The sequence below is a fragment of the Sinomicrobium soli genome (genome assembly GCF_003285545.1).
Classification (GTDB): domain Bacteria; phylum Bacteroidota; class Bacteroidia; order Flavobacteriales; family Flavobacteriaceae; genus Sinomicrobium.
On the sequence record NZ_QLNV01000022.1, the window covers coordinates 1 to 57671 of the forward strand.

A 57671-nucleotide genomic window follows, 5' to 3' on the forward strand; every position below is an offset into this window, starting at 1 on the left:
GCTTTTCATTGTGACAGTTTGAATTTAAAGTTAGTAAATTCGAATTTAAAACTGTCCTATTTTTAGGGAAGCCTACAAACCTAATCGCGGATTTATCTTTTTCTAACTCTTTTTTGTATAAGGTATAATCCTTTTCGGTATTCAGAGTTGAAAAAGTTTCGAATTTTTGGTAATGGAACTTTAACGGATATGAGTCAGATGCTGTTTTTAATATATGGTCATTAATGTTAGAGTAGGTCTTAAAGGGAAGTTTTATAAGGCTTTTCTCCAATGAAATTAAATAATTCGGTTCATTAGTAGAGAAATGATTTTTTTCTATGGAGACATTCAATAAGGAAGGGTAAATACTCTGTAATAATTTTTCTCTTTCTTCATCTATCGATTTTTCATCTTTAGTTTCTAATAAACTATAAAATTCGTGTGATAAATTGAGGTTTAATAAGTTGTATTGATTTATTTTCTTTAGTAAAAGAATTAGGTTGTTTTTGATTTCGAAATATTTTAGTATACCCTCTCCATTTGAGCTACATATAGCATCATAGCAGTCTAAAATTTCTTCATAATATTTCCGTGTAATTGTCTTCATAATTTAATTACCAACACCCAAGTGTCCCCAAATTAACAATTGGGATTAATCCAAATGAACATACCATATTATCAGCAGTATTAATCTCCAATTCAAAAAATTGTATAGGATTATTAAGCTTATGCATTACTTATTTTCTTTTTTAAGTTGCCTTTTAAATTCTAAGTAAGTAGGAGCCTTACTTGCTGACCAATCGCTCTTATGCAAAAGGTTTCTAATATCCTCTCTTAAAAGTTCTGCAATTTTGTTTACTGATCTCTCAATACCCCATTGAATAAAGCATTAATTCTGCTATTTCTTTCGCTTCTTGCAAATTTCTGGCAGGTTTGACCTGCCCGTTGTTTGTTTTAGAATTTATATCATCTTCTAATGAGATCCAAACAAATCCGTCTTCATCCAATTCACAGTAATAGCTTTTACCTTTATACATTATTGAAAATATTTCGTTCATTTTTCCTATAATTTAAAAGTATACCCTTAGTTTTCCATAACTTTGTGGAAAATATATCCCTAGCAACCCTTTGACTTGTAATACCTATTTTTCATCATTTTCAGTGCTTATCCAACCAATTATTCACCAACATTCTGTACCACTTGCTCCACCATTTTCGATGGTAATTTCTTTATCAGTATAAATGTGTATTCGATATTATTGTTCGCATTGATTCTTTCTCCTGCCTTTTCAATATGTACCTTGAGTCTACCTGTGAAATTTTAAACTTCGCCGAACAGGATATATAAATTAACCCCTATACTATTCTTTGGTTTCTTCACTAGAAAGGAATTCGAGGTTAGCAACACTGTCACTTATTTGTTTAATTAAATCCTTACTTTCCTTCGAATTCCAAAAGTTCGTTTCCATATCGTTTAATGGAGAATCTGGAGAAATTGAGAATTGGCCAAAGGGGAGCTCGCTTGCCTTAGACAATACTTCATATTCTTTCTCTCTTATAGCCTTTTTAAGTGTTTGAATGGTTTCTTTGTATCTTTCACCTTCCGCTTTTGTGCTTTTAAGCTCGTTTTTTAGTACTTCCTTTTGTTCCAAAATTTCTGAAATTTCTATCTCTAATACATTTTGTTCTTGTAACTCTTCATTAACTATTTCGTAGAAGTCTGCCTCAGAATTTTTGATACCATTGTACAATATCTCCAAATGGTTTTGGATTTCTTTTAGGTATTGGAATATTAGAGGGTCTTTCACAGATTCTGTCTTCTCTTTTACAATTTTTATAAGCTTTATAATTGAGGATAGGTTTGCCCTATTATGTCTAATGGCTGTTTTGGCAATTCGTTTTTGATTAGCTGCATTATCTGTTTGCCACCCCCATAATGCAACCTGTCTGGAAATATAGAAAGCGGCTAATAAGTTCAATACCACAAACAATATATTTACCCAAATAGTGGTATTATTTTTTTCTGGTAAAGAAGAAAAGACAGTATAAGATATTATAATAATAAGAGAAATAGTGAATAATCCCCAGTCAGATAAAAATTTCAGGAATTGATTCCTAGTTGGTTGGTTGTTTTGAGACATGCTTTCAATAATTATGGGGAATTAAAATTAATTGATTTAGTACAAAATAACCAAATCCCATCAAACAATCCATACGGATTCCCGTAAAAACAACAAAAAAAGAAGAAAAAACCTATTTTTCCACCCTCTTGCTCAACTCCTCAACCCCAACACTCTCCATATCCCTATGCAGCATCCTATGACAATTAGCACAGACCAAAGCCAAATCCTCCAACTTCGTTTTAGACTTCCCGTCCAACTGAGATAAAGGCACTCTATGATGACATTCAATAAACCCTTTCCCTAATTCACCATACACTTCATAGAAGTCAAACCTGCAAACCTCACAATCCAATTTGCCGTGTTTCTTGTAGTAGCTGTCTTTCTTTTTCTTGGTTAGGGTAGGGTTGCGCTCTCTTAGCTTATGTAGTTTGTAAATAATCTCGCCCTCTTTAGCTTCGAAAAACTCCTTTTCTTCTGTTTCTATATGGTAAAGTTGAAGGTTGGTATCACCGTCAATGGTAGATTTTATCTGTTTCGCTATTCTCTTTAGTTCCTCTTTATTATTGACAAACTTGTCAAAGAGTTCCTTGTCAAGTTTACTGTAGGCTTGCATGCCTTTACCCTTGTAGTTGGGATCAATAGCTAAGAAATTGCTGAGTTTCAACCCGACGCCATTAGGATTACGGAGTTTAGTAATATTGGGGATGTTATTGTGGATAGGAAGCTTATTAAGAAGGTGAGATAACTGGATTATTTCTTCGTTCCTGGCATGGATTTGCCCCGGTTCTAAACGAAAGTATAACTCTAGAGCCAATAAAATTTCATCGGGGTGCCATTTGGGGTTACGCATATCAATACAATTATATTATTTAGCCTTCATCCATTCACTTTGATGAAGCAATTCCCTTATGTCAACATTGAGAAATTTAGCAATTTCATTAAGCGTATTTAAAGTGGGTTGTTGTTTGTTATTCACCCACCTAGAAACAGTCTCCTTCTTTACTTCCAGGTGAATGACCAGGTCATTATTCTTCATGTCTTTTTCCTCTAGAACTTCTGCTATACGATTGATTTAATAATTAGACATAATTTTATTTTAAATATTGTTGACTTTTAAAATCAACTTTCATATATTTGCATATGATTAGACAATTAACAAGTCATACGGTTTGAGCTTGATTTAGAATTTGTCTAACGATTAAACGAGTCTCCAACTTCTCACTTGGTACCTGGGAAGGAGGCGGTAAGGTCAGCTCATTTCCTACGGATATTATATATTCGCCATATAATGACGTAGGGGTGAGCCTTACTGAAGTCCGCTTCCAGGTACCACCTAAAGCAAACGCTTTAGGTCTGCACAAGAGTCTTGACTCCTGTGAGAAGAGTGGGTTGATGTAAGGTCTCGCCCCTTATGTTTTTTAAGGAGCTCGTTTACATAACCACCAACGATTATGAAAACGATTAGCACACCACATCCACCAGAGCACTTCTACGGTCTATCACCGGCAACAGGCTTTACCCTATGCCGTAACACCCGGCCACAATCCCAAGCGATACCATCCTTATTTCAAAACATCAAACGTGCCCCGGAATGAGGGCACCACCGGCAGTAAACGCAAGGCGTGTCAGGCCATGCATGCTGTCCGGTACCACCGGCCCGTACCCGCGAAAAACACCCATAGGGTTTGCCACAGGGGTAAAAGACCGTTACATCTATCGGGTACTCGCAATGCTCATAAAAGTAACTTCTTTTTCCCTGACGTGCAAGCGTAATCTGTTTTCTGACGGTAAAAGGGCCGGTTTTCTATACCAATATCACACACTAACACACGTATTATGAAAACACCACACCAAAGACTACAAGAGCTCCAACAGCAATGGAGCGCCGAGATGGCCACTTTTCAGGAACTACAACAAACCAATAAGGTCCTTACAGAGGAACTCCGGGAGTGTGTACAAAAACTGGATGAATTAGCAGCTCCGGCTGGTTTCAAGGGTCAAAATGTATGATAACCTGTAACCTGTTACCAGCAACTTAACGGCCTGCAACCCCGCAGGGCTTTTGTACTAACACTCAAATATTAGAATTATGAAGATCATTACATTAGCGGGCCTGTCCTGCTGGTGCCCCATAACTATTGCCCTTATTTTACTGAGCCTGCCATTACCTGCTATGGCATTATCCCCCTTACAAATTAATGATCAACACCAGGTCACCGGAACGGTTACCGACGAAGGCGGTCTGCCGCTTCCAGGGGTCAATATCATTATAAAAAATACACAAAACGGTACCATGTCTGATGAAAACGGGGTATATCGCATAACTGTAAGGGAAACGGATGTTTTGGTCTTTTCATTTATAGGTTTTAAAACAGAGGAAAGGTCGGTAAGCGGCCTTGCAAGAATTGACGTTCAACTAAAGGTTTCTTTGTCGGTGTTGGATGAAACGGTAGTAATCGGCTATGGAACAACAACAAAGCGGCTAAGCACAGGATCGGTTGGAAAACTAAAAGCTAAAGAAATAGAAAATCAACCTGTGACAAATGTATTATCCGCTTTGTCTGGTCGTATTCCCGGTGTATTCATACAAACTACAAATGGTTTACCAGGAGGGAAGGTTAATGTGCAAATACGCGGCCGGCAGTCAATCGCAGCAGGAGTGGAGCCGCTATTTGTTGTTGACGGAGTTCCGTTTTCATCCAATACCCTCACCATTGGAACTTCTGACCTCAGTTTTCTTAATGGCCAGGTGAGCCCTCTTAATAGTCTTTCTCCTGATGATATAGCGAGTATTGAAGTATTAAAAGATGCGGATGCAACTGCAATTTATGGAAGCCGCGGTGCCAATGGAGTCATTTTGATAACCACAAAAAAGGGCAAAGCCCATACCCCAACAGTCACCCTTAATTTTTCACAAGGTATTAGCCAGGTAAGCCGTAAAGCAGAATATCTATCTCTTCAAGAGTATTTAATGTTACGCCGGGAAGCGTACAGCAACGAAGGAGTGGAACCCTCTGCAAATCCCCTCGATCCCGGATATGCACCCGATCTTATGGTGTGGGATACAACCCAAAACACGGATTGGCAGGATTACCTGATCGGAAATAGTGCTCCCTTGACCCGTTTGCAAAGTTCTTTTTCTGGCGGATCAGAATTAACACAATTTTTGCTTGGTCTTAATTATTACCGTGAAGGTTCTGTATTGCCCGGAGACTTACTATATAGACGATATGGCGGACACCTAAATGTTAATCATCGTTCTTCAAACAAAAAATTCAGTCTGCAGACCACCTTAAATTATACGATAGATGACAATAAAACCTTAAAAGACATGGGAGTTTTGCAAATGGCATCATTACCTCCCAATTTTCCTATTTACCTGGAAGATGGTTCCTACAATTGGGAGGCTTCTCGAAATCCGGCGGCCTACTTACAGCAGAAAGCGACCAACAAAACAGGTAATTTCGTTACTAATTTAGTCCTCAGTTATCAAATTTTCCCTACCCTTTCGTTCAAGACAAGTTTAGGATATACTTCGACAGCGATGAAAAGCTGGGCGGGAGACCCTGCTACTTCGCAAAACCCTCCGCTGGGCGGGGCAACAAACAAGGCTTATTTCGGAAACCAAAATACTTCGACACTAATTGCTGAACCACAATTATACTTTTCCACGTCCAATAAATTTGGGAAAGTGAGTGTGCTCTTAGGGATGTCGTGGCAAAAAACCGAAAGAGAAATGGAACGAATCTATGCCGACGATTACGCGAATGATCTCTTTTTGGAAAACTTAGGGGCTGCGGGAAGAATAAGCAGTGCAGGTAACACTTATGGTCAATATAAGTACGCCTCAATATTCAGCCGCATAAACTATAATTACCGGAATAAATATTTACTAAACATCAACCTGAGAAGAGATGGATCAAGCCGCTTCGGACCGGGTAATCAATTTGGGAATTTCGGGGCAATAGGTATAGGATGGGTATTTTCCGAAGAAAAAAGCATTAAGGACAATTGGTCGTTTTTAAGTTTCGGTAAGATACGAGGCAGTTTTGGGATCGTCGGAAACGACCAAATTCCGGATTATCAATACTTAGCAACATACAGCAATACTTATACCTACATGGGTATGAGTGCACTTAATCCTTCCAACATTTCAAACGCAAATTACCAATGGGAAACTACAAAAAAATTGGAAGGAACAATGGAATTAGGTTTTTTTAATAACCGCTTAGAGACTACCTTTTCCTATTTTAACCATCAAAGTGATAATCAATTGATCGCCTATCCCATTCCTTATATAAGCGGTCCGTTTGGCGATTATCAGGCAAACCTCCCTGCACTAGTCAAAAATACGGGCTGGGAAATTGAATTATCCTCAGTGCCGGTAAAACAGGAATCCTTTTTCTGGAACAGTTCTTTTAATATTACCTTCCCAAAGAATAGACTGGTACGATATCCCGGACTGGAAAATTCAAGCTATGCCAATCAATATACCGTTGGTGAAGACCTAAGTAATGTTAAAGGGTATCATTATCTGGGTATTGATTCGGAAACCGGTATTGCCATGTTTGAGGATTTGAATGGAGACGGGGCTATTACCTATCCCCACGATCTTATCGCGCGAGGGAAAACCAGTCCCGATTTTTACGGGGGCTGGAGCAATCAGTTTCAGTTTAAAGGTATAAGCCTGGATATATTCTTTCAATTTGTAAAGCAGCAATCCATAGTAGATATTTACTCTTATATGGCTCCTGGTCCTCTGAATAACAACAAATTCTCTGGTGCTTTTAGTCGGTGGCAAAATCCTGGAGATATTACCAATGTGCAAAAGGCTTATTTAATAAGTAACAGAGAAGTCGGTACAGCATTATCTTACATGAATGGATCAAACGCTTCCTTAAAGAATGCTTCCTATGTGAGATTGAAAAATATAGCCTTGCGGTACAGATTCCCGGATGCCATTGCCAAACAGCTTCGTTTTTCATCAGTTGAAGTATTTGGTTTAGCTCAGAATATGATTACATGGTCACCATTGAGTGCTAATGATCCTGAAGTTGCTAATTCATCCCTTGGGGCACCAACCTTACGTTCCTTTACTATAGGTTGTTCTATCAGATTGTAAAACTTGAACCTTTTGAAAATGAGAAAACGTATATATATCCTCCTTTTTGCAGTGAGTATGTCTTCCATATACTCATGCGAGGAAATGATCGAAATTCCGGAACCTTCTACCCGAGTAACCGCCAATAGGATTTTTTCCGATTCAACGCTTGCCCTTCAAGCTACCTTGAACCTGTATGCTTCGCTGGGTACCTTTGAAACCAATTTCATTTCGAGAGTGGCGCTATACACAGGGGAGGTCACATCAACAAGTACAAGTTCGTCATATATCGATTTCCTAAATAATAATCTTCAGACGGACAATAGTTACGTTCTTAATGTGTGGAGAGCCCTTTATAATGTAATTTACCAGGCCAATGCGGCGCTTGAAGGTCTATCGTCAACATCTGCATTTTCAGATCAACTGAGAAATAGGCTTGTTGGCGAAAGCAGGTTTATGCGTGCCTACTGTTATTTTTACTTGATTAATATTTTTGGTGATGTGCCATTAATTATCGGAACCAATGTTGATCAAACAGCCATTGCCCCTCGTGAAAAAAGTGCTACTATTTACACGCAAATAATAGATGACCTGGAACAGGCAATAGAACTATTGTCCGTATATCGGAATGAAGAGAAGACCAGGGCGAATAAGATTGCCGCCAATGCACTTTTATCGCGGGTTTACCTCTACCTCGAGGATTGGGAACGGGCCCTGTTTTATGCAACAGAAGTGATTAATTTGGAATATTTAGATGAACTACCGCCATTGAATGATGTATTCATCAAAAATGGTGATGAAGCCATTCTTCAATTGTGGAGAGAAAATGGTTATAGTCATTTATCGGTTATGATACCGCCTTCATCAGAAAGCTCGGTCCCTACAATCCTGCTTCCACCTCAATTTATTGACAGTTTTGATGAAGGGGATATGCGTAAAAACTTATGGATAGGAAGTAGGGCAATAAGCGAAAACATTTATGTCTACCCTACTAAATATAAATTGCGGAGTACGACAACAGGTGACAGAGCTGAATATACCATGTTGTTACGTTTCGCAGAACAATACTTCATAAGAGCCGAAGCCAACGTCCGATTAAACAAGTATGATGCAGCTACCGATGATTTGAATGTTATCCGTAATAGGGCAGGTTTACCGGATATCGCACTGACGGGGGACCAACAGCAAGCAATTAACCAAGTGGCTATTGAGCGGGAGAGAGAACTCTTTACAGAAAACGGACTCCACTTTTTCGATCTCAAACGATGGCAAACTATAAATGAGGTAATGCCACAACGGAAACCAAACTGGCAGGAATTTATGGTACTGTACCCCATCCCCAGAACAGAGAGGGATAAAAACCCTTCACTTACTCAAAACTTTGGATATTAAATTTAAATAAAAGATGATGAAAAACTGTATTTGTATTATTTTGGGACTATTATTCGTACAATCAATCGTGTATGGTCAGGATAAAAGACAGGTTAAAATTGGAGATAGCCTGCTCCAGGACTATAAAGTGCAATTAGTATACAACGGCGAATGGACTACCGTCAAAGAATTGCAGGGTGATAGAAATCTGATTATTAATTTCTGGGGCAGGCGTTGTAAACCGTGCGTTAGAGAGTTGCCCAAATTGGATTCTCTTCAACGTGAGTTTGGTAATGACATACTTATTCTGTGTGTAAGTCCGGAACCAGAAGAAGACATTAAGGAAGTAAAAGATTTTCTTGATAGTAAATCACTCTTACGCAATCTTAAATTAACATTTGTCATCAATAGTGCAAGCTACACCTATAATGAAGATGGTGTTAGGACTAACCGTGTATCTGGGGATCTTTATAAAGATTTCATGAGCTATGATGGGGTATCGAGAAAATTTTGGTTAGACCAGCATGGGATTCTAAAGGCTATAACAGAACCAAAAAAGGTTAATAAGGAAAACTTGGATTATTTTCTATCTAATGGCACATTGTAATGGGCAGATGATTCAATAGAAAATAGGCAGGCATGGCACTATCTGTATAAGACGTGTCATGCTTGCCATTAGATGAAAAATTAAACTCATTTTATTCGACCTCATGTCTTTCTAACGAAGTTTCACGAGTTGAAGTACCAGCTTCAAATACGTAGGTACAATTTTCACCGTTTCCTGTACATTCATCGTAATGCTCATTACTATAAGCATTGATTTCTGCAGCAGTTCCAGTTTCTAGTATAGGACCAGTAGGGGTTTCTCTAAGGTCATACATTTGTTGTACAGGCTCCTTTTCGTCTACACTAAACGCAAACACTCCGACTACGCCAACGGCTATAACCATAGCCGCAATGACAAATTTTAATTTTTTCATATTCGTAAATTTTAAGATTAATAAATTGGTTAAATGATTCGTGCCATCGGGGTGGCACGAGTTTACAGGCAACCCCTAATCCCGAAGGGCTGCCGGGTCGGTGGGATTATAGATGTAAAATTATGCCGGGGTTTTTACGCCTGAAAGGGGAAAACGGTAAAAATGCTGCAAACTCGGTCGAAAGCTTTCCGTTTTTTCCTGAAAAGTGTTAAAATTCACTTTTACTGTCTTTTCAGGAACCGGTTAAGGGCATAACGGAAGGAACTCTCGTCACTGTACCCCACGGACAGGTAGACGTCGCTTGCGTTCAGATCATTGCGTTCCATCTGCATGATGGCGTCTGTGATCCTGAGCCTGCTGTAATATTCATGTGGTGTCGTACCGTACTCCCGCTTAAAATGGTTGCGGAGCGTACGTGCTGTTACATGGAAGTGTGCAGCGAGGTATTGGTTGCTTAGTGTGGCATCGCGGTAATGTTCGTTGAGATATACCCTGACCCGGTAGGCGAGGTCGTGGCTCTGGACGCCAAGCGTGGTATCGTAATGGGCGAGGATATACGAAAAATATTTCCGCAGGTTGCCGTCCAGTGCGCTGATATTGTTTTCCGAATAGCTGAATATGTTGTTCAGCCAACGGTGTACGCGGCGGCCGATGGGCTGGGGGTGCATGATCTCGTAAGGCGTATCACTGCTGCGGAACCGTTCAAACACCGGCAGGATGTTCGGGAAGTCCCGGCCTGCCCTGGCCAGCCATTCGGGGGCAAAGGTGACTATCAGGGCGGTGTGGTGGCCGGTGCCGACCTGTACCATATACTCTCCCTTGTTGTAGTAAAGCAACAGGAAGGTGTTGTTCCGGGTACGGGTGATCGGGCAATTTTCGGGGGTGGTAAGGAGCAGGCCGCCTTCCAGCATAACATAAAGGAATAGCTGCCGGCGTGGGAGGCTGAACCTTATACGCTTCGGCCTGCGGGCCCTGACTTGTACCAGGTCTATATAGAAGGGCCGCTGGTTGACCCGCTGGCTGAGGATCTCGGCTTCGGGCAAGCGGTAATAACGTCGCTCCCCGGCAAAGGTGATGGGATGATAACACCAGTCGGGCAGGGTACGGATCGCGGTATCGGACAGCAATTCATCCTGCCCGAAGATCAGGTTATACGGTGTGTCCATAGCATTTGGGGTTTATGCTTTAAAGATTTAGGAGACCATAAGGTACGAAATTTTTAGGAATGATGATTTTTCTTTCAGGAAAGCAGGTGTTTTGTGTGTTAATATTTTTTTAGGGTTTTGTCGTTCTGCCGTTGTGAGGTTGAATTTCTTTTGGTTAACGTTTGAGATTCTTCACTCCGTTTTGCCTTGTTCCGTATGTACCGTTTCATCTCTTCGTCCGAAGAGCGGCTGAACCTCCCGGATTTCCGCGATGGTATGGTCCTGCCCGAAAGCCTACCTTTGCGGGGTAAACACATAATGATGAGCAGATATTTGTATCTATGGGGCCTGTTTTTTCTGCTGTTGGTCAACAGCAGCACGGCCCGGGAAAAATACGAAACGGAAAAAGAACGCTTACAGGCGAAGATCGATGCGTTTATGCAGCCGTACCGTTCCGGTAAGGAAGAAGCGCTGCACCTTTTGCTGACCCGGATAGAGGCGGGGCAGTCCCTGCCCGAAGACGACAGTACCTATATGGCGTTCAACGCTTTTTATACCAAAAACCGGAAGGCCTACCGCAAGCTGCGCCTGCAAAGCCTGGAGCGCTACCCGGCGCCGCCCGATAGGTTTCCCGGCTATGACCGCGTTCCTGTATCGCAGCTTGATATGGAACAGGGAGCACTGGACAAGATAGGGACTGTGGTGCAGCAACTAACCAATATAAGGACGCTTGATGTCGAGGAGAGTGCAACAGTGCAGTATGCATTGCTCGCATCGGTGTTTAAATACCTGCAGGACAAATACGGGCTTTCGCTGGCCGAAATGATGGAAACCTATGGCTGTGGGAGCCTGATATTTACCGAAAAACAGGACCGGGAGCACTGGCAGGTGACCCGGGTAAACCGGGTCTATATTACCCGTTACCGGTGGAATATGGAAACCAATATCGTAGACCGGGTGGAAGTGTGGGTCACTGACGGGGAAATACAGCCGGCCGGCTGGCTGAGTGATGCCACCTTTAAGGCTAACACCCCCGAACTGGAACTGATGCGCGATGTCACCACCTGTTTGTGGTCGCTCTACGACCGTAAATACCACGGTATAGACACCGGTTGTGATAGTGCTTCCGGGTTTTTGGAGGCCAACAGCGACCGCTATGCCGCATTGCGGAACAGCCGTATCGGCAGGCTGCCCCGGCTCCCGGGAGACTGGGAGGAAAACTATGCCCGGAAGGAAGACCCGGTGGTCGATGACCTTGTCCTGCCCCTGGAACGCAGCGGTGACGGAACCTACCGTTTGTCCGAAGCCATGTCGGTCTCAGAGTTCGGGTATTTTAATGTGCTGAATCATATACAGGCACGCCTGTCTGAAAACCCTGCAGACAATATCGACTTTATAACCTCCTGGCTCACCGGGTATAAGGTTTATGCCATGCCGGCAGGAAAGGACGTATGGCGGCTTACCACCGGCTTCGGTTCCCTGGCCTTCTCCTTTACCTGGAACATCCGTACCGATGCGATCAGCGATGGGGTACGTTATACCCGGAAGCCCCTGTAGCGGGAGGGAATTACTGGTATGCTGTTGGAGATTCTTATCCGATCAGGGGGCGGGACAGGCCTACGGTCTGAATGACATTGAGTTCATCCCGGTCGCAGTCGGACTTGTCATTCCGACAGCCTGTCCCGAGCATCGGGAAAGGAGAACCCCGAAGGGCTCAACGCAGTTAAATCTCCGGGCTTGACGTACTGCTGTTGAAAGCGCTTTTGCTCCTGTGCGTGGTTGCTTCACTCCTCCGTAATCTCCAGGTTGTCCCGCAGCCGTTTTAGTATTTTCTTTTCCTCTTCCGGGCTGAGGTGGCGGGTGCTGAGTTTTTTGATCTCCTGGTAAATGGCCGGTTCGGCAAACTGGTTGGGCCTTACCGGTTCGTGCCTGTAGGCGGCATACTGTACGGTAAATTCGGCCCCGAAAAACAGGATCAGGCAGATATAGTTTACCCATAGCAGTATGATGACCAGCGATCCTGCCGCCCCGTATACCGAGGCCGGCTCGCTCTTGCCGAAATAGAAGCTGATCAGCGATTCCCCGATCAGGAACAGAACCGTGGTAAGGGCCGCCCCGGTAAAGGTGGTTTTCCAGCGGATCTTCACATCGGGCAACAGCTTGAACAGCGCGGCAAAGAGCAGGGTGATGACCAGGAAAGAAATGCCGAAGTTCAGCAGGTGTACCAGGCTTACGGTAAGGCTGCCCATAAGCTGCTCTATGTGTTCTTTCAGTACGTTGAGCAGGGCTGAGACTACCAGCGAAACAAGGAGCAGGAAACCGATAACCAGCACCATGCCGAAGGAGATCAGCCGGTCGATAAGCATGGTGCGGAAATTGGCCTTCCGGGCCGCGACGCTCCAGATGTCGTTCATCGCCCTTTTCAGTTGCAGGAACACTCCCGTGGCCGCAAACAGTACCATCCCGATACTGAGGGCAATGGCCCAGGCAGACCCCCCCGAATCGGATACGTTGACGATCATGTTCTCTACGGCCTTTGCCGAATCCTGGCCTACAAAACTGCCTATCTGCGCCGTGATCCGGCCCTGTACGGCCTCGCGCTCGAAAAACATGCTGGCTATGGTAATCACGATAATCAGCAGCGACGGCAACGAAAAAAGGGTGTAATAGGCAATGGTGGCCCCTTTGGGAAAAGGGTCGTTCGTGTTCCAGCGGACAAATGATTTTTTAAGCAGGATAAAAAAGGTTTTCAGTGATCTGAACATAACAGGGCGTGTTTTTCTTAAAAATACGGAATTTTTCCCGGTTGTGCTGTTGGGGTTCCTTCGGGCCGGACAGGCGGGTTCGCTTCGCTACCCATGACGTATCTATGGTAAGTTGCTCCATTTTAAAAACTCCCCTCTTCAGATGAACCTGCCTGCCGGACAGGCTGGGAGGGGTGGGCAGCTATGCTGGCCGGGGAGTTTTGACCGGCCTGAACTTTAACGTATATTCCCAAAGGTTTGGGATTATCCTTATGATCCGGGCTTTCAAAACCCTCCGTCTCATCGAAGATGAGCCACCTCCCTTCGTCTGAAGGGAGGAGTTATGTGTGGGTTTATCACATTTGATCTATGAAGACAAAAACGTCATCTTCATTGATGCGGTTGCTTAAACGTTAGGTCTCTGAATGACAGGGTATTGTCATTCCGACGATAGGAGGAATCTCTTTTGCTCCGTTATGCTGTTGAGATTCTTTCGGGCCGGGTTGGAGATTCCCTGCCTGCCGGCCGGACAGGCGGGGAGGGCTCTCCGGAACTGTTATCGTTTCGTTAATATTTTTATTTTATTTAGAATCAATCTATCTTTGTGGCTGTTTTGAGAAACTGCTGACACTTGAGAATCACCATCTTCATATTCCTGCTGGTCATACTTGCCGTGGTATCCCTCTTTATAGGGGTCAGGGGGATCGCCCCGGCCGATATGCTCCGCCTGGGGGACGAGGAGGTGATGGTCCTTACCATAAGCCGTATTCCGCGTACCATATCGCTTATTCTCGCAGGGGCGGGCATAGGGGTGAGCGGGCTGATCATGCAGCAGATGACACAGAACAGGTTTGTGTCGCCCACTACGGCCGGGAGCCTGGATGCGGCCAAAATGGGGCTGCTCTTCGGGTTTATACTCCTCCCGCAGCTGTCGCCCATGTACAAGATGCTGTTTGCCTTTGCCTTTACCTTTGCAGGCAGCCTGCTGTTCCTGAAAATTACCGACAACATCCGGCACCGGAATGTGATCTTTATCCCGCTGGTGGGGATCATCTTCGGGAGTATCCTGAATTCCATATCCACGTTCTTTGCCTATAAACACCATATCGTACAGAATGTAAGCGCCTGGATGATAGGCGATTTCTCGGCGGTACTGCAGGGCAGGTATGAGCTGGTATATGTGAGTGTCCCGGCCATACTGCTTACCTATCTCTATGCCGACCGCTTTACGGTGGCGGGCATGGGGGAAACCTTTTCGCGGAACCTCGGGCTCAACTACCGCACCATTATGAACCTGGGGCTGTTCTGCGTGTCGCTTACGGTGAGCGTGGTGGTGATCACCGTAGGTACCATCCCGTTCCTGGGGCTTATCATTCCCAATATCATCAGTATCCTCTTCGGCGATAACCTGCGCCGTACCCTGCCGCTTACGGCCCTGTTCGGGGCGGTGTTCCTGCTGGCCTGCGACATTGCGGGAAGGGTGATCATCTACCCCTTCGAGATCCCCATAGGCGTGGTGGTGGGCATTATAGGCGGTGTCGTATTTGTAATCCTCTTATTGCGAAGACGATGAAGCCGTTCAGGAAAAAAATAGCGGTCCTCGCAGGTATCAGCATCTTGCTGTGCGCCCTGTTCCTGTTGTACAACCTCGGGCCCGGAACGGCCTATGCGCTGGAACGCCGGGGGTATAAGATAGCGACCATGATCGTGGTGGCCTGCTGTGTGGCGTATTCTTCCGTCATTTTCCAGACCATTACCAACAACAAGATACTCACCCCTTCCATCATGGGGTTCGAGGCGGTATACCTGCTGTTCCAGACCGTTATCGTGTTTATTTACGGCGACAAGACCTTCCAGGTGCTGACCCACAGCAATAACTTTTTCATTTCGGTGGTCCTGATGGTCCTCTTTGCCCTCGGGCTGTTTGCGGTACTCTTCAGGAAAAGGCACCGAAACCTCTATCTCATGCTGCTGATGGGGCTGGTGCTGGGTACGCTGTTCAGCACCTTGTCGTCCTTTATGCAGATCCTGATAGACCCCAACGAGTTTCTCATGGTCGAAGGGCAGATGTTCGCTTCCTTCAACAGGATCAATTTCGACCTGTTCTGGTATGCCTTCGGGCTGATGGGCATTACCTTTATCGTCGGTTGGCGCTATATGAAATACCTCGATGTACTGGCGCTGGGACGGGAAAATGCCATAAACCTGGGAGTGGATTACAACAGGACCGTAAGGGTATACCTGGTGCTGATCGCCGTACTGGTATCGGTGTCTACGGCGCTGGTAGGGCCCATCACCTTTCTCGGCATCCTGGTGACCAACCTGACCTACGAACTTTTCAGGACCTTCAGGCACCGTACCCTGATCCTCAGCTGCTGCCTGGTGTCCGTGATCGCCGTGGTGGGCGGGCAGTTTGTGGTGGAGCACCTGTTCAGGTTCAACACCGTGATCAGTATTATTATCAATTTTATAGGGGGGATCTATTTTATATACCTCCTGCTAAGAACCAGAAAGATATGATAGAAGCCAGGAATATTACCAAACGCTACGGGCAGAGATCCATACTGGAAGAGGTCTCCATCCGGGTCCCGAAGGGCCGGATCACCTGCCTGATCGGGAGCAACGGGGCGGGAAAAAGTACCCTGCTCTCCATCATCAGCCGGTTGCTGGAACACGACGGGGGGACGGTACTGTTGGGGGACAGGGATATCAATGATTACAAAAACCGCATCCTGGCCCGGCAGTTGTCGTTCCTCAAACAGTCGAACAACATCAATATGCGGCTTACCGTAAGGGAACTGGTGGGTTTCGGGCGCTTTCCCTATTCCCAGGGCAGGCTTACGGCCGAAGACCAGCAGAAAATAGACGAGGCCCTCGGCTACCTGAACCTGGAGGAGATACAGCAGCAGTACCTTGACGAACTCAGCGGCGGACAGCGGCAGCGGGCTTTCCTGGCCATGGTCGTGGCCCAGGATACCGACCATATTCTGCTGGATGAACCGCTGAATAACCTCGATATGAAACACGCGGTGTATATTATGAAGGTCCTGCGGAAACTTACGGACGAACTGGGAAAAACCATCGTGGTGGTCCTGCACGATATCAATTTTGCCTCCCGTTATTCCGATTATATCGCAGCCCTGAAAAATTCGAAGATCGCGTATTTCGACAAAACAGAAAATATCATCCGCCCCGAAATACTCCGCGAGGTCTTCGATATGGATTTTGAGATCGTATCCCTGAACGGGAAGAACGTTTGTAATTATTTCGGATGAAGGGGGAGAGGGAAGTCGGAGGTCCGAAGATGGAAGTGCGGGGGCTGTTATCCCGAAGCCGGACTTGTCATTCCGACGATAGTGCCTGTCGGGCCGGGTTGGAGATTCTTCCCTCCGCTGCGCTCCGCTCTGAATGACAGGGCTTTGTCATTCCGACGATAGGAGGAATCTCTTTTGCTCCGTTGTGCTGTTGAGGTTCCTTCGGGCCGGGTTGGAGATTCCCTGCCTGCCGGACAGGCGGGTTCCCTTCGGTCTGAATGACAGGGGCTACGGCCTGAATGACAATTATATATAAACAGTTAAACCTAAATACATTTCTTATGAAAAAATATCTTTCTCTTTCGGTGTTAAGCCTCCTGGTGGCCCTGTCGGCCTGTAAGGGCGATAAGAAAAAACAGGATGGCGCTGCGGACGGAACCGTTGCATCCAAAACAATTGCCGTAGAACACTCCCTGGGTACGACGGAGGTAAAACAGCATCCTGAAAACGTGGTGGTACTTGATTACGGCTCCCTCGAGACGCTGGATGTGCTGGGGGTACCGGTGGCGGGGATTCCCAAATCGTCTTTCCTGCCTTCACACCTGGCAAAATACCGCGATGATGCCTCGATAGCCGATGTGGGCACCCTGGTGGAGGTGGATTTTGAGCAGATCAACGCCCTGGCCCCGGAGCTGATCATTACCTCGGCCCGGTTACAGAAAGACTACCCCGAGCTTTCCAGGATCGCCCCTACCGTTTTTGTGGAGCTCGACCCGAAGGAGTATATGAGCAGTTTTGAAAAGAACGTACATACCCTGGCCGGGATATTCGGCAAGGAAAAGGAGGCCGATGAAGCTCTTGATGCTATAAGGAAAAAAGTGGAAGCCGTAAGGGCCCGTACGGCCGGTATGGAGGAAAAAGGACTGGTAGTGCTTTCCAACAACGGCAGGGTCAGTGCCTACGGAAGCGGTTCGCGCTTCGGGATGATCCACGATGTGCTGGGGGTGCCGGTAGCGTCTTCAGACCTGCAGACCTCGCCCGAAAGCCACCACGGGCGGAAAATATCGTATGAGTTTATACAGGAAATCAATCCCGGGTATATCTATGTGATAGACCGCGGTGCCGTGGTGACCAAAAAACCGCTGGAAAAGGAAGCCTTTGAAAATGCCCTGGTACAAAAAACCGATGCCTATAAAAACGGGAAGATCATATACCTTAACCCGGAAGTGTGGTACCTCTCGGGCGGGGGGATTATCTCCGTAAACAGGATGATAGACGAGATATCGGAAACCCTGTAACCGTCTGCTGCCGGGCTGTTGCTGCCCCGGTTATTCCCGGAAACACAAAAAAACAGGCCGCCTGATCCAGACGGCCTGATTACTGTGCTTATTCCATTAACATATTAATATGTTAAACTACCCCAAAAAAATAAACAGCAGTAATTTTTTATTGCAACAATGGGCAGTATACCCGTTATAAGTACCCGGAACCGGGTATAGGGTCCCAAATGCCAACTTTCCGGTCTTGAAAGTACGAAATTATTGCGGACTTTTGATGACTTTGACCGTCTTTTTTAAATTTTTTCCCTTTATGCTTATGATATAGGCTCCCGGACTGAGCCCCTGGAGCTCCAGGGGGATGTCTGCCGTGGCCTGTTCATAGCTCCCGGAAGCCATCAGCACACCGGACAGGTTGTATACCCGTATGTGAAACGGACCCTGCACATCGTTCCCTATCCGGGCATATACCGGGCCGGTAAAGGGGTTGGGATAGACGACAATATCATCGGGAGCAAAAAATATACGGGTTTCGTATGTGCCCTGGCAGTCCTGTTCCGAAACTACCGAAAGGATATTTTCACCCGGTTCCAGGGGCAGGATAATGTTTTCCGCGTCGGTTTCGGTAACCGTTCCGTTAAGGGAGATGGTATAGCGGTGCCCGCCGTCCATCTGCAGTTCCAGGGTGTTGTTGCCGCCGTGTACCACGGGAATTACCGAAAGCCCGCTCGATATGGCGACCGCTGTCTCATGGCACTGCCGGAACGAAGAATTGCCGGTTACGGTAAAGCACAGTTCGTAAGTCCCTTCGGGCAGGTTTTCTGCCGACCAGGTTTCCGTAAAGTCTTCTGTGTGCTGAATGCCGTTCCCGCTGATCGTCACCTGGTAGGGCAGCGCCACCATGGCCGTTACCGAGATGATACCGTCGCTGTTGCCCTCGCAGGAAACTTCCGCCGTCTCTATGACAAAATTGTCTGCGGCAGGATCGGGGCAGCGGGTAATGCCGAAAGCGTTTATCGTTCCGCCATCGGAAATATGGTTGTCTGTAACGCTCAGGGTCCACGTCCCTTCGGTACGCTCTCCCCGGAATGCCGTCAGGGCCTGTTCGGGCCGTACTGTTCCGCCTATCGCGGGGTTGTTGTTGCAGTTTACGGGCGCCCCGGCATCGCTGAAAACGGCATTGATGTTTTCCGATCCCGGGCAGATATCCGAAAAAAGCCGTACCGCGGTACCGGAGGGAGAGGTCAGCGTTACGGTAAGATCGGCTGCCCAGCTGTGGGTAATATCCAGGCTTACCGTGATGCCGCCCGTGATCATGTCGTTATCGGTGATCTCCAGCACGGAGGTCACCGTACCTGAGCTGTTTTCGGGGATCACTACCGTGTCGCTGCTGGTGTAGGTATGGCATCCCGTGGCCGGGGTACTGAAAGAAAAGGGACTGCCGTAAGCTCCCGCCCCGCAGGGGTTCAGGGGCCTTACCCTCCAGTAATAGGTGCGGTCGTTCCGGAGGGAGGAAGGGCGGAATACGGGAAAAGCCACGGTGTCCTGCTGTACCGCCGTTGCAAAATCAGGGGTTTCCGATAGCTGTATTTCGTAACTGCCGGCATTGGGCGGGGCTTCCCATTCCAGGGCAACGCCTTCGGGAGGGATGTCCGTAGCCCCGTTTTCGGGAAGGGTAAGGGCCACGGGGGCAAACCCGGTGTCGTGAAGTGTGAGGGTGAGCGGTATCTCCGGTGTACTGTCGCCAGAGGTTCCGGTAAGCTGTAATGTGTATGTTCCCGGTATACTGCCCGAAGCGGTCACGGTAACTTCGGTACCGTCTGCCGTAGCGCTTTCCGGGTCGATGGTCACATCGATGCCTTCCGGGGCCGTTGCCGAAAAAAGGGTGGTGCCCGGAAAACCGTTATAAGTGTGATATACGAAAGTGTATACCGCTTCTTCGCCGGTACAGGCAGTCTGCGAAAGCGCTTCGAAATCCATGGTGTAATCTGCCGGGACGACGGTAAGGTTGGCCCCGTTGACGGCGAAAAACACCTGGTCTGCGGGCTTTACCATGATCCGCGCTTCGGAAGTGCTTATGCCGCCGGGGACCACCACGGTGGCTTCCCCGCTGTTGGGCACTCCTTCGGCCAGCAGTACCCTGTTGTTGAGGTCGTTGCCCGGAAGCAGGAAGATATCGGTGGTTTCTGCCCCGATCGCCCCGCTGTGGGTACCGGCCACATCCCAGGTAACGGTTTCGGGATGACCGGCGGTAAGCGTGGCCGTCGTGTTGTGGGAGCTTACGGTAAAGGGCCCCGCGTCAGCGGTGACGGTAAGGCGTACCCGGTCGCTGCCGGTCTGTCCTCCCCCCGGGTGGCCGTCGCGTACCAGGAAGGAAAAATTCAGCTCCCGGCCTGTGGCGGGGAGTACTTCCCAGGCATTGGAGAGGCTTCCCGAAAAAATATCTTCCGGCCGGGGGAAATACCGTTCGGGGATTTCCGAAGGGGGATAGGAACGGAACAGGGGCCCGCCGGGCGAGGAAGCATCGGGATATCCTTCGTAGATCTGGTTGTCGGCCTGTTCCCAGGAGTAGGTCAGTACATCGCCGTCGGGGTCGGAAGCCGTACCTGTCAGTACAAAGGGCGTCCCGGCCGGGATCACCCGGTCGTCTCCGGCATCGGCCGCAGGAGGGAGGTTTCCCGTACTTTCCGTTATGGCGCAGCTCCCGGAAGCGATATGCTCCCATACCTGGGAAATACTTACCGCGTGAAAATAGGCATCGCTGTTTACCTGGATGTTCGGGGGGCATATCCCGGCATAGCCCATGATGGTGGAACCGCTGCCCGGCTCCACTGCCGTATGGTTGCTGCGCTCGTCGCCGCAGTAGTTGTTAAAGGTGTGGGTAGCGCCGAACTGGTGGCCTATTTCATGGGCTACATAGTCTATGGCAAAGGGGTCGTCTATCGGCGATGAGGTGCCGGTAACCCCCCTGGCCTTGTTCTCCGTACACAGCGATCCCAGTTCCGCAATGCCCCCGGCGCCGGTACTGAATACGTGCCCGATATCGTAATGGTCCGCACCGATGAGCGAGTCGATAATAGGCTGTATCTCTTCGATCAGGGTCCTGCCCCGGTCGTTGGTCATCCCGTCGGTGTCGGGGTCCAGGAAAATAAGGGTGTCGTTGTGGTCTACAAGTTGTAAAAAAACCGAAAGGTCGCGTGCGTAGATACCGTTTACCCGGGTCATGATGGTGTTCATGGCAGCGAGTACGGCGGCCTTTTTTTCGGTGTCGGTACCCTGGGTAACCCCCGCCTGGGCGATATGGTACTGTGCGAATTCCCCGGTACAGGCCAGGGCCATTCTGTAGGTGCGCAATACGCCGTCGTCGGGGCCATTGCCGGAGGGGTTGCCCTGGGGAGGGATGATGCCCATGGGCCGTGCATCGGCCATGAAAGCACAGGTAAATGCTTTTTCATAGGGCGAAAAGTCCTGGCGGGAAGCCAGGTAATAGCGGTCTTTTTCCGTTTCCGAAGGATTGAGGTAATAGGTGCCTTCCGCATCGTGTACCGTGGCATGCAGGCCGAGGTGGTCCATACTGAAGCGGATCTCCGTGCCCGGATGCTGCAGGGACACCCCGCGGTACGACCGGATACCCGGGTATTTCCCGGCCAGCGCCGGGGATAAGACCGGGGTCTCCGATATCCTGAAGGCCTCGGTACCGCCGTGGCGTACCGGGAAGCTTACCACGGTACCGCCGCTCCTGGCCGACAGGGAGCGGGAAGTAGCGGTGCCGAGCTGCGCCCGCAGCGCATCGCTCCGCAACAGGTACCCGTCCGGCGTGCCGGCATTTTTTACCAGCCCGGAAGGAATATCGCGCAGGGCCGTTTTCTGCCAGGGAGACTCCTGTGCCCCCAGGGGAAACGAAATAAGCAGAAAACCAAGGAATAGTAGTAGTAGGGGTCTTTTCATAGGCATCCGGATCTGGTTGATACCTGTAAATGTAAAGAATAATTTGTAACCCTGCTGCCACAAAACAGTTAGGAGTTCAGAGTTGTGATTCAAACCTTCAACCCCCAACTACATAACACAACTAAAGATTAAAATTTGTTACTTTGTAGTGTGGGATAAAAAACCGTATTCGTGATCATTAAAAAAACACTTGCCGACAATAGCGGAACAGGCTTTTCCGTCGTAACGATAGGCACGTTCGACGGCGTACATGTAGGCCACCGGAAAATACTGGAAAGGCTGATAGAAAGTGCCAGGGCCAATAACCTGAAATCTACCCTGCTCACCTTTTTTCCGCATCCGCGTATGGTATTGCAGCAGGATGCCGATATCAAGCTTATCAACACCCTGGACGAGAAGATCGCCATCCTGGAAAAAAGCGGGCTGGAGCAGCTGATCATTTACCCTTTTACACGCGAATTCTCCAGGCTTACCGCCATAGAATTTGTCCGTGACATTATTGTAGACAAACTCAGGGCGCGGAAAGTGATTATCGGGTACGACCACCGTTTCGGCCGCAACCGGACCGCTACCATAAAAGACCTCAGGGAATACGGCGAAACCTACGAATTTGATGTGGAGGAGATCGGGGTGGAAGAGGTGGATGCGGTTTCTGTGAGTTCTACCAAGATACGCAGGGCCCTGGAAGAGGGAGATATGGAGACGGCCAACCAGTACCTGGGGTACGATTTTATGCTTACGGGCGAGGTGGTAAAAGGCAAAGGGCTCGGGAAGCAGATGCGTTATCCCACGGCCAACCTGCACATCGCGGAGACCTATAAACTGATCCCGGCAAAAGGGGTGTACGTGGTGAAAAGCGAAATAGACGACAGGGTGGTATACGGGATGATGAATATAGGGTTCAACCCTACTGTTAACGGCGACAGGCAGTCCATCGAAATCCATTTTTTTGATTTTGACAGGGATATTTACGGAAAAAAGATCCGGATAGACATGCTGAAGAGGTTGCGGGACGAAGTGCGTTTTGATTCGGTGGAGTCGCTTACCCTCCAGCTTCACAAGGATAAGGAAAATGCCCTGGAATATTTACGGGAACGACGGTAATGCCGGCCTTTGCGGAAGGTGGAGGGCCTGTTTTTAATCTCGCACAGAGCGCAATTTTATGATCGTATGAATACACTGCTGTTTAAGCGCATTGACAATGCCCCGCTGATCGTGTTCCGGGTAGTATTCGGGCTGCTTATTTTCCTGGAATCGGTGGGGGCCATTTTTACGGGCTGGATCAAGGTAACCCTCATCCGCCCCGGGTTTACCTTCAACTTTATAGGGTTCGACTGGTTACAACCCCTGCCGGGCAACGGCATGTATTTCTATTTTGCACTGATGGGGCTCTTCGGCCTGTTTGTGATGATAGGGTACAAATACCGGTGGAGCCTCGCTGCCTTTACCCTGATGTGGACAGCGGTATACCTGATGCAGAAAGCATCTTATAATAATCATTATTACCTGCTTATCCTGCTGTGCCTGCTGATGCTGGTACAGCCCGCAAACCGCTACCTGTCGGTCGATGCCCGGCAGAACCCGGCCATTCGCGATATTTCCATGCCCCGATGGAGTGCGCTGATCATTATCCTGCAGGTGTGGATCGTGTATACGTATGCTGCCGCAGCCAAACTGTACCCCGACTGGCTCAATTATTCCATGGCGGAAAACCTGATGCTGGGGCGAAAGGATTACCCGATTATCGGCGGATTGCTGCAACAGCACTGGCTGCACGTGTTTATTACCTGGGCGGGAATACTTTTCGACGGGCTCGTGGTGCCGTTGCTGTTGTGGAAACCCACCAGGAAACTGGCTTTTGCGGCGTCGGTGGTATTTCACCTGTTCAATTCGGTAGTGTTCCAGATCGGGATATTCCCCTATATGTCGCTGGGGTTTACGGTGTTTTTCTTTGCCCCGGAAACCATACGCCGTATCTTCCTGAAACGAAAACCGCGGTATACCGAAGGTGAAATAAGGGTACCGGAACACCGGAATTTCCTCGTGCTGGCGGGCATTGTTTATTTCCTGGTCCAGGTCGGGCTGCCCCTGCGGCATCACGCCATACCGGGCGATGTGCTGTGGACCGAGGAAGGGCACCGTATGAGCTGGCGCATGATGCTGAGGAGCAAGGGAGGCTATATCCGTTTTAAGGTAGTAGACAAGCAGACCGGGGCCACGGAGACCATATCTCCCAAAGACCGGCTGACGGTAAAACAGCAGCGTATGATAGCGACCAAGCCCGATGTGATCTGGCAGTTCGCACAGCGGCTGAAAAAAGAATATGCCCGCCAGGGTAAAGACGTGGCCGTATATGCCATAGGCAAGGTTAGCGTGAACCGGAAACCCCTGCACGCCCTGATCGATCCCGAAACAGACCTGGCCTCGGTAAAGTGGGACCCCTTCCGCCACAGCCCGTGGATACTCCCTGCCCCCTGGGATTGATGTTTTCCAGATTCACCAAAGTTTCATCATATTTATTCCCACTTTTCAGGCCGTACCAAATTCGTGTCTCCGTTCAGTTTCCTTTTTAGTATTTTTCCAATGGGTTTAAAAGCTCCAATTCCTCAAGATGATTAAAATCTTTTGTGTTGGCAGTAACCAAAAGTAAATTATAAACCTTTGCAGTTGCTGCTATAATGGCATCCCCGAGGCTCATGGATTTTTGCTGTCTGAATAATATGGCTGAATCAATTATTTCAGCGTTAATTTCAAATAGGTCAAATTGATTAAATAAATTCTGAAAATATGTTCGGTCTTTAGCTACCAGTTTATGATAACCCAAAACTTCCAACCGGCTAATGGCCGATACTGCAATATGATTTGTTCTTAACCAATTGCGCAGTTCGGCATATTGCGGGAGCCCCGTATAAATTATAATATTGGAATCTAAAAGTACTGTTTTACTCACGTCCGTAAAGTTTTCTGTCTTTTCTCATTTCACGCTGCCATTTTACCGGATCTTTTATACTGCTAATACCTCCGGAAGCCGCCATTTCTTCCATAAGATTATATAACTTTTCCGATCTGTTTTTCTTTTTTACGGGACGTTTGATTTCCAGCCCTAAGCGTTTTGCCAGGGCCTCTACCTGTTGCAGTAGTTTCTTATCTTTTCCTGAAATGGTGATTTCCATAGCATTTAATTTTAATGATTTAAAGATAAGGAAAAATGCGGATTTTATTTTTAAAAGGTATACAGTATTTTCCTTTTACCAGTTTCGGTAATAGCAAGTTTTTTTAATGTTTGAAGCATATCTCTTATTTAATACTTTGTTAAAGATAATTAAGTTTTTAGAAATGATTTGCTAACATCGTGTAGTGCGTTGCCGTCTTGCTATAATTTTTCAAACTTACAAAATTATCCCCCTGACCAGGAACCGGGAATATTATTTAATTTATTTAGATTGAATAAAAATAATTATATCTTTGTACCTGTATATATGGAGAGCCGTGTACTGTTCATGGCCGGAAGAATGCTTAAAAGCCGTTAAACCTGCTGTTATGAACGAGATATATTGCATTTACAGGAATGATATAGGCATCGCCTTTCAATGGAAACGGGACATTGTAAAGAATAATTTCGGAAAATTACAGATTGTTTTCCGCGACATGGGGTTCTATCTTTCTCCCGATGAGGTCACCGATTTTTACCACTGCGTAAAGAATGCCCGGCAGTTTGAACGTTGTGCGGAATGCCGTCACAACAGGGAGTACCGGTCTATTCTGCTGCGTACCCCTGCCGATAAGGTAGACCTGGCGGTTAATATTGACGAATTGTACCAGATCGAAGACCTTATAGAAGGAACGCTGTTCCAGATAAAACTGGACGGTTACCTGAACCAGATCTGCGACAATTAAGCTCGTCGTTTCTGGTGCTCGTTTGCAACGAGTACCACTACTACTTTTTGTATTCCAGGAGTTCCGTCCTCTGCCCGTCAAAAACGCCGTAGGTATAATAGTGTATCCAGTCGCCGAGGTTGATATAACGGGAGTTCCCGCCGAGGCTGATCTCCAGGGGGAGGTGCCGGTGCCCGAAGATAAAATAGTCGTAGTGCTGCGCTTCGAGTTTTCGCCTGGCATAATGTACCAGCCATTCCTTGTCTTCTCCGAGGAACTTCACGTCTTCATCTCCCGAGATGAGTTTGTTTTTGACCGAAAGGTACTGCGCGAGTTTGACCCCTATATCGGGATGGAGCCACCTGAAAAACCATTTGGCTACCGGGTTGGTAAACAGCTTTTTCATCCGTTTATACCCCTTGTCTCCCGGGCCCAGTCCGTCACCGTGGCCGATAAAGAAGCGTGTTCCGCCGATATTAAACACTTGCGGGCGATGGAACACAGGGATGCCGAGTTCCTTTTCGAAATAATCATCCATCCACAGGTCGTGATTTCCGACAAAGAAAAAAACGGGAATACCGCGGTCTGTGATCTCTGCCAGTTTCCCGAGGGTACGGGTAAACCCTTTCGGAACGACGGTCTTGTACTCAAACCAGAAATCGAACAGGTCTCCCAGCAGAAAGATGGCCGCAGCATCGGCCTTTACTTCGTCCAGCCATTGTACGAACTTCTTTTCCCGGGGCAGGCTCTTATCGGGAGAAGGAGCGCCGAGGTGATTGTCGGAGGCAAAATAGACCTTTTTTCCTTCAGGCAGGTTTATATGTATGGTTTCGGTGTTCAAATACAGTGGTTGCTACGGGTTGCAGGTTACTTTGCAGGTTGCAGGGTTGTTATTGGTCGCTGGCATACCATTCGGCATAGGAGGTTTCGGTTTCGTGCAGTTTCAGGGAGTGCAGTGCCACTCCTTCGGGAAGGCGGGGCCCGATCTTTTTGGCAAAATCGATCACCATATTCTCACTGGTGGGCTGGTAGTCGACCAGCAGCACGTGGTGCCCGTGCCTGATGAGCTCTTCGGCCAGCTGTGCATGAGGCGTATTTTTGTTGAATACGGTAGCGTGGTCGAACCGGTCTACGATCTCTTCCTTCACGATCTTTTTCAGGTCGCCGAAATCGATGACCATGCCGTATTTCACATCAGAGGTGTCGGTAATGGGCGTGCCCGTTACCGTTACCGCAAGTTTATAGCTGTGGCCGTGAACATTCTTGCACTTTCCATCATAGCCGTAAAGGGCATGCCCGGTTTCGAAACCAAATAACTTGGTAAGACGGATGTTACTCATATCTGCCTGGAATATTAAACTTCTACGGCACAAAGATAACCAATTAGGAAGAGGGGCTTTTTAAAACGGTACAGAAATATTTAACCGGGCTGGTTTGCAGGCAGGGGATTTTCATTAATCCGAATGTATGGTATTACATTGCGTTTAGCCACTCCAGGTTTCTTTTGTCCATTGCTTTCTGGGAAATTAATTTCCCGTTTTTGATATCCTGTTCGCTCATAGCCAACATTGTTTTTTGCTCTTTTGTCAATTCGATGACTTCAGATTCAGGAGGACCGGATGAAATCAGTTTATCAAGAGCTTCTAAAAAATCTTTGTCCTTTATAGATAGTATTTTGTCTATCAATCCATTTCTTATTTTATCAACTGTTGTCATTTCGTGTCAGTTTTTTGTTTATGAATATTTTTACTTCAGAGTTATACAACTCATTATATAGTACTTATATTATAGATTTATATCTTAAAACTGCGAAAAGAAATAATACTCTTAATGTTCTGACCTTTGAGAATGATTTCGATTTACCGAAAAATTTCAATCTGTCGGATTTGTTTTCTTCATAAATTTGCAGGCTTTTTATTTTTATGGCCAATGGCAGTGAACGAACTGTTTGAACAGCTGGATTTTAAGGAAGATCCGCTGTATGAGAAAATGATCGCCGACCTGATGGAACGGCAGTACAGTATCATTGAGAATTTCTTTCCTGTGGAAGAAGTCGCTGCCCTGCGGAGGTCGCTGCTGGAAAAATATGAAGAGGACTGCTTTAAAAAGGCAGCTATCGGCAACCGCACCAGCGAAGTGGTCGAAAAGGAGATACGCGGTGATTTTATCTTCTGGCTGAACGAAGGGGAAGCCCGGGCAGGCGAACGCCGGTTCTTCGAGCGTATCAACGACCTGGTGGCTTACCTGAACAAAACCTGTTTTATGGGCATCAGGGAGAAGGAGTTTCACTATGCGGTATATCCCTGCGGGACCTTTTACAGGCGGCACCTGGACACTTTTCAGAACGATGACCGCCGGAAACTTTCCGTGGTGTTCTACCTGAACGGGGAAGACTGGAAACCGGAGTACGGGGGAGAGCTGGTGATATACACCGGCAGGGACGGAAAAGAAGAAGAGGTGACCATTTATCCTTTCCCGGGCAGGATGGTTATCTTCGAAAGCCAGGTACTCGAACACGAAGTAAAACGGGTAGACCGGGAGCGTCTCAGTATTACCGGGTGGTTGAAAACCAGCTGATACCGGTCCGGAAACTTACAATGCCTGCATGGCAGTGAGGTAATCGAGGTATTTGTCGAAGTGGCCCGCATCGGCCTGTTGCCCGGAAATAAAATATTGTATTTCCTTTTTTTCCGGGCTGCTTTCGGGGTGTACCCGGGTCATGAGATTGTTTACCGTGCCCCTGTTGCCGTCGAGGATGCGGACGTGGGGGGCGATCAGCCGGCGTATCTGCTCCCGGAAGTATATGAAATGGGTGCATCCCAGTACGATGGCATGGTACCGGCTCCACGGGATGCCGGAAAGCTGGTGCCTGAGATAGGCTTCCGTTTCGGGGGCATCCAGTTGAAAGCGTTCTGCCAGGAGCACGAGCCCCTGCAGCGAAAGATAGTCTACCTTGTCCCCGGCATTGAGGTCCTGTACCAGCCGGTCCAGCTTTTCTTCTTTCAGGGTGAGATCGGTAGCACATACCAGCACTCTTTTGTCGTCACTGCTTTCCACAGCGGGCTTTATGGCAGGCTCCATACCTATTATAGGGAAGTCGTAGGTGTCCCGGAGTGCCTTTACCGCCACGCTGGTGGCCGTATTACAGGCCACGACCAGGGCCTTGAGTTTTTTCTCCGCCAGGAAAGCACAGGCCCGGAACACCAGCTCCGTGATCTCTTCCCGGGTTTTGGTTCCGTAAGGGGCATGGTGCGAGTCGCCGAAATAAATAAACCGCTCTCCGGGCATACGCTGTATGGCTTCGTGTAATACGGTAAGACCGCCCACACCGGAATCGAAAAAGGCTATGTGCATGTACGCTCTGGTTTCAGCCCTGGAAACAGGCTTTTTTCTTACAGGCAAAGGTAATAAAATAAGGGATTGGTACGGGCGCGGTCTTAAAATCCCAGTATCACCTTGGCAATGGTAAAGTAGATCAGTATGCCCAGCACGTCGTTGCTCGTGGTGATAAACGGCCCGGTGGCAACTGCCGGATCAATGCCCCTTTTGTCCAGGAAGATAGGGATAAAGGTGCCTATTACGGCAGCATTCACAATAACGGTAATGAGCCCCAGCCCTATGGTTGACGAAACGAGGTAGGAGGTGCCGAAAGCAAAATGGCTGATAAGCAGTACGATGGCAGCAATGGCCAGCCCGTTGATAAGCCCCAGGGAAAATTCCTTGGCCAGGCGACCGAGGATCTCTCCCTTGATCGAATTGTTGGCCAGTCCCTGGACTACAATGGCCGACGATTGTACTCCCACATTTCCGGCGGTAGCCTGCATCAGGGGCACAAAACTCAGCAGTATGGGGTATGTTTCCAGGGCATCCTGGAACCCGGTGATAATACTGGCGGCGCCGAGTCCGCCGAACATGCCGATCAGCAGCCACGGCAGCCTCGCCCTGGTGAGTTTCCAGACGCTGTCGTCGGCCTCCACATCGCGGGTAATACCGGCGGCGAGCTGGTAGTCTTTTTCGGCCTCTTCGCGTATGACGTCTACGATATCGTCAATGGTGATCCGCCCTACCAGCCTTCCTGATTCGTCTACTACCGGGATGGCTTCGAGGTCGTATTTAGACATCACCCTGGCTACATCTTCTGCCTTGTCGGTTACGGATACATAATCGACCTTGGGGATATAGATATCGCGGATATGGGTCTGGGTAGAGGTGGTGAGCAGGTCTTTGAGCGACAGTCTCCCCTTGAGCCGTTCATTGTCATCTACCACGTAGATGGAGTGTACGCGTGTCACGTGCTCCGCCTGCAACCGCATTTCCTTGACACAGGTGAGCACGTTCCAGTTTTCGTTTACCTTTACCAGCTCCTTGGCCATCAGCCCCCCCGCCGAATTCTCGTCATACCGCAGCAGTTCCACGATGTCCTTGGCGTGCTCCTTGTCTTCGATATGGGAGATGACCTCTTTTTTCCGCTCTTCGGAGAGTTCCGCGATAATATCTGCCGCGTCGTCGGTATCCAGTTCCAGGAGCTCGTCGGCAATTTCCTGCGCAGAGAGGTTTTTAAGGATGCGCTCCCGCACATCTTCGTCGAGCTCGGTAAGGGTCTCAGACGTTTTTTCGCTGTCCAGCAGCTTGATCAGGTAGGTGGCCTCGTCCAGGTTGAGCTCGTTGATGATCTCGGCGATATCGGCATAGTGCAGCTCGTTGAGGATCTGTAATAACCCGCTGTTATTCCTGTCCGCTACCAGTTGCTCTATCTGCTCCAGAAGTTCATCGCTGAGTTTGAATGTCATAAGCTATCTTTTGGGTTAGGCCGATAAATTCGTCGACGCCGAGTTGCTCGGGACGTTTGTCAAAAATACTATCTTCTTTCAAATTATCAGACAGGCCGAAAGTTTTTAAACTGTTACGAAGTGTTTTTCTCCGCTGCCCGAAGGCGGTTTTCACGACCTTAAAAAACAACAACTCGTCACACGGCAGCCTGAACGCGGTTTTTCGCCGCAGCCGCAATACGCCCGATTTCACTTTCGGGGGCGGGGTAAATACCTGTTCCGATACGGTAAAGAGGTATTCCGCATCGTAAAATGCCTGTACCAGTACCGAAAGTATGCCATAAGCCTTGCTCCCTTTGGGTTCGCAGACCCTTTCGGCCACTTCTTTCTGGAACATGCCCGAGAATTCCGGTACCTGCTCCCGCATTTCCAGCATCCTGAAAAGGATCTGCGAGGAGATGTTATAGGGGAAATTCCCTATAATGGCAAAGGGGTCATTGCCCATGACCTCCCTGATATCGTATTTTAAAAAATCCCGGTTTACGATCCGCTGCGACAACTCCGGATAGTGTGCGTTCAGGTAACTTACCGATTCGTCATCGATCTCCACGACATAGGTAAGCAGGGGTTTTTTGAGCAGGTACTTGGTAAGCACTCCCATTCCCGGGCCTATTTCAAGGACCTTTTCATATCCTTCCAGGGTAAGTGTGCCGGCTATTTTAAGGGCGATGTTTTCATCGTTGAGAAAATGCTGCCCGAGGTGCTTTTTTGCCCTTACCTTTCCGTCGCCCCCGTGTGGGGCCCCGGTTGTTTTGTCGCGTGTTGCCATTCCTTGTTCTCTTTCCGGCGGGGCCTAATGTTCGCTTACCACCTGTAGTTCGGTACGGAACACCACCATGTGGTCTCCGAAACGCTGCCGGGCCTTTTCATCGAACGCCGCGGCATCTTCTTTATAATATTTTTCCAGCATGTCCCGCCTGTCGGCAATGTATTGTACCGAATACGTGATACCTCCCATCTCTTCTTCCACCAGTACGCGGAGTATCCGGGCATTGCTGAATTTTCCGGTGGCCAGTATTTCGGGGATATGTTCTTCCCGCATCCAGTGCAGCCATTCGTCGTGAAGCGCTTCGTCTATATTGGTGGTCACGTTGTAGATATACATGTTTCCTGGTTTTCGTGTTAGGTTCCTTCTCCGGTGTGGTCGCCCCTCAGCCTGCGGTATGCCTTCCTGGCCGGCACGTAATAAATGCTGTCCTGGTGCTCAAAAATGATCTTTTCGTAACAGGGCAGGGCCTTTTCCGGGCTGTTTATATGTTTTTCATACAGTTCGGCAAGGGCGTACAGGGCATCGTCCATCAGGATGTCGAACGGGTAGAACTCCGCAATCCTGAGGTAATTGTACTCCGCCTTTTCATAATCCCCCAGTTTTTCATACAATCTGCCCTGTTTCAGCAGGGCCTCGTCTTCAAGGCTTTCCCCCCTGTGACCGTCCAGCAGCGAATCGAGCAGGGTCACGGCCGGGCCGTATTTGTGCTGGTAGGCGAGCAGGTCGGCCCGGGCGTATAGCTTAAGCGCGGTATTCGTACTGTCTTCCTGCAGGTTGTCGGAGATGAGCAGGCTCAGCTGCATGGCGTCGTTGGCGATAAGCTGCGAGGCCGAGGTGCGGAGTACCTTGAGCTGGGTCAGGGCCCAGTCGAAATCCCCTTTGTAAAAACTGGCCTGTGCTACCTTGAACCGGGCTTCCTGCCCGGCCACATCGTTCTTCATCATCTTCTGTACCTGAGAATAGTAGATCAGGGCCCTGCTGAACTTTTCTGCGTATAGCAGGACGTCGGCATGGGCCATTTTCAGCTGTGCCTCCCGGGAGGCGTTCAGCCGGAGGTCCTGGCATTCCGCGAGCAAAGCCTCCGCACCGGCGGGATCGTCCATGGTAAAAGCCAGGAATTTTGCGTAGGCGATCTGCAGGTCGAGGGTGTGCTCGTCCTTTCCGTATTCTTCCAGCAGGTGCAGGTATTCGTTTTTTATCCGGTCGTTATCCCGGGCATCCCGGGCTTTCCCGGTTTTTATTTCGAGTATGTAGAGGTGGGCCTGTACCTGTATCGGCGTGGTAGCGGTATGGGCAATGACATATTCGAAAACAGCGGTCGCCGTATCGTGATCTTCGTCATTCATGGCCTTGAGGCCCAGTTCTATGACCGGTTGCAGGCTGGCCCCTTCCCCGCGGTTGAAAATGGCCTTTTCCTGGCTGAAAGCCCGGTCGTACTGTCGCTGTCTTACAAAAAGCCAGCTGAGCATTTCGTTCCACAGTATATCGGGAGCATCCTGTGCCCGTTGGAGTACCAGCCTGCGAAGCAGTATGTTGTTGGGATCGGAAGGGTCGTCGGAGATAAATTGGGCAATGATCTGCCGGATGGTGGAAAGATTGGTGTTTTTCCTGGATGCGATCAGGTCCAGCAGGCTGTTGTACATCTTTTCCATATCGCCCTTTTCGCCGTAAAGCTGTGCGATCTGGTAATCGACATTGATCCTGGGGTCCAGTTCTTTGCCCTTTTCGTATGTGACAATGGCACGGTCCAGCAGGTTCTTGTCCTGGAACCCCCGCCCTACGGAATACACATAGGCGGGCCGCTGTATTACAGCGTCGACGGCCTTGTCGTAATACTTGTCGGCCTCGTCCTCTTTTCCCTGGAGGGCATAGTTGTAGCCTGTTTCTATAAAAAGGAGCGGGGAGGCATTTTGTTGTGCCGCTGCCTGTTGCAGCATTTCCCCGGCCTGGTCGTACTGCTCCAGTTGCTGGTAGCAGGCCACGAGCTGGCGGATGTAAGGTCCGCCGGGATTTGCCTTGTGCAGTTTTTCATACAATGCCAGGGCTTTCCCGAATTCTCCCCCGTCGAAATACTGTTTGGCCAGTATCTCTTCCTGGGAGAATACCTGAAAAGCGAAAAGGAGGCCTGCCAGGCTGCAGATGGCTTTTGTAACGCTCATGGTATTCCGGTTTTAAGGGGGTAGCCCGGGAGGTTCCCCGGGAATGCAAACCCCTAATTTATGAAATTCTGTCGAAACCGGTATAGGGTACCAGTGCTTCGGGGATCCTGATACCGTCTTTGTCCTGGTAGTTTTCCAGGATGCCGGCCAGTACCCGCGGGATGGCCAGCGAACTGCCGTTCAGGGCGTGGCACAGGGTCATTTTTCCGTCGCGGTTCCGGTAACGGAGCTTGAGCCTGTTGCTCTGGTAATCCTCGCAGTTCGATACCGAACTGATCTCGAGCCAGCGGTCCTGGGCCGTAGAGAAGACCTCGAAATCAAAGGTTATGGCCGAGGTAAAGCCCAGGTCGCCCCCGCAGAGCTGCAGGATGCGGTAAGGGAGCTGCAGTTCGTTCAGGATTCCCTTTACATGGGCTATCATTTCGTCGAGGGCCTTATACGATTCTTCCGGCCTGGTGATCTGGATGATCTCCACTTTCTCAAACTGGTGCAGGCGGTTCAGCCCTCTTACGTGCGCCCCGTAAGACCCGGCCTCCCTGCGGAAACAGGGGGTATGTGTCGTGGCCTTTACGGGCAGTTCGTCTTCCTGCACGATGGTATCGCGGTAGCAGTTTATCATGGGGACCTCTCCCGTGGGGATCACATAGAGGTCGTCTTTTTCGATATGGTACATCTGCCCTTCCTTGTCGGGCAGCTGTCCCGTGCCCAGGCCGGAAGCCTCGTTGACAAAATAGGGCAGGAAATACTCAAAATACCCGGCCTCGCGGTTCCTGTCGAGAAAATAATTGATCAGGGCCCTTTGCAGCCGTGCTCCCTTTCCCTTATAGACCGGAAAACCCGCCCCTGTGATCTTGCTTCCGAGGTCAAAATCGATAAGGTCGTACTTTTTGGCCAGCTCCCAGTGGGGTAAGGCTGTTTCGTCCAGTTGCGGGATGTCTCCCTTCCGGAAGACTTCCGTATTGTCTTCGTCCGAAGTTCCCGGGGGTACGGATTCATGGGGGACGTTCGGAATGCGGTATAGCAGCTCCGTAAGGGCATCGGTGGTTTTACCGAGTTCTTCCCCGAGTGTTTTGGCTTCCGACTTCAGGGCGGCGGTCTGTTCCTTGAGTTCATTGGCTTTCTGTTGCTCGCCGCTTTTAAACAGGTTCCCTATTTCCTTCGACAATTTATTGGACGATGCCAGGATATTGTCGAGCCTGGTTTGTATGGCCCTGCGCTCTTCATCGAGCCGGAGGGCCTCCCCGACCAGTTCCGATGCTTCCGCCCCGAGATTGCGCTTTTCCAGTCCGCGGATAACCCGGTCCTTATGGTCTCTGATAAATTGTACCTGTAACATGGTAAATAGGTTTTTATATTGAAAATCCTGTTTGCCCCGAAGGGAGATCGAGCGACAAATTTAAGAAGTTTTCATCCAATTACAGGGGATTATTTTGAGTGAATTGCCCCGGCCCCTATTTGATATCGTACAGTTTAAGCTGCAGGCTTACGGAGCCGTTCCAGTGGTTTTCATCTACGGAATACACCGCGCTGAAGGGGTTCCGGTTCCGGATAAGGGAGTGTTTGTCCCCGAGATTAAACCCGATTCCGCCGAACACGGGAGAATCGCCCTGCCGGACAGAGACCTTGAGGTGTTTCCCGTTTTCACCGACGGTTTTCCCGTAGCCCGTATCTTCCAGTCCCTCCGTCAGGAATACCGGGGCGGGGTTTCCGGGGCCGAAAGGGGCAAACTGTTTGAGGATGCGATAGCACTTCGGGGTGATATCGTTAAGCGTGATCTGCATGTCGATGGCAATCTCCGGAATGAGTAGTTCCGGGGTGATGGTTCGGGAAACCACGGTCTCGAATTTCTGTTTGAAGTTCTCGTATTGCTCGGGAAGCAGCGTAAGTCCGGCCGCATATTTATGTCCGCCGAACTGTTCTATGCAATCGGCGCACTGTTCCAGGGCATTGTACACATCGAATCCCTTTACCGATCTCGCCGAGGCGGCCAGCCTGTCGCCCGTCCTGGTAAACACCAGGGTGGGCCGGTAGTAGGTTTCGGTAAGGCGCGACGCCACAATACCGATAACCCCCTTGTGCCAGCTCTCGTGACAGACCACTGTGGTGTGACGGTCCTGCTCGCCCTGCCGGGCGATCTGCTGAAGGGCTTCTTCGGTAATGTCTTTGTCCAGTTGTTTGCGGTCCTGGTTAAACTGTTCTATTCCGGCAGCAAATGCCGCTGCCCGGCCGGTGTCGGTTTCCGTCAGCAGCTCCACGGCGTGCAGGCCGTGTTTTATCCTGCCTGCGGCGTTGATACGGGGGGCTATGACAAAGACGACATCGGTGATGCTGAGCTGTTTTTTATCCAGCGAACCGGTGAGGGCCTTGATACCGGGCCGGGGAGCGCTGTTGATCTGCTTTAGCCCCAGGTAGGCCAGCACCCTGTTCTCACCGGTCATGGGCACGATATCGGCCCCGATGGCCGTAGCTACCAGGTCGAGGTAAGGCAGCAGGCTTTCCACGGGCTGCCCTTTGCGGGAGGCCAGTGCCTGTATGAGTTTGAAACCTACCCCGCAGCCGCAGAGTTCATCGTAGGGGTAATTACAGTCCGGGCGTTTGGGGTCGAGAACTGCAACCGCCGGGGGGAGTTCCGCTCCCGGGCGGTGGTGGTCGCATACGATAAATTCGATGCCCTTTGCGGCCGCATAGGCGATCTTGTCGGTGGCCTTGATACCGCAGTCCAGCGCTATGATCAGTGAAATGCCGTTGCCGGCGGCATGGTCTATACCCTTGTAAGAAACGCCATAGCCCTCGTCATAACGGTCCGGGATATACGTGGACAACCCGGGATAAAAGCTGTTCAGGTAAGACGACATCAGGGCTACCGATGTGGTGCCGTCTACATCGTAGTCGCCGTATACGAGTATTTTTTCTCCCCGGGATACCGCTTTTTCGATACGTGCTACCGCCTTGTCCATGTCTTTCATCAGGAAGGGGTCGTGCAGATCGCTGAGCGAGGGGCGGAAAAAATGCCGGGCCTCTTCAAAACCGGAGATCCCCCGTTGTACCAGTAAGGTGGCGATAAGTTCGTCTACCCCCAGTTTCCGGGCAAGTTGTTCTGTGGTATTTCGGTCCGGCAGTGGCTTTTTTTTCCAGCGCATGGTATTTTCTTTGGCCCGGGGGCGTGGTGATATATGGGAATATTTCGCGAGGCTGCTTATTTCCCGTGGAAAAAAGTCCTGATGTTGATCTTGGCAAAATGACGGAACATTTCCATGACACCGCAGTACTTTTCCACGGACAGGTCTACGGCCCGCTGCAATTTTTTTTCGTCCAGGGCAGGCCCGTGGAAATGGTAGTCGATGGTGACTTCACTGTAATATTTAGGATGTTCGTCCGTAAGCTCGGCATCGGTCTCAATGACAAAATCGTCTACTTCCAGTTTCATTTTTCTGATCAGGGAGGCCACATCAAGCCCCGAACACCCGGCTACGGCGGAAAGCATCAGCGCCTTTGGCCGGAGGCCGTTTCCTTCTCCCCCGTCTTCGGGGCTGGCATCTATTTTAAGGGTTCCTGCGGGGTTGGTAGACTCAAAAGCCATTTTGCCCAGCCATTTGGTGGTCACGTGATGTTTCATTATAGTCTTTTAGTTTTTTAGTTCGTAGTTCTTAGTTCTTCATTATAACTCTGAATTCTGAACTCATAACAGATAGTTTAGTTTATAGTTGTCATTCCCCGGGCATCGGGACGGGCACTTCGGTCCGGAGGACAACTTCAAGCTTCCGGCTTACGACCTCAAAAGTATGAATTTAAGCGGAAATTGTGAACCTTTCAGCAAACGGAGTATTGCGGGGCTGCCGGATATTGAAAGTGTTTACCTGTGATTTCTGTAATGTAAAATGTAATCCGGTGTAAATCCGCCTGGTAAAAATATCACAGGATTGAACTTTTTTATAAAAACAGGAGTAAACAGTTTCCATATCTTCATAAAAAATATATCTTTGCACCGCGAAAAAAAATCTTGTTGACAACAGGTTGATAACCTTGCGAACCGGGTTTTTTGAGGTTTATAAAAAGCTATACATTAAAGATTTAAATAATGTCGAAAGTTACAGGTAAAGTTGCGCAAATCATTGGTCCGGTAGTAGATGTCGCGTTTGCTGCGGATGCCGAGCTCCCGAAAATTTACGATTCCCTCGAAATAGCCAGGGAAGATGGTTCAAAACTCGTACTGGAAGTGCAGTCGCATATCGGTGAAGATACCGTGAGAACGATTTCCATGGATTCCACAGACGGTCTGAGCCGGGGAGCCGAAGCAGTAGCTACCGGGAGCCCGATACAAATGCCCATAGGGGATGATGTTTACGGACGTCTCTTCAATGTTATGGGAGATGCTATCGATGGTTTGGGCAACCTGCCAAAGGCCGGAGACCAGGGACTGCCCATTCACAGGGAGGCCCCGAAATTCGATGAACTTTCCACTTCTACCGAAGTGCTGTTTACCGGGATCAAGGTGATCGACCTTATCGAGCCTTATGCCAAAGGGGGTAAGATCGGCCTGTTCGGAGGAGCAGGTGTGGGTAAAACCGTACTGATCCAGGAACTGATCAACAATATTGCCAAGGGGCACGGCGGACTTTCCGTATTTGCCGGAGTGGGTGAGCGTACCCGTGAAGGGAACGACCTTTTGAGGGAGATGCTGGAGTCCGGCATTATAAAATACGGTGACGATTTCCTGCATTCCATGGAAGAAGGGGGATGGGACCTGAACAAGGTGAGCAAGGACAGCCTGAAGGAGTCTAAGGCTACTTTCGTGTTCGGACAGATGAACGAACCTCCCGGGGCACGTGCCCGTGTGGCGCTTTCCGGGTTGACCATTGCGGAGTATTTCCGTGACGGGGCGGGAGATGCACAGGGTAAGGACGTACTGTTTTTCGTGGATAACATCTTCCGTTTTACCCAGGCAGGTTCGGAGGTGTCCGCACTGCTCGGGCGTATGCCTTCTGCGGTGGGTTACCAGCCTACCCTGGCTACCGAAATGGGGGCCATGCAGGAGCGTATTACCTCTACCAAAAAGGGGTCGATTACTTCGGTACAGGCCGTATACGTACCTGCGGATGACCTTACCGACCCGGCGCCGGCAACCACTTTTGCCCACCTCGATGCTACTACGGTACTGTCGCGTAAGATCGCCGAACTCGGTATTTATCCTGCAGTAGACCCGCTGGATTCCACTTCCAGGATACTTACACCGGAAATTCTCGGAAAAGAACACTACGCCTGCGCCCAGCGTGTAAAAGAGCTGTTGCAGCGGTATAAGGAACTCCAGGATATCATTGCCATCCTCGGTATGGAGGAGCTCTCGGAAGAAGACAAACAGGCCGTGGCCCGTGCAAGAAGGGTACAGCGCTTCCTTTCACAACCTTTCCACGTAGCAGAACAGTTTACCGGGATTCCCGGGGTACTGGTAGATATCAAGGATACTATAAAAGGTTTTAACATGATCATGGACGGGGAACTGGACCATCTTCCCGAAGCCGCCTTTAACCTGAAAGGGACCATAGAAGAGGTTGTCGAAGCCGGAGAGAAAATGCTGGCAGAAGCATAGGATTGTTTGTGGTTGGAAGTCGGAAGTCGGAAGTTAGATTCAACCAGCAACTAACAACTAAGAACTACAAACTAACAAACTATAAAGAAGAATGTATTTAGAAATAGTATCCCCCGAAGCAACCCTTTTTAGCGGAGAAGTCACTTCGGTTGCCGTTCCGGGAGTAAACGGGGAGTTCCAGATGTTAAAGGACCACGCTCCTATCGTTTCCCTGCTGGGAAAAGGGAATGTGAAAATTTACGGGGAGATCAGTATCGAACCCGGGTTTGCGGAAAAATTCTCAACAGGGGAAAAAGGGGAAACCCTGCTGCCGATCGGCTCCGGAACGGTGGAAATGAGAAACAATAAAATTATTGTACTCGCAGACTGATCGCTGTTTCTGATCATTGAACAGATAAAAAAGCCGCCCCGTAGTGTTTTACGGGGCGGCTTTTTTATGGGTTAAAATGTCATCGCATGTTTGTAGTGGCTTTGTCATTCCGACGATAGTGCCTGTCCCGACCTTTTAGTGAGGGAGGAATCTTTTTGAGCCGTAATGCTCTTGAATTTCCTTTGGGCCGGGGTGGAGATTCTTCCCTGCGGTCTGAATGACATACAACCTCTAACAACAAACCTGTAACCTGCAACCTGCAACTCCCTCCGTAATCAAAGTGTCCCCCGCTGTTCCTGCTCCCGTTCTATGGCCTCGAACAGGGCCTTGAAGTTCCCTTTGCCGAAAGACTGTGCCCCCTTGCGCTGAATGATCTCGAAAAACATCGTGGGGCGGTCCAGTACGGGTTTGGTAAAGATCTGCAGCAGGTACCCTTCATCGTCCCGGTCTATGAGTACGCCGAGCTCCTTAAGGGGTTCCAGGTCTTCGTCTATCTCGCCTACCCGGTCCAGTACGGTGTCGTAATAGGTTTCGGGGACATGCAGGAATTCCACCCCCCTGTCGCGGAGTTCGGACACGGTGTTTATGATATTATCGGTGGCCACGGCGATATGCTGTACGCCGGCGCCGTTGTAAAAGTCGATATACTCCTCGATCTGTGACTTTTTACGGCCTTCGGCAGGTTCGTTGATGGGAAACTTGATCCTTCCGTTGCCATTGCTCATTACCTTGCTCATCAACGCGGTATATTCGGTGGAGATATCGTTGTCATCAAAAGAGATCAGCTGGGCAAACCCCATCACCCTGGCGTAGAACTTACACCATTTGTTCATCTCGTTCCAGCCTACGTTGCCCACCATATGGTCTATATATTTAAGCCCGGTGCCCTCCGGGCGGTAAAGCGGGTTCCAGGGCCTGTACCCGGGCATGAACACGCCCCTGTAATCCTTTCTTTCCACAAAGATATGCACGGTTTCCCCGTAGGTGTGTATCCCCGAGAGAACCACTTTCCCGTGGTTGTCTTCTATGGTCTTTGGTCTTAGGTAGCTTTCGGCGCCCCTTGCCGTGGTTTCTTTATAGCTTTTTGTAGCGTCGTCTACCCAAAGCGCCACCACCTTTACCCCGTCGCCATGAGCGTCTATATGCCTGTTGATATCGCCCCCGGACTGTAACGGCGATGTGAGCACCAGCCGTATCTTGTCCTGTTGCAACACATAAGACACCCGGTCTTTTATCCCCGTTTCCAGTCCGGCATAAGCCACCGGCTGAAACCCCCAGGCCGATTGGTAATAGTGCGCCGCCTGCTTGGCATTGCCTACATAGAGTTCCACATAATCAGTCCCCAGTATGGGCAGGAAATCTTCTGCCTGCGGTACCGTTTTTTCAAGGTTCAGTGATGTATTGTCGGTTTTCATTTTTTTTGATTTGATTATTTGTTAATTTGAAAATGTGATCTCATTACTCAAACCACGACCTGTAATACGTATCGTCTGCGATCTTCATGGCTTCTTCGGTAAGCATCAGCGGCTTAAAGGTATCTACCATTACGGCGAGCTCATCGGTCTCTTTCTTGCCGATGCTGCGCTCTACGGCACCGGGGTGCGGCCCGTGGGGGATTCCCGCCGGATGCAGGGATATATGTCCTGCGGCAATATCGTTTCTGCTCATAAAATCGCCGTCTACATAGTACAGTACTTCGTCGCTGTCTATATTGCTGTGATTGTAGGGAGCCGGAATACTCTCCGGATGATAATCGTACATCCGGGGCACAAAACTGCATACCACGAAAGCGTCGGTCTCGAAGGTCTGGTGTACCGGCGGCGGCTGGTGGATACGTCCCGTAATGGGTTCGAAATCGTGAATGGAGAGGGCATAGGGATAATTGAAGCCGTCATAGCCCACCACGTCGAAGGGGTGAGTGGCATACACCACGTCAAAGATCTCGTTTTTCTTTTTGATCTTTATCAGGAAATCTCCCTTTTCATCATGGGTCTCCAGTGTTTCCGGGCGACGGATGTCGCGTTCGCAGTAGGGAGCGTGCTCCAGGAGCTGCCCGAACCAGTTCCGGTATTTTTTCGGAGTGTAGACCGGCCGGTGCGATTCGACGATAAAGAGGCGGTTGTCTTCCGTGTCAAAATCAATTTTGTAAATGACTCCGCGCGGTACCAGCAGATAGTCGCCATAGCTGAAATCCAGGTTTCCGAGGTGGGTGCGCAGGGTACCGCTGCCCCGGTGGATAAAGATCAGCTCGTCTGCATCGGCATTCTTGTAGAAATAATCTTCCGTACTGCGTTTCGGTGCGGCCAGGATAATGCTGCAGTCGCTGTTGGTAAGCACGGTTTTCCGGCTTTCCAGGTAATCGTTTTCCGGCGCCGTCTTAAACCCGTGAAAACGATAAGACCGGATGTTGTTCCCTACGGCAATCCGGGGCGCAACATCGGTGCGGCCTTTTATTTCCTTTACCTGTGTGGGATGATGTTCGTGGTATATATTGGAATACATCCCATCGAAACCTATGGTGCCGAACAATTGCTCGCGATAGAGGCTGCCGTCCGGTTTCCGGAAAGCGGTATGTCGCTTATGGGGGATTTTCCCCAGCTTGTGATAAAAAGGCATACGCTGGTTATTAAGGTTAAACTTTATAAAAGAATACAAAAGTCAACCTGCCTCATTCCGGGTTACGTTTGATGAGGTATTGCAGATATGATAATAAGCCTTGCCATATCGGGATCATAATACACAAATATCCGAAAATAATTGTGTATTTTCAAATTTTATGATTTTCAATAAAAACCCGGTAACATCAAAAATGTTTCAGAGGAGTGTTTTGAGGATATCGGTATTTACATTTTCTATTTCCGACTTGTCCCACAGAATGACCATCACGATTTTTCGGTGAGAAGTACTGACGATGATATTGTGGGTTACAACTCTCCCTCCCCCGCTTTTACCTTTTCCTTTGGAAGTTATTTTCAACCTGATCTTTCTGAATCCCTGTCCCAGGTCTGTTCCTAAATCAGGATTATTTTCAATATCTTCTAATAATTGAGCAATATCCTTTTTTAAGGAACGATATTTTTTCGACAGGCGTTTTAGCTCCTTGTTAAATGTTGAAGTACTGCTATATTCAAATTTCATCAAGGACTTCGCTTAAGGGCTTCCCTTTCTTTTTTCCGGATGCAATAGCCTTGGCTTCTTCAGCCGCATTTTCAAATTTCTTGTAAAAGGCGGTGATTTTGGCATCTTCGGATTTTTCCGGACTCTCGATAAACTCTACAAAAGAAAAGGTCTTTATGAGCTCGATAAAGGCCCTGGCCTGTTTGCTGTTTTCTTTTATACGAACCGTTACCATATTTCACTCTTTTACACAAAGATAAGAAAAAAACGGGTGAAGGGCCTGTCTTTTTCGGCCGATTAAAAGAGATGCCCGGATGAGTTTATATTTGAAAACCGTATCTTTATCACCGGAAAAAGCAGGCAATGCAAAAAACACTGACCGTAATACTGAGTCTTTATCTTCTCGCCCTGGCCGTGATGCCCTGTGCAGACCGGGCGGAGCCCGATAGTCATGCCACGGTACTGACCGAGGCGCATTGCGATGCGGGCAGTGCTGCCGGCCACCTGGAATGTTCTCCCCTTTGCGTCTGCGCCTGCTGTGGTATTGTGGTGTCGGTAGAAGAACTGCCGGTATTTCCCGGACTGTATGCTGCAGAAGTGTTTACAGACAATTTTTCACACTATACCCTTTCTCCCAAAGGATATTATCCCTCCTTATTACAACCTCCGCGTACGGTTTAACATCTGTTTTCCCGGCATCTGCAGAAAAGCGGGTGCCCTGACTTATTGTTAAACCTAATTATATTTTTATGATTGATAAGATCATAGGCTTTTCCGTCAGGAACAAGTTTATTGTGCTCCTTATGGTCACAGGCCTTATCGGCGGAGGATGGTATGCGGTTAAAACCATCAATATCGATTCGACGCCCGACATTACCAACAACCAGATACAGATCATTACCGTGGCCCCTAACCTGGGCACTGAAGATATCGAACAGTTTGTGACCTATACGGTAGAACTGGCCGTGTCTAACCTCCCGGGCGTGGAGGAGATACGTTCGGTATCCCGTTTCGGGCTCTCGGTGGTCACCGTGGTGTTCGGCGATGGTATGGGTACCTACCTCCCGCGTCAGCTGGTGAGTGAAAAACTGGCTGAAGTCAGGGAAAATATCCCGGATGGTTTCGGTGCCCCGGAAATGGGGCCTGTTACTACGGGCCTGGGTGAAATATACCAGTATACCCTCAAGGTAGACGAAGCATTTGAAAACCGGTATTCTGTTACCGAACTCCGGAGCATACAGGACTGGATCGTGAAGCGGCAGATGGCCCTGCTGCCCGGAGTGGTGGAAGTCAATTCTTTCGGAGGAAGGATAAAACAGTATGAAGTGAGCTTAAGCCCGTCACGGCTTAAAAGCGCAGGGGTTTCCATTCATGAGGTTTATGATGCCCTGCAGCGGAACAACGGAAATACCGGGGGGGCGTATATAGAAAAAAACCACATGGCCAATTTTATACGGGGAGAAGGATTGATCACCTCGCTTGACGATATCCGGAATACCGTGATAAAAACAGTCGGCGGACAGCCGGTGCTGATCGGCTCGGTAGCCGGGGCGGTGCGCTTCGGTAACCAGGTACGCTACGGTGCGGTGACGCACGACGGCAAGGGAGAGGCCGTTGGCGGTATGGTACTTCTGTTGAAGGGGGAGAACTCAAATAAAGTAGTAGGCGCAGTAAAGGAACGGATGAGGGACATCGAAAAGTCACTCCCCGAAGGCATCAGTATTGCTCCGTTTATAGACCGGAGCGACCTGATACAGCGCACTACCGGTACGGTGACCAAAAACCTGGTGGAGGGAGCACTGATCGTTATTTTTGTGCTGGTGCTCCTGCTGGGAAGCCTGCGCGGGGGCCTGCTGGTGGCATCTGTGATCCCGCTTTCCCTTTTTGTGGCTCTTATCCTGATGAAAATCTCCGGCGTATGGGCAAACCTCATGTCACTGGGGGCCATCGATTTCGGGATTATTGTGGACGGGGCGGTGATTATCGTTGAAGGGACGGTCCATTTTGTGGATCAAAGGCTCAGGGGGCGCAACGGAAGCCTGAGCCGGAAGGATATGGATGATATTGCGGTCGGGTCCGGAAGCCGGATGATGAATTCCGCATTCTTCGGACAGCTGATCATCCTGATCGTTTTTACACCTATACTGTTCCTCACCGGTGTGGAAGGGAAAATGTTCCGGCCCATGGCATATACCTTCGGTTTTGCGATGATAGGGGCTATCGTACTGTGTCTTACCTATGTGCCGGCCATGTCGGCCCTGTTCCTCCGGCCAGGCAAGGAAAATACCCTTGTAGCCCGCTTTGAAAAAGGGATTAAGAACTTCGGGGATAAAGTGATCCTTGCCTGCCAGCGGGGGTACCTCCCGGTATTGTCAGCTTCACTCAGGGCCCGGTATGCGGTGGCGGGGATCTCCGTATTGCTCTTGGGGGGGTCCCTGCTGGTATTCAGCAGCATGGGGGGAGAGTTCCTCCCGAAACTCGACGAAGGGGATATGGCTATGCAGGTGTTGCTGCGACCGGGAAGTTCATTGTCCGAAAGCATTTCGACCACCACCAGGGTGGAAAAGATCGTGACCGCTTTTCCGGAGGTCAGGACCATGGTCTCGCGTATCGGGGTGGCCGATATCCCGACCGATCCCATGCCCATGGATATCGCCGACTGTATCGTGGTCCTGGAAAAAGACCGCTCACTGTGGACCTCCGCAGGGAACAAGGAAGAACTTATCGAAAGGATCAAGGATTCCATAGCGGTGATACCGGGCATTAATACGGTGTTTACCCAGCCCGTGGAACTGCGGTTTAACGAACTTCTTACCGGGGTACGCGAAGACATAGCGGTAAAACTGTATGGTGACGACCTGGAGGTGCTCTCCGAAAAGGCGCAGCAGATGGCGCAGATCATACGGGGCATAGACGGGGTTGGCGATGTAAATCCCGAAGCTACCGCCGGACTGCCGCAGATGACGGTGACGTATGACCGCCGGAAAATGGCGAAATACGGGCTTACGGTGGATAAACTTAATACCTATGTGAGTACGGCTTTTGCAGGCCGGACGGCCGGGGTGGTCTTTGAAGGGGAAAGACGGTTTGACCTGGTGCTCCGTTTCGGTGAAAAATTCAGGAAGGGGATAGAAAACCTGCACGACCTGTTCGTAGACCTGCCGGACGGCAGGCAGGTCCCGCTGGGGGAGGTGGCGGAGATCGGGTATAAACCGGGGCCCATGCAGATCAGCCGCGACAATACCTCGAGGAGGGTATCGGTAGGGGTGAACGTCCGGGGCAGGGATGTACAGGGCCTGGTGGAGGAAATTCAGGAAAAACTGGAAGCCGGGCTCGATCTTCCGCCGGGGTATTACCTGAAATACGGCGGGGCCTTCGAAAACCTGCAACGGGCCAGAGACAGGCTTGCGGTAGTGGTGCCTATAGCCCTTGCCCTGATCTTTATACTGCTGTACTTCGCCCTGAAGTCCGTCACACAAACGGTAATGATCTTTATGGCCGTACCCCTGGCAGCCATAGGAGGGATATTGTCATTGTGGATACGGGGAATGCCGTTCAGTATCTCTGCGGGTGTTGGCTTTATCGTGCTCTTCGGGGTGGCCGTGCTCAACGGACTGGTACTTATAAGCCGTTTCAACAGCCTGAAAGAGGAAGGTATTGCCGATGTAAGGGAGCGGATATTTACGGGAACCAAAGAACGGCTGCGGCCCATTATACTGACTGCGCTGACCGATGTGCTCGGGTTTTTCCCGATGGCAATGTCTGCTTCGGCGGGGGCCGAAGTACAGCGTCCGCTGGCTACCGTGGTCATCGGGGGGCTGGTGACGGCAACCCTGCTCACGCTTATCCTGGTTCCGGTACTGTATTATTTTATGGAAACACGAAAAAACAACAATAACGATATGGGAACTCACCGCAATACGATCATTGCCGGTATGGGGCTGCTGTTTTTGCTGTTACTGCCGGAAGGGGTGCGTGCACAGCAATCTCCGGTAATCATTGATGCAGACCAGGCTGTAGAGATGGCACTGGAAAATTATCCCGGGATGAAAAAGGCCAGGCTGGCCGTTGAAGAGCAGAAGGCGCTCCGGGCCACGGCCTTTGATCCCGGACTGACCTCGGTGAGCACCGGGGGAGAGGAGTTCGGCGGTGATGACAGGGTACGCAATACCCTGACCCTCGGGCAGAGTGATATCGATATCTTCGGGAGTATCGCCAGGTCGTCCCTGAACAGGGCGCGGATTGCCGAAGAGGAGGAACGCTTGCGCACAGCCAGGCTCGACCTGGCCGCCGAAGTGTGCAGGGCATATTGCGAGGCGGTCAATGCCGGGGAAAGACAGCGGCTGGCCGTTCAGATGGACAGTATTTATTCCGGGTTTCTCGAAGCAGCGAAACTCAGGTATGAAACCGAAGCGACCAGCAGGCTGGAACTCCTTGCCGCTGAAGGGCAGTACGGGGCCATAGCTGCACGGAAAATCGAGGCGGAGAACAATTACAGGAAGAGCCTGAACGAACTTAACAGGTGGTTGCTCCTGGAGATTCCTTTCGAAGTGGAAGCTACACATGCCATATTGCCGGGGGAAGAGTTTGTGGCGAAGGAGGACGATGACGGAACAACCGTACACCCGGTACTGCAACTGGCCCGGAAACAGACCGGGACCCGGCAGGCTTTGCTGAGAACAGAAAAGGCCGGCTTTCTCCCTAAACTTAACGCCTCGTACGGCTGGCAGGAAACAGGTGGGAATAATGGTTTTTATTCCTGGAATGTTGGGCTTTCGGTGCCCCTGTTCTTCTGGAGTAAAGGGGCCCGGGTAAAAGCAGCGAAAGTACAGGTGGAAATGGCCCGGGCACAAACGGCAGAGCAGGAAACCGGGCTCCGTACACGCACAGCCATCCTGAAAAACGACTATGAGCGGTTGCGGGCCACCGTGGTGCTCTACCGCGACAAACTGCTTCCGCTGGCCTTGGAGCAGATAGCTGCGGCCAACCTCAGTTACCGCGAAGGCGAGATCGATTATGTGTCGTTTATCCAGAACCTTAATAATGCGAGGGAAGTGCAGCATGCTTATCTCGAAAAGTTGCTGGAATACCATATCACGGTAATCCGCCTGAAGTATCTTCTGGACCCCGGCAGTATGGTACCGTAAAACGATACCCCCGTAGAGACGCAAAATTTTGCGTCTCCACATACCATAAAAACCATACAGCCCATACAGCACACACCATATAAAATAAAAAAACATGAAAACAATACAGATCATTATATACATCATCACGGCCCTGTCCCTGGCCGCCTGTGGCGGCCGTGACGAAAACAGGTATCCGGAAGGAGAAAAAGGACAGGTCGAATCCGGGAGGCGGGACCAGGGCCATGCCGATACAGACAAAAACAGGGTGTCTCTTACAAAACGGCAACGGGAAGCCGTGGGCCTGAAGGTGGGAGATTTTACGGAAATTAACCTGGATGGGATTATCCGGGTTACCGGTGAACTTGAGCTTTACCCGGAGGACGAGGCTTCGGTAGGATCTTTCATGGAAGGAAATATAAGCCGGGTGCTGGTAAAACCCGGGGAAAAGGTCAGGAAAGGACAGGTCATGGCCTACATCGAGGACCCGGCATTTATAGACTTGCAGTCCGGTTTGCGGGAATTGCAGAGCGAATATGATTACCTGAAACAGGAATACGGAAGGCAGAAGAAACTCTATGAGAACAAGGTGGCCTCAGGGAAGAACTTTCAGCGCATTACGGCCGACTATACCTCGGTGGCATCTAGGTTGCAGAGCGCAAGGGCCAAAATGCGGCTGCTGAAAACAGATCCGGATGCCGTTATCGGCGGAAAGACTTATCAGGCCCTGCCTGTCGTCTCCCCGGTCAACGGGTATGTCAGTGACATAGGGGTAACCCTGGGGCAGCGCATTGCCGCGGGAAACCCGCTTTTTCATGTTATAAACAAGGAGAATATCCACGCCGATCTATTGGTATATGAAAAGGATCTCGGCAAAATAAAGGAAGGACAACAGGTAACCATGTTTATAGCCAACGACAACAAAAACCCGGTGAAGGGGGAGGTTACCGATATCGGGAAGAATTATGAAAGCGATATCCGTGCGGTACGTATGCATGTAAGCCTGGAAGGAGATAAAGAGGATTATGTGCCCGGGATGTATGTAGAAGGGAATGTTGCCGTAGAAAACCTTACTGCGAGAGGATTACCGGAATCGGCCATAGTGCGGGACGAAGGGCGATCGTATATTTTTCTGAAAACGGAGCGGGAAGACCGTGAAACGGCTCATAAGGACAATCATGAAAAGCATCACGCTGCCGACAGGGAAGAGGACCGGTGGGCGTTTGTGAGGACCGAAGTAATTACCGGAAAATCGTCGGATGGCTGGGTAGAGGTAAAGATTTCCGGACCGGTTCCGGAATACCGGGAAGTGGTCACGGCCGGGGCCTATTACCTGCTTGCCGAAATGAAGAAAGGCGAAACAGAACATTCCCATTAGGGGGAAGCCGCGGCCGATGAAGAAAGGTCCGTTTTCCTGACCAGGTACAGGTATACCGGAAAATGATCGCTGTACCCCCCGGAATACGCCCCGAAGGCATAGCTCCTGAGCGGGTATCCCCGGTATTTTCCCGAAGGGGTGATCAGGAAGGGTTTGTTGTAGATACCTGCTTTCCAGTAGCGGTAGGAAGTGGTCGAAGTGTCCAGCAGTGAAGCAGTAAAAAATATCTGGTCAAACAGATGCCATTGGTCCCCGTGACCCAGTGTCCCCATGCCTTTTCCGGCCAGTTCTTCCATGGGATTATAGAGGCTGCCCGCAGTGGCGGCCTCTTTTTTGCCCCGGGTTTTCAGTACTTTTTTCAGGCTGGGGTCGGAAGGATCGTCATTGAGGTCGCCCATGCTGATGATCCTGGCTTCGGGGAGTAGAGACCGTACCGAATCCATAATGTGCAGGTTCAGCCTGGCAGCTTCCATACGGTGCGGACGACTGCGTTTTTCCCCGCCGTAACGCGAAGGCCAGTGGTTTACGATAAAATACAGCAGGTCTTCTTCCAGGATACCGCTTACCAGTAACTGGTCGCGGGTATAATTCCTGTTCCCTTCTTCATCGTAAAGCTTCAGGGGAATACCGGAGGCGTGTATGGGGGTGAATACCTTTTTCTTGTACAGGAGGGCAACGTCTATCCCCCTGCGGTCCGGGCTGTCGAAATGTATGATGCCGTAGTCGTAAGGCCGCAGCAAGGGGTGGGAAACCAGGTGCCGCAGCACTTCCGCATTTTCCACTTCCGCCAGTCCCACGATATCCGGAGCGGTAGCGGTGACCTCCTTCCCGATCCCGGAAATGACCCTGGCCAGCTTTGATATTTTATCGGAATAGCGTTCCGAAGTCCACCGGTACGATCCGTTCGGGGTCCGGTCTTCATCCCATACCGAACTCCGGATGGTGTCGAACAGGTTTTCGGTATTGTAAAATGCTATGGTGCGGATATGATAGTATTCCTGCCCGGGTAAAAGGAAGGTGTGGAAGAGACAGCTAATGATGAGGATGACCGGGTAAACAGGTGCTTTCATGGTGGCTTTTTAAACGGTTTGGAATGTCTTGTTTTTTATCTGCCTATCAATATACATAAAAAATAGCTTAATATTAAATAAAGTTTTTTCTTATATTTGAGTAAGAAATTAGCTTCTTTTCTTAAATCATGGAAATAAAACTGTCCGAAATGAAACAGATATTCCTCCTGCTGTGCTGCGTCACCTGGTATTCCGCATGTGGCCAGTCTCCCGTCCGTATCAGGGGCAAGGTTGCGGATTCCCGGTCACACCTGCCTGTTGCGGGAGCATATATCCGTACCGGGAACGGGGGAGCGGTCGGAGTGCTGAGCGGGGAAGACGGCTCTTTTATACTGTTGGTCCCGAGGCGGGAAGAGATCGTATTGTACATAGGGGCCGACGGTTACCTGGAAGCCGCATACCCTGTAGAACCACCCGGGGAAGAAGAACCCGGCCCCGACCTGGGAATAGTATTCCTGAGGTCTGACATAGCGGAGGAAATGGCTGAAGGCGCCGGGATGATCACGGCTTCCGAACTGGAAGACGACGAAAGCGGGGCGGAGGTGGCCCCGGGGATATTGCAGGCGTCCGGGGATATCTACCTGCAGCGTGCAGCCTTTGATCTCGGGCAGGCTTTTTTTAAGGTGAGGGGATACGATGCCGCCGAAGGAGTGGTCATGCTCAACGGTATTCCCGTAAACAAGCTGTTCAACGGGCGCCCGCAATGGAACAACTGGGGCGGGCTGAACGATGTGCTGCGAAACCGGGAATTCTCTTTTGGCTTGTCGCCTTCATCCCGTCATTTCGGCGGGATACTGGGCAGTACCGATATCCGTATCCGGCCTTCTGCCCTCCGCCCGGGATTCCGCTTATCCGCCTCGGCTTCCGACAGGTTCTATAACAACCGGCTGATGGCTACCTATAATTCGGGAGTGCGGGGCAGCGGCCTGGCATTTTCCCTGTCGGCCTCCCGCCGGTGGGCCGTAGAGGCTTATACAGACGGTACCCTGTACGATGCCTGGTCGCTTTTCGGAGCGGTGGAATACCGCTGGAACCCCCGGAACAGCATTCAGTTTACGGGGATGTGGACCCCCAACCGCAGGGGCGGCTCTGCAGCACTGACCGAAGAGGTCCGTGAGCTTGCAGGTGCCCGGTATAACCCGTATTGGGGCACACAGGACGGCAAAATCCGGAATTCCAGGGAACGGCGTATTTCCGAACCGCTGGTCCTGTTGTCTTATGACCATGAAGGGGAACGGCTCGAACTTCATGCGGGGGCCATGTGGCAGTCGGGCAGTTATGCCCGTGACCGCCTGGGGTATTTCAATGCGCCTAATCCCGACCCGGTCTATTACCGCTATCTCCCCGGATTTTATATCAACAGCCCTTCCGGGGCCAACTTTGACAATGCACTTCTCGCCCGGGAAAGTTTCCTGAGATCGCCCCAGCTGGACTGGGCCTCGCTATACCGCATCAACCGCAATCCCGGACTGAACGGGCAGGCGGCCTATATGCTGTATGCCGACCATACTGACGACCGTACCCTTGCCTTTAACCTGGCGGGCAGCTATCGCATTGCCCCCTGGCTCAGGATGGATGCGGGAGGCTCCGCCCGTAGCGTGAATTCACATAATTACGCGGAGATCAGGGATTTGCTCGGGGCCGGTTTTCACGTGGATAAAGACCCTTTTACGGAGACGCTTAACGATATGGAGGGCCCTTTGGAAAAACGGCAGGGAGAAAGGTTCAGTTATGATTATATCATCGATGCCTCACAATACCGGGGGTTCGTACAGTTTCAGGCCGAGGGGAGAAAATGGGATGCCTTTTTGTCCGGGAGTGCGGAGCATACCTCCTACCGCAGAAACGGGTTGTACAGGAACGGGCGTTTCCCCGAAAATTCCGAAGGGAAGGGAGAAGCATTGCGCTTTTCAGGCTATGGGATCAAGGGCGGAACGGGCTACCGGTTTACCGACAGGCATATTCTGCGGTTGCAGGGAGGGTATATACTGAGGGCGCCGGTATTGCAGAACGTATTTGTAAACCCGAGGGAAAATAACCGTACTGTAGACCATATAGGCACGGAAACCGTATGGACGGCAGATGTTTCATACCTGCTGCGCCTGCCGGGGCTTAAAGCGAAACTGACCGGGTATTTTACGGAGATTGACCATGCTGCCGGAGTCAGTTTTTTCTATGTAGATGCCGGGGTAGGCAGTGATTTTGTACAGCAGGCGCTCACCGGTATCGGCAAACGATATACCGGGGGAGAGCTGGGCGTGTCTTATGAACTTTCCCCCGAGGTTAAGCTTACCGCTGTGGGAGCCCTCGGAAAATTCACATACTCCCGCAACCCCCGGACGGCCATAAACTTTGATACGGCCGGGAGGGAAGAAGACCTGATTAATCCCGACGGATTTCTCGATCTCGGTATGGCAGACCTTAAGGGATACCGTTTGTCTACCGGTCCGCAACAGGCTGTTAGCATCGGTATCGAATACCGCGATCCGGACTACTGGTGGGCGGGGATGACGGCAAACTACCTGGCCGACAGTTTTGTCGATGTGTCCGCAATTACGCGGACACAGAGTTTTTTTCTCGACCCCGAAACCGGCAGCCCTTTCCCGGATGCCACCCCCGAACGGGTCGGGGCCATGCTCAGGCAGGAAAGACTGGAACCGGTATACCTGCTCAACCTTACCGGGGGAAAATCGTGGCTTATCAAGGGAAAGTACATCGGGGTATTTGTCAGCGTCAACAATGTGTTCGACCGGGTATACCCCACCGGGGGCTATGAGCAGAGCAGGAACGGAAACTTCGGGCAGATGGAAGCCGACCGTAAAAGCGGAAACCCGTCATTCGGAAATAAATACTGGTACGGGCACGGACGTACCTATTTTTTAAATCTGGTGCTGAGTTATTAGGGTTATTCAGTTACTCAGTTATTGGGTTATTGAGTTATTGAGTGCTGCCTGAATAACCTATCGTTCGTTCCGCTGCGCTTCGATCAGAATGACATTGATCTTGTTCATTCCGACGATAGGAGGAATCTCCGGCGCTTCCGTATTTCGTTGACTAACAACTACAAACTAAATAACTAATAACTAATAACCAATGAGAAACCACAGATACCTTATCCTCCTTCCAACCCTTTTTCTATGGGGGTGTATTGCCGGTAAATACGATGCTCCCGAAGCGGATTGTGAGGGGGAAGGCCCGGAAGTCAATATCACATTTTCGGGGTTAAAGGAATTGTACGGAGAGGCCGTGATGCGGATTACGGAACCCCTTGTCGCGGAGGGATACGTGGTTTCCGATGACCGGGCCGGGAATTTTTACGGGAACCTCTACCTGCAGGACACCCCGGAATCGCCCCGGGAGGGCCTGAGGGTAGACTTGGATATAAGGGATGCCCACCTGCTATTCCCTGTAGGACAGAAGGTCGTGCTGAACCTGCAGGGGATGTACCTGGGGAAAAGCCGGGGAAGTTATGCGGTAGGAGGTGTGTACGCCAATGCAGGAGGAAACCTGAGCGTAGGCAGGCTTCCGGCATCGCAGGTAAAGTTCCATCTTTTTACCGGTTGCGACCTGCCCGCGAAGATCTCCCCCGTGAAAGCAGGCCCGGAACAGCTAAGCGATGTGATGATCGGCACCCTGGTACAGCTCGACAGCCTGGAAGTTGCGGTTAAAGACCTGTGTACCTCTTATGCCGTGCGGGGAGAGAGTGTTACCGAACGAATGCTGCAGGATTGCAGTGGGAATACCATAATACTCCGCAACAGCGGATATGCGGATTTTCAGGAGGTCATGCTTCCCCGCGGTAGCGGGACCGTTACGGGAGTGCTGGAAAAATATGCCGGAAAATACCAGCTTGTGGTGAGGGATACCAGTGATGTACAGCTCAACAGTCAACGCTGCGGGGGAATGGTATTGGAGGAATGCGGGGAGGAAGAAACGGCTTCGCTGCGTTTTGTGAGACAACTCTACAGTGGTGAGAAAACGCCTCTTCCGGAGGGAATACGGGTAAATGCCACGGTGATATCGGACCGGAATTCCGGGACTACGCCCGGTACGGTGGCAGTGGTACAGGACGAAACCGGGGGAATACGCTGTGTCTTTGAAGGAACACATTCCCTGGACCGGAACGACCGGGTGGTGCTCGATCTGTCCGGGGCGGATCTGGAAGTAAAGGGAGAAGGCATGAGCATTACCGGAATTGCGGCGGAAAGGATTATATCCGTGGCAGAAGGCGATGCCGTAACGCCTGCGGACCTGTCGGTTTCGGATGACCTGTCTTCTTATGAAAGCACCCTGGTACGGTTGCGACATGTACAGTTCGACCATGACGAACATGCCTATTCCGGTATCAGCCTGCTTACCGATTGTGTGGACTATGCAGGAGTATACACCCCGGAGGAAGCGGTTTTTTCAGGAGAATCCCTGCCCTCCGGAAAAGGGGATGTTACCGCAGTAGTATCGTTTAAAGACGGACAACCCTTTCTTGTACTTCGCGATACCGCGGATATTGACTTTAAGGCAGAACGGGAGGATTGTATGGAGGGCACTGATCTGATGCTTACCGAATATGTGGAAGGGTCGTCGTATAACAAGTATGTCGAAATATACAACCCCGCACCTCATTCCGTGGCGCTGAGGTGGTATGCCCTGGGCAGGGACAATAACGGGGATGGCGATTTCGGCGAAAGCTATATGCTGCCGCTTGCGGGAGAGATCGGTCCGGGGGAAACAAGAGTGTATGCCCATACCCGTGCCCTGATATATTCCGGGGAGATTGCGGGAGCCGCCGGGACGCCGATGAGCTTTAACGGGAATGACCAGGTGGTGCTGATAAGGAACGGCAGGGTCATTGACCGTGTGGGGGTTGCTGGAGACCATAACTGGGGAGCAGACACGACTTTCAGGAGAAAAACCGGGGTGGCCGCTCCGAACCCGGGATATGACGAAAGCGAATGGGACATGTATCCGCAGGACGATGTGAGCGGCCTGGGAGAGCGATAGGAAAACCATAAAAAAGCATAACTTAGTGGAAAAATAACGGATCATGAAGGTTGCACTGATACAGACCACCCTGGAATGGGAAAACCCGGAGGCTAACAGGAAGCTTCTCGAAACCCGTATAAAAGCGCTGGAAACAGATACCGGTCTCGTGGTCCTTCCGGAGATGTTTACGTCGGGATTTACCATGAGCCCGGAGGGGGTGGCGGAGACCATGGAGGGGAATACCCTGGAATGGATGCGGAAATGGGCCGCGGAAAAAGATGCTGCAATAACCGGAAGTGTGGTTATCGCTGACAACAACAAGTATTACAACCGGCTTTTGTTTGTACATCCGGAAGGAAAGGTGGAGTATTACGACAAACGGCACGCCTTTACCCTGGCCGGTGAGGAGAAGGTTTACGGTACCGGGGACAGACAGCTTGTGGTCAGATACCGGGGCTGGAAAATATGCCTGATGATCTGTTACGACCTGCGTTTCCCGGTGTGGTCGAGGAATACCACGGCTTACGATATGATCCTTTATGTGGCCAACTGGCCCCTGCCCAGGATAGGGGCATGGGATACCCTGCTACGGGCCAGGGCTATTGAGAACCTGAGTTATTGTATAGGGGTAAACCGCGTCGGGGAAGACCATAACGGGCACCGGTATCCCGGGCACTCGGCGGTATACGACGCGCTGGGAAACCTTTCGGTATTCTCGGAACATGACGAAACACTCTACAGCGTACTGGATAGAGAACATATCATATCCTGCCGCGATAAATACCGTTTCCTGGACGACAGGGATGATTTTGCTTTAAATGTATAACCCTACTCCCTTTCCGGGATGCTGTCTCCCGGAATACTGTCTTTCGGTATCAGCTTAGGGGGTGGCGGTGAAGGCGGTTTTATATTGAAGTCCTGCTCGATCTCCCAGTTGGCCTTGATGTCCAGCTCTCCGGGGAAGTGCCTTACCCTTTCGGGTTGTCTCTTTTCGAGGTAATCCCCGGTGTCCCACCGGCGGTTGCCGTTGTCGTCGTAGATAACGCGAAGCAGGTATTTGCCCGGGTCGAGGTAATCGAAATCGTAATGGGGCTGTGCTTCGTCGGCAAAAACTTCGTCCTGTACCTCTCCCTTTTCATTGGTGAGCTGTACGATAACGGGAAACGATTCGATATTGTGGAGTATCATTCTCAGGTTGCCGTAATCGGCCGGGCTCCGGGTACTGAGGTTATAGCCCAGGGTGTCGTTGGTCTCCCCGAAAAAATCTTCTATGGCACCGGGAAGCAGGGTGAGCTGGTATTTCTGATTGGGCTGTACGTCCCATTTCAGAACGGCGTTGTTTTCCTCCCGGTCTATGGAAGTGATAAATTCGACAGCGACAGAATCCTTGTCCAGCAGGGAGATAAAGCTGTCTGAAACCGAGGTGATGGGCGTGTTTGCGCCTATGGTGAACGGATTTTTAAACGACAGGCTTCCTTTCTGGCCGGGAGCAATGGCCAGGGTGTCGTTATACAGTTCTTTTGTCTTTACGGTAAAAGTATCCCTGACCATCGACAGGGGGTTTGTCACCTGGAATATCAGGGAGTCGGCTTCCAGGTTTTTGAACCAGTAGTGTATGGTATCTTTCTCCTTGTCTTTTACAAGCCGGTATGCAAAATCGGCCGGGGCCGGGGGCGACAGCAGTTCGACATCGAGGCTGTCTGCCGTACCTTCATAACCGAAAATGATCCTGTTCTTGGCGGCCAGTACGGGCCGGGCAGCACGGTAGTAGGACCTGTCCTCAAACAGGTTAAGCCGGTATACCGAATCTGTGGGAACCTCGATGAAATCACTGATAAAGGCGATCTTGTCCGTTTTGGGAACGTAGGTATTGGTCGACGAATGATCTTTCAGGCCTATCAGCAGGTATTTGCCGGCCTTGATATTGGTGATCTCGAAGGTCGTGGTGCTGTCGAGGGTATTGGTGATATAGGTGGGCAGCTGTTTGTAAACAATGGAATCGGTATAGGTGGTGTCTACTTCATAGAGCAGTACGGAAACAAAATCATCCGTTTTCTTCTGTATGGCATCGGTGATATACCCTTTTACTTTAAGCGAATCTACATAGTCGCCGGTAGAAAAGACGTATTTGAAAAACGAATACGGATTCTCTTCATTGTTGTCCACAATACTTTGTCCGAAGTTCAGCACATAGGTGGTATTCTCCTTCAGGGTATCATTTATTTTGATGTCGATATACTTGCTTGCCGTTCCCTGCGGCATGATCTCGGGAGTGGTTTTCATCGGGGGCGATACGATAAGCTGCTTCTGCATGTCCTTCAGCTTGATGTATTCGTCGAAGTAAATGCGGATCCTTTTGGCTTTGAAATGAATACTGGAAGTGTCGGGCTCTGCCGAAATCATGGTAGGAGGGGTCATGTCCTTTTCACCCCCGGTAGGAGACCCTCTTTTGGCGCAGTTGAGCAGGGTGAGGAATATAAAAAGGAAC

Annotated in this window: 49 protein-coding genes (1 of these 49 running past the window's edge); 21 read left to right on the plus strand and 28 right to left on the minus strand. The window is 49.9% G+C overall.

Annotated elements, in window-relative coordinates:
• From DN748_RS17810 to DN748_RS19460, 5 genes are all read right to left on the minus strand, one after another.
• Positions 1–586: hypothetical protein (locus tag DN748_RS17810; protein WP_146746645.1), on the minus strand; the 586-nt coding region annotated here is incomplete at its 3' end.
• Positions 587–845: 259 nt separating this feature from the next.
• The gene (locus tag DN748_RS17815; protein WP_112373194.1) at positions 846–1037 is read right to left on the minus strand and encodes a hypothetical protein; all 192 of its coding nucleotides are present in this window, start codon (positions 1035–1037) and stop codon (positions 846–848) included.
• 303 nt (positions 1038–1340) lie between these two features.
• Positions 1341–2120 carry a V-type ATP synthase subunit I domain-containing protein gene (locus DN748_RS17820; protein ID WP_112373195.1) on the minus strand — a complete coding sequence of 260 codons (780 nt, stop codon included), beginning with the start codon at positions 2118–2120 and terminating at the stop codon, positions 1341–1343.
• Between the two features lie 112 nt (positions 2121–2232).
• Positions 2233–2952, minus strand: coding sequence for an HNH endonuclease (locus DN748_RS17825; RefSeq protein ID WP_112373196.1), 720 nt, complete (start codon positions 2950–2952; stop codon positions 2233–2235).
• 15 nt (positions 2953–2967) lie between these two features.
• Positions 2968–3174, minus strand: coding sequence for a helix-turn-helix transcriptional regulator (locus tag DN748_RS19460; RefSeq protein ID WP_410528322.1), 207 nt, complete (start codon positions 3172–3174; stop codon positions 2968–2970).
• 764 nt (positions 3175–3938) lie between these two features.
• On the opposite strand from DN748_RS19460, the gene DN748_RS19160 reads away from it, so the two are divergent.
• The 4 genes from DN748_RS19160 to DN748_RS17845 all read left to right on the plus strand — a co-directional run bounded on the left by DN748_RS19160 (position 3939) and on the right by DN748_RS17845 (position 9181).
• The gene (locus DN748_RS19160; protein WP_161554601.1) at positions 3939–4112 is read left to right on the plus strand and encodes a hypothetical protein; all 174 of its coding nucleotides are present in this window, start codon (positions 3939–3941) and stop codon (positions 4110–4112) included.
• Between the two features lie 79 nt (positions 4113–4191).
• Positions 4192–7224, plus strand: a complete 3033-nt coding sequence (locus tag DN748_RS17835) for a SusC/RagA family TonB-linked outer membrane protein (protein ID WP_112373198.1) — start codon at positions 4192–4194, stop codon at positions 7222–7224.
• Between the two features lie 84 nt (positions 7225–7308).
• On the plus strand, positions 7309–8595 hold the full coding sequence (locus tag DN748_RS17840) for a RagB/SusD family nutrient uptake outer membrane protein (protein WP_161554602.1): 1287 nt from the start codon (positions 7309–7311) through the stop codon (positions 8593–8595).
• 13 nt (positions 8596–8608) lie between these two features.
• Entirely contained in the window at positions 8609–9181 is a 573-nt protein-coding gene (locus DN748_RS17845) for a redoxin domain-containing protein (protein ID WP_112373200.1), read from the plus strand.
• Positions 9182–9272: 91 nt separating this feature from the next.
• Here DN748_RS17845 and DN748_RS17850 read toward each other — a convergent pair whose 3' ends face one another.
• Both DN748_RS17850 and DN748_RS17855 read right to left on the minus strand, forming a co-directional pair.
• On the minus strand, positions 9273–9554 hold the full coding sequence (locus DN748_RS17850; RefSeq protein WP_112373201.1) for a DUF6520 family protein: 282 nt from the start codon (positions 9552–9554) through the stop codon (positions 9273–9275).
• A 221-nt stretch (positions 9555–9775) separates the two neighbouring features.
• Positions 9776–10720 carry a helix-turn-helix domain-containing protein gene (locus DN748_RS17855; RefSeq protein WP_112373202.1) on the minus strand — a complete coding sequence of 315 codons (945 nt, stop codon included), beginning with the start codon at positions 10718–10720 and terminating at the stop codon, positions 9776–9778.
• A 195-nt stretch (positions 10721–10915) separates the two neighbouring features.
• Here DN748_RS17855 and DN748_RS17860 point away from each other — a divergent pair, with 195 nt between their 5' ends.
• A complete protein-coding gene (locus DN748_RS17860) occupies positions 10916–12256 on the plus strand; it encodes a hypothetical protein (protein ID WP_146746646.1) in 1341 nt (446 codons plus the stop codon).
• A gap of 227 nt (positions 12257–12483) precedes the next feature.
• Here the strand turns inward: DN748_RS17860 and DN748_RS17865 are convergent, their stop codons facing one another.
• On the minus strand, positions 12484–13464 hold the full coding sequence (locus tag DN748_RS17865) for a YihY/virulence factor BrkB family protein (RefSeq protein ID WP_112373204.1): 981 nt from the start codon (positions 13462–13464) through the stop codon (positions 12484–12486).
• A gap of 610 nt (positions 13465–14074) precedes the next feature.
• Between DN748_RS17865 and DN748_RS17870 the strand changes: the two genes are divergently transcribed.
• The 4 genes from DN748_RS17870 to DN748_RS17885 all read left to right on the plus strand — a co-directional run bounded on the left by DN748_RS17870 (position 14075) and on the right by DN748_RS17885 (position 17995).
• Positions 14075–15016 carry an ABC transporter permease gene (locus DN748_RS17870; RefSeq protein ID WP_112373205.1) on the plus strand — a complete coding sequence of 314 codons (942 nt, stop codon included), beginning with the start codon at positions 14075–14077 and terminating at the stop codon, positions 15014–15016.
• Positions 15013–15963, plus strand: coding sequence for an iron chelate uptake ABC transporter family permease subunit (locus DN748_RS17875; RefSeq protein WP_112373206.1), 951 nt, complete (start codon positions 15013–15015; stop codon positions 15961–15963). The genes DN748_RS17870 and DN748_RS17875 overlap by 4 nt, the downstream gene beginning before the upstream one ends.
• Positions 15960–16718, plus strand: coding sequence for an iron ABC transporter ATP-binding protein (locus DN748_RS17880; RefSeq protein ID WP_112373207.1), 759 nt, complete (start codon positions 15960–15962; stop codon positions 16716–16718). Before DN748_RS17875 ends, DN748_RS17880 begins: the two co-directional genes overlap by 4 nt.
• A 320-nt stretch (positions 16719–17038) precedes the next feature.
• Entirely contained in the window at positions 17039–17995 is a 957-nt protein-coding gene (locus DN748_RS17885; RefSeq protein ID WP_112373208.1) for a siderophore ABC transporter substrate-binding protein, read from the plus strand.
• A gap of 240 nt (positions 17996–18235) precedes the next feature.
• On the opposite strand, the gene DN748_RS17890 is transcribed toward DN748_RS17885, so the two are convergent.
• Entirely contained in the window at positions 18236–21922 is a 3687-nt protein-coding gene (locus DN748_RS17890) for a reprolysin-like metallopeptidase (protein ID WP_161554603.1), read from the minus strand.
• A 171-nt stretch (positions 21923–22093) separates the two neighbouring features.
• On the opposite strand from DN748_RS17890, the gene DN748_RS17895 reads away from it, so the two are divergent.
• Both DN748_RS17895 and DN748_RS17900 read left to right on the plus strand, forming a co-directional pair.
• Positions 22094–23026: a bifunctional riboflavin kinase/FAD synthetase gene (locus DN748_RS17895; RefSeq protein WP_236636917.1), complete on the plus strand. Its 933-nt coding sequence runs from the start codon at positions 22094–22096 to the stop codon at positions 23024–23026.
• A 66-nt stretch (positions 23027–23092) separates the two neighbouring features.
• Complete coding sequence (locus tag DN748_RS17900; RefSeq protein ID WP_112373210.1) at positions 23093–24406, plus strand: HTTM domain-containing protein; 1314 nt, start codon at positions 23093–23095, stop codon at positions 24404–24406.
• Positions 24407–24491: 85 nt separating this feature from the next.
• Here DN748_RS17900 and DN748_RS17905 read toward each other — a convergent pair whose 3' ends face one another.
• Both DN748_RS17905 and DN748_RS17910 read right to left on the minus strand, forming a co-directional pair.
• On the minus strand, positions 24492–24872 hold the full coding sequence (locus DN748_RS17905; RefSeq protein ID WP_112373211.1) for a type II toxin-antitoxin system VapC family toxin: 381 nt from the start codon (positions 24870–24872) through the stop codon (positions 24492–24494).
• On the minus strand, positions 24865–25095 hold the full coding sequence (locus DN748_RS17910; RefSeq protein ID WP_112373212.1) for a hypothetical protein: 231 nt from the start codon (positions 25093–25095) through the stop codon (positions 24865–24867). Before DN748_RS17910 ends, DN748_RS17905 begins: the two co-directional genes overlap by 8 nt.
• A gap of 367 nt (positions 25096–25462) precedes the next feature.
• Between DN748_RS17910 and DN748_RS17915 the strand changes: the two genes are divergently transcribed.
• Complete coding sequence (locus DN748_RS17915; protein WP_146746648.1) at positions 25463–25819, plus strand: hypothetical protein; 357 nt, start codon at positions 25463–25465, stop codon at positions 25817–25819.
• A gap of 40 nt (positions 25820–25859) precedes the next feature.
• Here the strand turns inward: DN748_RS17915 and DN748_RS17920 are convergent, their stop codons facing one another.
• The 3 genes from DN748_RS17920 to DN748_RS17930 form a co-directional block, all read right to left on the minus strand.
• A complete protein-coding gene (locus DN748_RS17920; protein ID WP_112373248.1) occupies positions 25860–26618 on the minus strand; it encodes a UDP-2,3-diacylglucosamine diphosphatase in 759 nt (252 codons plus the stop codon).
• A 70-nt stretch (positions 26619–26688) separates the two neighbouring features.
• Positions 26689–27138, minus strand: coding sequence for a 6-pyruvoyl trahydropterin synthase family protein (locus tag DN748_RS17925; protein WP_112373214.1), 450 nt, complete (start codon positions 27136–27138; stop codon positions 26689–26691).
• A gap of 133 nt (positions 27139–27271) precedes the next feature.
• Complete coding sequence (locus DN748_RS17930; protein WP_112373215.1) at positions 27272–27514, minus strand: hypothetical protein; 243 nt, start codon at positions 27512–27514, stop codon at positions 27272–27274.
• A gap of 213 nt (positions 27515–27727) precedes the next feature.
• Between DN748_RS17930 and DN748_RS17935 the strand changes: the two genes are divergently transcribed.
• Positions 27728–28375, plus strand: a complete 648-nt coding sequence (locus DN748_RS17935) for a 2OG-Fe(II) oxygenase (protein WP_112373216.1) — start codon at positions 27728–27730, stop codon at positions 28373–28375.
• A 15-nt stretch (positions 28376–28390) separates the two neighbouring features.
• On the opposite strand, the gene murI is transcribed toward DN748_RS17935, so the two are convergent.
• The 8 genes from murI to DN748_RS17975 all read right to left on the minus strand — a co-directional run bounded on the left by murI (position 28391) and on the right by DN748_RS17975 (position 37171).
• Positions 28391–29152, minus strand: a complete 762-nt coding sequence (gene murI / locus DN748_RS17940; protein ID WP_112373217.1) for a glutamate racemase — start codon at positions 29150–29152, stop codon at positions 28391–28393.
• An 83-nt stretch (positions 29153–29235) separates the two neighbouring features.
• Complete coding sequence (mgtE, locus tag DN748_RS17945) at positions 29236–30588, minus strand: magnesium transporter (RefSeq protein WP_112373218.1); 1353 nt, start codon at positions 30586–30588, stop codon at positions 29236–29238.
• The gene (gene rsmA / locus DN748_RS17950; RefSeq protein WP_112373219.1) at positions 30566–31396 is read right to left on the minus strand and encodes a 16S rRNA (adenine(1518)-N(6)/adenine(1519)-N(6))-dimethyltransferase RsmA; all 831 of its coding nucleotides are present in this window, start codon (positions 31394–31396) and stop codon (positions 30566–30568) included. Before rsmA ends, mgtE begins: the two co-directional genes overlap by 23 nt.
• Positions 31397–31420: 24 nt before the next feature.
• Positions 31421–31732 carry a DUF4286 family protein gene (locus DN748_RS17955; RefSeq protein WP_112373220.1) on the minus strand — a complete coding sequence of 104 codons (312 nt, stop codon included), beginning with the start codon at positions 31730–31732 and terminating at the stop codon, positions 31421–31423.
• Between the two features lie 17 nt (positions 31733–31749).
• Positions 31750–33555: a tetratricopeptide repeat protein gene (locus DN748_RS17960; RefSeq protein ID WP_112373221.1), complete on the minus strand. Its 1806-nt coding sequence runs from the start codon at positions 33553–33555 to the stop codon at positions 31750–31752.
• Positions 33556–33613: 58 nt separating this feature from the next.
• Complete coding sequence (serS, locus tag DN748_RS17965; RefSeq protein WP_112373222.1) at positions 33614–34891, minus strand: serine--tRNA ligase; 1278 nt, start codon at positions 34889–34891, stop codon at positions 33614–33616.
• A gap of 115 nt (positions 34892–35006) precedes the next feature.
• Positions 35007–36695, minus strand: coding sequence for a single-stranded-DNA-specific exonuclease RecJ (recJ, locus tag DN748_RS17970; protein ID WP_112373223.1), 1689 nt, complete (start codon positions 36693–36695; stop codon positions 35007–35009).
• A gap of 56 nt (positions 36696–36751) precedes the next feature.
• Complete coding sequence (locus DN748_RS17975; protein ID WP_112373224.1) at positions 36752–37171, minus strand: OsmC family protein; 420 nt, start codon at positions 37169–37171, stop codon at positions 36752–36754.
• Between the two features lie 462 nt (positions 37172–37633).
• Here DN748_RS17975 and atpD point away from each other — a divergent pair, with 462 nt between their 5' ends.
• Positions 37634–39142, plus strand: coding sequence for a F0F1 ATP synthase subunit beta (gene atpD / locus DN748_RS17980; RefSeq protein WP_112373225.1), 1509 nt, complete (start codon positions 37634–37636; stop codon positions 39140–39142).
• 91 nt (positions 39143–39233) lie between these two features.
• Positions 39234–39512 (plus strand): F0F1 ATP synthase subunit epsilon, encoded by a 279-nt coding sequence (locus DN748_RS17985; protein ID WP_112373226.1) that lies wholly within the window; start codon positions 39234–39236, stop codon positions 39510–39512.
• Positions 39513–39787: 275 nt separating this feature from the next.
• On the opposite strand, the gene hppD is transcribed toward DN748_RS17985, so the two are convergent.
• From hppD to DN748_RS18005, 4 genes are all read right to left on the minus strand, one after another.
• Positions 39788–40927, minus strand: coding sequence for a 4-hydroxyphenylpyruvate dioxygenase (gene hppD / locus DN748_RS17990; protein ID WP_112373227.1), 1140 nt, complete (start codon positions 40925–40927; stop codon positions 39788–39790).
• Between the two features lie 43 nt (positions 40928–40970).
• The gene (locus DN748_RS17995) at positions 40971–42128 is read right to left on the minus strand and encodes a homogentisate 1,2-dioxygenase (RefSeq protein WP_112373249.1); all 1158 of its coding nucleotides are present in this window, start codon (positions 42126–42128) and stop codon (positions 40971–40973) included.
• A 198-nt stretch (positions 42129–42326) separates the two neighbouring features.
• Positions 42327–42650: a type II toxin-antitoxin system RelE/ParE family toxin gene (locus DN748_RS18000; RefSeq protein WP_112373228.1), complete on the minus strand. Its 324-nt coding sequence runs from the start codon at positions 42648–42650 to the stop codon at positions 42327–42329.
• Positions 42640–42864, minus strand: coding sequence for a hypothetical protein (locus tag DN748_RS18005; RefSeq protein ID WP_112373229.1), 225 nt, complete (start codon positions 42862–42864; stop codon positions 42640–42642). The genes DN748_RS18000 and DN748_RS18005 overlap by 11 nt, the downstream gene beginning before the upstream one ends.
• Positions 42865–42992: 128 nt before the next feature.
• On the opposite strand from DN748_RS18005, the gene DN748_RS18010 reads away from it, so the two are divergent.
• From DN748_RS18010 to DN748_RS18020, 3 genes are all read left to right on the plus strand, one after another.
• The gene (locus DN748_RS18010) at positions 42993–43310 is read left to right on the plus strand and encodes a DUF6660 family protein (RefSeq protein WP_112373230.1); all 318 of its coding nucleotides are present in this window, start codon (positions 42993–42995) and stop codon (positions 43308–43310) included.
• 68 nt (positions 43311–43378) lie between these two features.
• Positions 43379–47776, plus strand: a complete 4398-nt coding sequence (locus DN748_RS18015; protein ID WP_112373231.1) for a CusA/CzcA family heavy metal efflux RND transporter — start codon at positions 43379–43381, stop codon at positions 47774–47776.
• A gap of 94 nt (positions 47777–47870) precedes the next feature.
• A complete protein-coding gene (locus DN748_RS18020; RefSeq protein WP_112373232.1) occupies positions 47871–49133 on the plus strand; it encodes an efflux RND transporter periplasmic adaptor subunit in 1263 nt (420 codons plus the stop codon).
• On the opposite strand, the gene DN748_RS18025 is transcribed toward DN748_RS18020, so the two are convergent.
• Positions 49130–50203 (minus strand): endonuclease/exonuclease/phosphatase family protein, encoded by a 1074-nt coding sequence (locus DN748_RS18025; RefSeq protein WP_112373233.1) that lies wholly within the window; start codon positions 50201–50203, stop codon positions 49130–49132. The two genes, DN748_RS18020 and DN748_RS18025, sit on opposite strands and share 4 nt — an antisense overlap.
• Before the next feature lie 149 nt (positions 50204–50352).
• On the opposite strand from DN748_RS18025, the gene DN748_RS18030 reads away from it, so the two are divergent.
• The 3 genes from DN748_RS18030 to DN748_RS18040 all read left to right on the plus strand — a co-directional run bounded on the left by DN748_RS18030 (position 50353) and on the right by DN748_RS18040 (position 56009).
• Positions 50353–53106 (plus strand): TonB-dependent receptor, encoded by a 2754-nt coding sequence (locus DN748_RS18030; RefSeq protein WP_112373250.1) that lies wholly within the window; start codon positions 50353–50355, stop codon positions 53104–53106.
• 190 nt (positions 53107–53296) lie between these two features.
• Positions 53297–55201, plus strand: coding sequence for a DUF5689 domain-containing protein (locus DN748_RS18035; protein WP_112373234.1), 1905 nt, complete (start codon positions 53297–53299; stop codon positions 55199–55201).
• 43 nt (positions 55202–55244) lie between these two features.
• Entirely contained in the window at positions 55245–56009 is a 765-nt protein-coding gene (locus DN748_RS18040) for an amidohydrolase (RefSeq protein WP_112373235.1), read from the plus strand.
• Positions 56010–56011: 2 nt separating this feature from the next.
• Here the strand turns inward: DN748_RS18040 and DN748_RS18045 are convergent, their stop codons facing one another.
• Positions 56012–57671: the 3' portion of an Ig-like domain-containing domain gene (locus tag DN748_RS18045; RefSeq protein ID WP_112373236.1), read on the minus strand. The gene runs 29 nt beyond the window's last position; only the last 1660 of its 1689 coding nucleotides appear in the window; the start codon falls outside the window, past its right edge; it ends in the stop codon at positions 56012–56014.

Excerpts from the sequence above, each read along its gene's own strand:
- DN748_RS17815 (WP_112373194.1), bottom strand. The coding sequence starts at position 1,037 with ATGAACGAAATATTTTCAATAATGTATAAAGGTAAAAGCTATTACTGT.
- DN748_RS17820 (WP_112373195.1), bottom strand. The coding sequence starts at position 2,120 with ATGTCTCAAAACAACCAACCAACTAGGAATCAATTCCTGAAATTTTTA.
- DN748_RS17825 (WP_112373196.1), bottom strand. The coding sequence starts at position 2,952 with ATGCGTAACCCCAAATGGCACCCCGATGAAATTTTATTGGCTCTAGAG.
- DN748_RS19160 (WP_161554601.1), top strand. The coding sequence starts at position 3,939 with ATGAAAACACCACACCAAAGACTACAAGAGCTCCAACAGCAATGGAGC.
- DN748_RS17835 (WP_112373198.1), top strand. The coding sequence starts at position 4,192 with ATGAAGATCATTACATTAGCGGGCCTGTCCTGCTGGTGCCCCATAACT.
- DN748_RS17840 (WP_161554602.1), top strand. The coding sequence starts at position 7,309 with ATGATCGAAATTCCGGAACCTTCTACCCGAGTAACCGCCAATAGGATT.
- DN748_RS17845 (WP_112373200.1), top strand. The coding sequence starts at position 8,609 with ATGATGAAAAACTGTATTTGTATTATTTTGGGACTATTATTCGTACAA.
- DN748_RS17850 (WP_112373201.1), bottom strand. The coding sequence starts at position 9,554 with ATGAAAAAATTAAAATTTGTCATTGCGGCTATGGTTATAGCCGTTGGC.
- DN748_RS17855 (WP_112373202.1), bottom strand. The coding sequence starts at position 10,720 with ATGGACACACCGTATAACCTGATCTTCGGGCAGGATGAATTGCTGTCC.
- DN748_RS17860 (WP_146746646.1), top strand. The coding sequence starts at position 10,916 with ATGTACCGTTTCATCTCTTCGTCCGAAGAGCGGCTGAACCTCCCGGAT.
- DN748_RS17865 (WP_112373204.1), bottom strand. The coding sequence starts at position 13,464 with ATGTTCAGATCACTGAAAACCTTTTTTATCCTGCTTAAAAAATCATTT.
- DN748_RS17875 (WP_112373206.1), top strand. The coding sequence starts at position 15,013 with ATGAAGCCGTTCAGGAAAAAAATAGCGGTCCTCGCAGGTATCAGCATC.
- DN748_RS17880 (WP_112373207.1), top strand. The coding sequence starts at position 15,960 with ATGATAGAAGCCAGGAATATTACCAAACGCTACGGGCAGAGATCCATA.
- DN748_RS17885 (WP_112373208.1), top strand. The coding sequence starts at position 17,039 with ATGAAAAAATATCTTTCTCTTTCGGTGTTAAGCCTCCTGGTGGCCCTG.
- DN748_RS17890 (WP_161554603.1), bottom strand. The coding sequence starts at position 21,922 with ATGAAAAGACCCCTACTACTACTATTCCTTGGTTTTCTGCTTATTTCG.
- DN748_RS17900 (WP_112373210.1), top strand. The coding sequence starts at position 23,093 with ATGAATACACTGCTGTTTAAGCGCATTGACAATGCCCCGCTGATCGTG.
- DN748_RS17910 (WP_112373212.1), bottom strand. The coding sequence starts at position 25,095 with ATGGAAATCACCATTTCAGGAAAAGATAAGAAACTACTGCAACAGGTA.
- DN748_RS17915 (WP_146746648.1), top strand. The coding sequence starts at position 25,463 with ATGAACGAGATATATTGCATTTACAGGAATGATATAGGCATCGCCTTT.
- DN748_RS17925 (WP_112373214.1), bottom strand. The coding sequence starts at position 27,138 with ATGAGTAACATCCGTCTTACCAAGTTATTTGGTTTCGAAACCGGGCAT.
- DN748_RS17930 (WP_112373215.1), bottom strand. The coding sequence starts at position 27,514 with ATGACAACAGTTGATAAAATAAGAAATGGATTGATAGACAAAATACTA.
- DN748_RS17935 (WP_112373216.1), top strand. The coding sequence starts at position 27,728 with ATGGCAGTGAACGAACTGTTTGAACAGCTGGATTTTAAGGAAGATCCG.
- murI (WP_112373217.1), bottom strand. The coding sequence starts at position 29,152 with ATGCACATAGCCTTTTTCGATTCCGGTGTGGGCGGTCTTACCGTATTA.
- mgtE (WP_112373218.1), bottom strand. The coding sequence starts at position 30,588 with ATGACATTCAAACTCAGCGATGAACTTCTGGAGCAGATAGAGCAACTG.
- rsmA (WP_112373219.1), bottom strand. The coding sequence starts at position 31,396 with ATGGCAACACGCGACAAAACAACCGGGGCCCCACACGGGGGCGACGGA.
- DN748_RS17955 (WP_112373220.1), bottom strand. The coding sequence starts at position 31,732 with ATGTATATCTACAACGTGACCACCAATATAGACGAAGCGCTTCACGAC.
- DN748_RS17960 (WP_112373221.1), bottom strand. The coding sequence starts at position 33,555 with ATGAGCGTTACAAAAGCCATCTGCAGCCTGGCAGGCCTCCTTTTCGCT.
- serS (WP_112373222.1), bottom strand. The coding sequence starts at position 34,891 with ATGTTACAGGTACAATTTATCAGAGACCATAAGGACCGGGTTATCCGC.
- recJ (WP_112373223.1), bottom strand. The coding sequence starts at position 36,695 with ATGCGCTGGAAAAAAAAGCCACTGCCGGACCGAAATACCACAGAACAA.
- DN748_RS17975 (WP_112373224.1), bottom strand. The coding sequence starts at position 37,171 with ATGAAACATCACGTGACCACCAAATGGCTGGGCAAAATGGCTTTTGAG.
- atpD (WP_112373225.1), top strand. The coding sequence starts at position 37,634 with ATGTCGAAAGTTACAGGTAAAGTTGCGCAAATCATTGGTCCGGTAGTA.
- DN748_RS17985 (WP_112373226.1), top strand. The coding sequence starts at position 39,234 with ATGTATTTAGAAATAGTATCCCCCGAAGCAACCCTTTTTAGCGGAGAA.
- hppD (WP_112373227.1), bottom strand. The coding sequence starts at position 40,927 with ATGAAAACCGACAATACATCACTGAACCTTGAAAAAACGGTACCGCAG.
- DN748_RS17995 (WP_112373249.1), bottom strand. The coding sequence starts at position 42,128 with ATGCCTTTTTATCACAAGCTGGGGAAAATCCCCCATAAGCGACATACC.
- DN748_RS18000 (WP_112373228.1), bottom strand. The coding sequence starts at position 42,650 with ATGAAATTTGAATATAGCAGTACTTCAACATTTAACAAGGAGCTAAAA.
- DN748_RS18005 (WP_112373229.1), bottom strand. The coding sequence starts at position 42,864 with ATGGTAACGGTTCGTATAAAAGAAAACAGCAAACAGGCCAGGGCCTTT.
- DN748_RS18010 (WP_112373230.1), top strand. The coding sequence starts at position 42,993 with ATGCAAAAAACACTGACCGTAATACTGAGTCTTTATCTTCTCGCCCTG.
- DN748_RS18015 (WP_112373231.1), top strand. The coding sequence starts at position 43,379 with ATGATTGATAAGATCATAGGCTTTTCCGTCAGGAACAAGTTTATTGTG.
- DN748_RS18020 (WP_112373232.1), top strand. The coding sequence starts at position 47,871 with ATGAAAACAATACAGATCATTATATACATCATCACGGCCCTGTCCCTG.
- DN748_RS18025 (WP_112373233.1), bottom strand. The coding sequence starts at position 50,203 with ATGAAAGCACCTGTTTACCCGGTCATCCTCATCATTAGCTGTCTCTTC.
- DN748_RS18030 (WP_112373250.1), top strand. The coding sequence starts at position 50,353 with ATGAAACAGATATTCCTCCTGCTGTGCTGCGTCACCTGGTATTCCGCA.
- DN748_RS18035 (WP_112373234.1), top strand. The coding sequence starts at position 53,297 with ATGAGAAACCACAGATACCTTATCCTCCTTCCAACCCTTTTTCTATGG.
- DN748_RS18040 (WP_112373235.1), top strand. The coding sequence starts at position 55,245 with ATGAAGGTTGCACTGATACAGACCACCCTGGAATGGGAAAACCCGGAG.